At 46.7% G+C, this 57,379-nt stretch carries 60 protein-coding genes, 2 tRNA genes, 1 riboswitch and 1 other annotated feature (1 of these 64 cut by a window edge); of the genes, 21 read left to right on the top strand and 41 right to left on the bottom strand.

The annotated features are described in order from the left end of the window. The 5 genes in view from G9F48_RS10340 to melA are tightly spaced (at most 41 nt apart) and all read left to right on the top strand, a layout consistent with a single transcriptional unit that may run on beyond the window. Nucleotides 1–731, top strand: partial view of a LacI family DNA-binding transcriptional regulator gene (locus G9F48_RS10340; protein WP_044053540.1) — the 3' portion only. 295 nt of this gene lie to the left of the window's left edge; 731 of the gene's 1,026 nt are visible here — the last part of the coding sequence; its start codon lies off the left edge, out of view; its stop codon occupies nt 729–731. Between the two features lie 41 nt (nt 732–772). Continuing rightward, a complete protein-coding gene (locus tag G9F48_RS10335; RefSeq protein ID WP_165409455.1) occupies nt 773–2,050 on the top strand; it encodes an ABC transporter substrate-binding protein in 1,278 nt (425 codons plus the stop codon). Beyond that, nucleotides 2,047–2,961 (top strand): carbohydrate ABC transporter permease, encoded by a 915-nt coding sequence (locus tag G9F48_RS10330; protein ID WP_109567138.1) that lies wholly within the window; start codon nt 2,047–2,049, stop codon nt 2,959–2,961. The genes G9F48_RS10335 and G9F48_RS10330 overlap by 4 nt, the downstream gene beginning before the upstream one ends. Continuing rightward, nucleotides 2,958–3,779 (top strand): carbohydrate ABC transporter permease, encoded by an 822-nt coding sequence (locus G9F48_RS10325; RefSeq protein WP_156735671.1) that lies wholly within the window; start codon nt 2,958–2,960, stop codon nt 3,777–3,779. The genes G9F48_RS10330 and G9F48_RS10325 overlap by 4 nt, the downstream gene beginning before the upstream one ends. Nucleotides 3,780–3,801: 22 nt before the next feature. Then, nucleotides 3,802–5,100 (top strand): alpha-galactosidase MelA, encoded by a 1,299-nt coding sequence (melA, locus tag G9F48_RS10320; RefSeq protein WP_165409454.1) that lies wholly within the window; start codon nt 3,802–3,804, stop codon nt 5,098–5,100. Between the two features lie 36 nt (nt 5,101–5,136). Here the strand turns inward: melA and G9F48_RS10315 are convergent, their stop codons facing one another. The 4 genes from G9F48_RS10315 to G9F48_RS10300 all read right to left on the bottom strand — a co-directional run bounded on the left by G9F48_RS10315 (nt 5,137) and on the right by G9F48_RS10300 (nt 9,301). Then, nucleotides 5,137–5,613 (bottom strand): GNAT family N-acetyltransferase, encoded by a 477-nt coding sequence (locus tag G9F48_RS10315; protein ID WP_236823031.1) that lies wholly within the window; start codon nt 5,611–5,613, stop codon nt 5,137–5,139. A gap of 84 nt (nt 5,614–5,697) precedes the next feature. Then, entirely contained in the window at nt 5,698–6,009 is a 312-nt protein-coding gene (locus G9F48_RS10310) for a rhodanese-like domain-containing protein (protein WP_003152299.1), read from the bottom strand. A 116-nt stretch (nt 6,010–6,125) separates the two neighbouring features. Then, the gene (gene leuS / locus G9F48_RS10305) at nt 6,126–8,540 is read right to left on the bottom strand and encodes a leucine--tRNA ligase (RefSeq protein WP_003152297.1); all 2,415 of its coding nucleotides are present in this window, start codon (nt 8,538–8,540) and stop codon (nt 6,126–6,128) included. A gap of 109 nt (nt 8,541–8,649) precedes the next feature. Further along, nucleotides 8,650–8,863, bottom strand: a binding site (T-box leader). 102 nt (nt 8,864–8,965) lie between these two features. Beyond that, entirely contained in the window at nt 8,966–9,301 is a 336-nt protein-coding gene (locus G9F48_RS10300) for a DUF4257 domain-containing protein (protein ID WP_015418038.1), read from the bottom strand. 389 nt (nt 9,302–9,690) lie between these two features. On the opposite strand from G9F48_RS10300, the gene G9F48_RS10295 reads away from it, so the two are divergent. Continuing rightward, a complete protein-coding gene (locus tag G9F48_RS10295; RefSeq protein WP_156735674.1) occupies nt 9,691–10,476 on the top strand; it encodes an STAS domain-containing protein in 786 nt (261 codons plus the stop codon). A gap of 39 nt (nt 10,477–10,515) precedes the next feature. Here the strand turns inward: G9F48_RS10295 and G9F48_RS10290 are convergent, their stop codons facing one another. The 14 genes from G9F48_RS10290 to G9F48_RS10225 all read right to left on the bottom strand — a co-directional run bounded on the left by G9F48_RS10290 (nt 10,516) and on the right by G9F48_RS10225 (nt 24,160). After that, nucleotides 10,516–11,700 (bottom strand): MDR family MFS transporter, encoded by a 1,185-nt coding sequence (locus tag G9F48_RS10290; RefSeq protein ID WP_165409453.1) that lies wholly within the window; start codon nt 11,698–11,700, stop codon nt 10,516–10,518. Nucleotides 11,701–11,895: 195 nt separating this feature from the next. Then, nucleotides 11,896–12,606, bottom strand: a complete 711-nt coding sequence (locus tag G9F48_RS10285; protein WP_077722726.1) for a YwaF family protein — start codon at nt 12,604–12,606, stop codon at nt 11,896–11,898. 107 nt (nt 12,607–12,713) lie between these two features. Next, nucleotides 12,714–14,654 (bottom strand): FtsX-like permease family protein, encoded by a 1,941-nt coding sequence (locus tag G9F48_RS10280; RefSeq protein WP_003152291.1) that lies wholly within the window; start codon nt 14,652–14,654, stop codon nt 12,714–12,716. Beyond that, nucleotides 14,651–15,406: an ABC transporter ATP-binding protein gene (locus G9F48_RS10275; RefSeq protein WP_165409452.1), complete on the bottom strand. Its 756-nt coding sequence runs from the start codon at nt 15,404–15,406 to the stop codon at nt 14,651–14,653. Before G9F48_RS10275 ends, G9F48_RS10280 begins: the two co-directional genes overlap by 4 nt. Before the next feature lie 102 nt (nt 15,407–15,508). Beyond that, complete coding sequence (locus G9F48_RS10270) at nt 15,509–16,513, bottom strand: sensor histidine kinase (RefSeq protein WP_015418042.1); 1,005 nt, start codon at nt 16,511–16,513, stop codon at nt 15,509–15,511. Continuing rightward, a complete protein-coding gene (locus G9F48_RS10265) occupies nt 16,506–17,201 on the bottom strand; it encodes a response regulator transcription factor (RefSeq protein ID WP_014305616.1) in 696 nt (231 codons plus the stop codon). The genes G9F48_RS10270 and G9F48_RS10265 overlap by 8 nt, the downstream gene beginning before the upstream one ends. Before the next feature lie 63 nt (nt 17,202–17,264). Next, the gene (locus G9F48_RS10260) at nt 17,265–18,575 is read right to left on the bottom strand and encodes an ABC transporter permease (protein WP_003152283.1); all 1,311 of its coding nucleotides are present in this window, start codon (nt 18,573–18,575) and stop codon (nt 17,265–17,267) included. Beyond that, nucleotides 18,565–19,260, bottom strand: coding sequence for an ABC transporter ATP-binding protein (locus G9F48_RS10255; protein ID WP_003152281.1), 696 nt, complete (start codon nt 19,258–19,260; stop codon nt 18,565–18,567). Before G9F48_RS10255 ends, G9F48_RS10260 begins: the two co-directional genes overlap by 11 nt. A 15-nt stretch (nt 19,261–19,275) precedes the next feature. Then, nucleotides 19,276–20,259, bottom strand: a complete 984-nt coding sequence (locus G9F48_RS10250) for an ABC transporter permease (protein ID WP_165409451.1) — start codon at nt 20,257–20,259, stop codon at nt 19,276–19,278. 36 nt (nt 20,260–20,295) lie between these two features. Next, nucleotides 20,296–21,282 (bottom strand): ABC transporter permease, encoded by a 987-nt coding sequence (locus G9F48_RS10245; protein ID WP_165409450.1) that lies wholly within the window; start codon nt 21,280–21,282, stop codon nt 20,296–20,298. 15 nt (nt 21,283–21,297) lie between these two features. Beyond that, entirely contained in the window at nt 21,298–22,284 is a 987-nt protein-coding gene (locus tag G9F48_RS10240; protein ID WP_165409449.1) for an ABC transporter permease subunit, read from the bottom strand. Further along, a complete protein-coding gene (locus G9F48_RS10235; RefSeq protein ID WP_015418048.1) occupies nt 22,278–23,156 on the bottom strand; it encodes an ABC transporter ATP-binding protein in 879 nt (292 codons plus the stop codon). The genes G9F48_RS10240 and G9F48_RS10235 overlap by 7 nt, the downstream gene beginning before the upstream one ends. Next, entirely contained in the window at nt 23,149–23,541 is a 393-nt protein-coding gene (gene ytrA, locus G9F48_RS10230; RefSeq protein WP_003152275.1) for a GntR family transcriptional regulator YtrA, read from the bottom strand. The genes G9F48_RS10235 and ytrA overlap by 8 nt, the downstream gene beginning before the upstream one ends. Before the next feature lie 346 nt (nt 23,542–23,887). Beyond that, nucleotides 23,888–24,160 (bottom strand): YtzC family protein, encoded by a 273-nt coding sequence (locus G9F48_RS10225; protein ID WP_003152272.1) that lies wholly within the window; start codon nt 24,158–24,160, stop codon nt 23,888–23,890. A 237-nt stretch (nt 24,161–24,397) separates the two neighbouring features. On the opposite strand from G9F48_RS10225, the gene G9F48_RS10220 reads away from it, so the two are divergent. From G9F48_RS10220 to G9F48_RS10210, 3 genes are all read left to right on the top strand, one after another. Continuing rightward, nucleotides 24,398–25,366 (top strand): TIGR01212 family radical SAM protein, encoded by a 969-nt coding sequence (locus tag G9F48_RS10220; protein ID WP_165409448.1) that lies wholly within the window; start codon nt 24,398–24,400, stop codon nt 25,364–25,366. Then, nucleotides 25,363–25,944 (top strand): tRNA (mnm(5)s(2)U34)-methyltransferase, encoded by a 582-nt coding sequence (locus G9F48_RS10215; protein ID WP_165409447.1) that lies wholly within the window; start codon nt 25,363–25,365, stop codon nt 25,942–25,944. The genes G9F48_RS10220 and G9F48_RS10215 overlap by 4 nt, the downstream gene beginning before the upstream one ends. Before the next feature lie 122 nt (nt 25,945–26,066). After that, nucleotides 26,067–26,261 (top strand): hypothetical protein, encoded by a 195-nt coding sequence (locus G9F48_RS10210; protein WP_003152265.1) that lies wholly within the window; start codon nt 26,067–26,069, stop codon nt 26,259–26,261. Between the two features lie 17 nt (nt 26,262–26,278). On the opposite strand, the gene G9F48_RS10205 is transcribed toward G9F48_RS10210, so the two are convergent. The 3 genes from G9F48_RS10205 to G9F48_RS10195 all read right to left on the bottom strand — a co-directional run bounded on the left by G9F48_RS10205 (nt 26,279) and on the right by G9F48_RS10195 (nt 29,073). Continuing rightward, a complete protein-coding gene (locus tag G9F48_RS10205; protein ID WP_165409446.1) occupies nt 26,279–27,088 on the bottom strand; it encodes a glycerophosphodiester phosphodiesterase family protein in 810 nt (269 codons plus the stop codon). 105 nt (nt 27,089–27,193) lie between these two features. Further along, on the bottom strand, nt 27,194–28,273 hold the full coding sequence (locus G9F48_RS10200) for a tetraprenyl-beta-curcumene synthase family protein (protein ID WP_003152263.1): 1,080 nt from the start codon (nt 28,271–28,273) through the stop codon (nt 27,194–27,196). A gap of 20 nt (nt 28,274–28,293) precedes the next feature. Then, the gene (locus G9F48_RS10195; RefSeq protein ID WP_156735679.1) at nt 28,294–29,073 is read right to left on the bottom strand and encodes an alpha/beta hydrolase; all 780 of its coding nucleotides are present in this window, start codon (nt 29,071–29,073) and stop codon (nt 28,294–28,296) included. Nucleotides 29,074–29,119: 46 nt separating this feature from the next. On the opposite strand from G9F48_RS10195, the gene G9F48_RS10190 reads away from it, so the two are divergent. Then, nucleotides 29,120–29,635: a gamma carbonic anhydrase gene (locus G9F48_RS10190; protein ID WP_029326247.1), complete on the top strand. Its 516-nt coding sequence runs from the start codon at nt 29,120–29,122 to the stop codon at nt 29,633–29,635. Between the two features lie 176 nt (nt 29,636–29,811). Here G9F48_RS10190 and alaP read toward each other — a convergent pair whose 3' ends face one another. The 3 genes from alaP to metK form a co-directional block, all read right to left on the bottom strand. Next, nucleotides 29,812–31,215 carry an alanine permease AlaP gene (gene alaP / locus G9F48_RS10185; protein ID WP_043867361.1) on the bottom strand — a complete coding sequence of 468 codons (1,404 nt, stop codon included), beginning with the start codon at nt 31,213–31,215 and terminating at the stop codon, nt 29,812–29,814. Nucleotides 31,216–31,418: 203 nt separating this feature from the next. Further along, the gene (gene asnB, locus G9F48_RS10180) at nt 31,419–33,317 is read right to left on the bottom strand and encodes an asparagine synthase (glutamine-hydrolyzing) (protein ID WP_165409445.1); all 1,899 of its coding nucleotides are present in this window, start codon (nt 33,315–33,317) and stop codon (nt 31,419–31,421) included. Between the two features lie 143 nt (nt 33,318–33,460). Beyond that, nucleotides 33,461–34,663 (bottom strand): methionine adenosyltransferase, encoded by a 1,203-nt coding sequence (metK, locus tag G9F48_RS10175; protein WP_003152253.1) that lies wholly within the window; start codon nt 34,661–34,663, stop codon nt 33,461–33,463. 169 nt (nt 34,664–34,832) lie between these two features. Then, a riboswitch (SAM riboswitch) is annotated at nt 34,833–34,972 on the bottom strand. A 197-nt stretch (nt 34,973–35,169) separates the two neighbouring features. Here metK and pckA point away from each other — a divergent pair. Beyond that, the gene (pckA, locus tag G9F48_RS10170; protein ID WP_146277385.1) at nt 35,170–36,753 is read left to right on the top strand and encodes a phosphoenolpyruvate carboxykinase (ATP); all 1,584 of its coding nucleotides are present in this window, start codon (nt 35,170–35,172) and stop codon (nt 36,751–36,753) included. A gap of 42 nt (nt 36,754–36,795) precedes the next feature. Here pckA and G9F48_RS10165 read toward each other — a convergent pair whose 3' ends face one another. Next, complete coding sequence (locus tag G9F48_RS10165; protein ID WP_003152249.1) at nt 36,796–37,038, bottom strand: DUF2584 domain-containing protein; 243 nt, start codon at nt 37,036–37,038, stop codon at nt 36,796–36,798. 57 nt (nt 37,039–37,095) lie between these two features. After that, nucleotides 37,096–37,869: an alpha/beta hydrolase family protein gene (locus tag G9F48_RS10160; RefSeq protein ID WP_015418056.1), complete on the bottom strand. Its 774-nt coding sequence runs from the start codon at nt 37,867–37,869 to the stop codon at nt 37,096–37,098. A gap of 139 nt (nt 37,870–38,008) precedes the next feature. Between G9F48_RS10160 and G9F48_RS10155 the strand changes: the two genes are divergently transcribed. From G9F48_RS10155 to G9F48_RS10145, 3 genes are read left to right on the top strand one after another with little or no spacing between them, the layout of a single operon-like run. Next, nucleotides 38,009–39,013 carry an ABC transporter substrate-binding protein gene (locus tag G9F48_RS10155; protein WP_165409444.1) on the top strand — a complete coding sequence of 335 codons (1,005 nt, stop codon included), beginning with the start codon at nt 38,009–38,011 and terminating at the stop codon, nt 39,011–39,013. 11 nt (nt 39,014–39,024) lie between these two features. Continuing rightward, nucleotides 39,025–39,807, top strand: a complete 783-nt coding sequence (locus tag G9F48_RS10150) for an ABC transporter ATP-binding protein (protein ID WP_003152246.1) — start codon at nt 39,025–39,027, stop codon at nt 39,805–39,807. After that, on the top strand, nt 39,782–40,594 hold the full coding sequence (locus G9F48_RS10145; RefSeq protein ID WP_014418698.1) for an ABC transporter permease: 813 nt from the start codon (nt 39,782–39,784) through the stop codon (nt 40,592–40,594). Before G9F48_RS10150 ends, G9F48_RS10145 begins: the two co-directional genes overlap by 26 nt. 35 nt (nt 40,595–40,629) lie before the next feature. Here G9F48_RS10145 and ytkD read toward each other — a convergent pair whose 3' ends face one another. The 3 genes from ytkD to G9F48_RS10130 form a co-directional block, all read right to left on the bottom strand. After that, nucleotides 40,630–41,109 (bottom strand): RNA deprotection pyrophosphohydrolase, encoded by a 480-nt coding sequence (ytkD, locus tag G9F48_RS10140; RefSeq protein WP_003152244.1) that lies wholly within the window; start codon nt 41,107–41,109, stop codon nt 40,630–40,632. Between the two features lie 132 nt (nt 41,110–41,241). Then, complete coding sequence (locus tag G9F48_RS10135; RefSeq protein ID WP_003152243.1) at nt 41,242–41,646, bottom strand: phage holin family protein; 405 nt, start codon at nt 41,644–41,646, stop codon at nt 41,242–41,244. A 151-nt stretch (nt 41,647–41,797) separates the two neighbouring features. Beyond that, nucleotides 41,798–42,235: a Dps family protein gene (locus tag G9F48_RS10130; RefSeq protein WP_003152242.1), complete on the bottom strand. Its 438-nt coding sequence runs from the start codon at nt 42,233–42,235 to the stop codon at nt 41,798–41,800. 124 nt (nt 42,236–42,359) lie between these two features. On the opposite strand from G9F48_RS10130, the gene ytzI reads away from it, so the two are divergent. Further along, nucleotides 42,360–42,509 (top strand): YtzI protein, encoded by a 150-nt coding sequence (ytzI, locus tag G9F48_RS10125; protein ID WP_071391461.1) that lies wholly within the window; start codon nt 42,360–42,362, stop codon nt 42,507–42,509. Here ytzI and G9F48_RS10120 read toward each other — a convergent pair. Beyond that, complete coding sequence (locus G9F48_RS10120; RefSeq protein WP_044053551.1) at nt 42,506–42,949, bottom strand: FixH family protein; 444 nt, start codon at nt 42,947–42,949, stop codon at nt 42,506–42,508. The genes ytzI and G9F48_RS10120 overlap by 4 nt on opposite strands. A 114-nt stretch (nt 42,950–43,063) precedes the next feature. Then, on the bottom strand, nt 43,064–43,537 hold the full coding sequence (locus G9F48_RS10115; RefSeq protein WP_003152237.1) for an S-ribosylhomocysteine lyase: 474 nt from the start codon (nt 43,535–43,537) through the stop codon (nt 43,064–43,066). A 124-nt stretch (nt 43,538–43,661) separates the two neighbouring features. Here G9F48_RS10115 and yidD point away from each other — a divergent pair, with 124 nt between their 5' ends. Further along, nucleotides 43,662–43,889, top strand: a complete 228-nt coding sequence (gene yidD, locus G9F48_RS10110; RefSeq protein WP_003152235.1) for a membrane protein insertion efficiency factor YidD — start codon at nt 43,662–43,664, stop codon at nt 43,887–43,889. On the opposite strand, the gene G9F48_RS10105 is transcribed toward yidD, so the two are convergent. Together G9F48_RS10105 and G9F48_RS10100 are read right to left on the bottom strand one after the other, a co-directional pair. Continuing rightward, nucleotides 43,886–44,455, bottom strand: coding sequence for a beta-class carbonic anhydrase (locus tag G9F48_RS10105; RefSeq protein WP_003152233.1), 570 nt, complete (start codon nt 44,453–44,455; stop codon nt 43,886–43,888). The genes yidD and G9F48_RS10105 overlap by 4 nt on opposite strands. Nucleotides 44,456–44,573: 118 nt before the next feature. Continuing rightward, complete coding sequence (locus tag G9F48_RS10100; RefSeq protein WP_003152229.1) at nt 44,574–44,822, bottom strand: type B 50S ribosomal protein L31; 249 nt, start codon at nt 44,820–44,822, stop codon at nt 44,574–44,576. A gap of 197 nt (nt 44,823–45,019) precedes the next feature. Here G9F48_RS10100 and G9F48_RS10095 point away from each other — a divergent pair, with 197 nt between their 5' ends. The 3 genes from G9F48_RS10095 to G9F48_RS10085 are packed head-to-tail and all read left to right on the top strand — an operon-like array spanning nt 45,020 to nt 47,630. Then, nucleotides 45,020–46,351, top strand: coding sequence for a cytochrome ubiquinol oxidase subunit I (locus G9F48_RS10095; protein ID WP_165409443.1), 1,332 nt, complete (start codon nt 45,020–45,022; stop codon nt 46,349–46,351). Between the two features lie 22 nt (nt 46,352–46,373). Continuing rightward, on the top strand, nt 46,374–47,414 hold the full coding sequence (locus G9F48_RS10090; RefSeq protein ID WP_015387818.1) for a cytochrome d ubiquinol oxidase subunit II: 1,041 nt from the start codon (nt 46,374–46,376) through the stop codon (nt 47,412–47,414). 57 nt (nt 47,415–47,471) lie between these two features. Beyond that, nucleotides 47,472–47,630 carry a DUF1540 domain-containing protein gene (locus G9F48_RS10085; protein ID WP_007408842.1) on the top strand — a complete coding sequence of 53 codons (159 nt, stop codon included), beginning with the start codon at nt 47,472–47,474 and terminating at the stop codon, nt 47,628–47,630. 387 nt (nt 47,631–48,017) lie between these two features. Here the strand turns inward: G9F48_RS10085 and menC are convergent, their stop codons facing one another. From menC to G9F48_RS10055, 6 genes are all read right to left on the bottom strand, one after another. Beyond that, a complete protein-coding gene (menC, locus tag G9F48_RS10080; protein WP_156735685.1) occupies nt 48,018–49,133 on the bottom strand; it encodes an o-succinylbenzoate synthase in 1,116 nt (371 codons plus the stop codon). Beyond that, nucleotides 49,130–50,593, bottom strand: a complete 1,464-nt coding sequence (locus G9F48_RS10075) for an o-succinylbenzoate--CoA ligase (protein ID WP_165409442.1) — start codon at nt 50,591–50,593, stop codon at nt 49,130–49,132. Before G9F48_RS10075 ends, menC begins: the two co-directional genes overlap by 4 nt. An 87-nt stretch (nt 50,594–50,680) precedes the next feature. After that, nucleotides 50,681–51,499 carry a 1,4-dihydroxy-2-naphthoyl-CoA synthase gene (gene menB / locus G9F48_RS10070; protein ID WP_003152221.1) on the bottom strand — a complete coding sequence of 273 codons (819 nt, stop codon included), beginning with the start codon at nt 51,497–51,499 and terminating at the stop codon, nt 50,681–50,683. A 58-nt stretch (nt 51,500–51,557) separates the two neighbouring features. After that, nucleotides 51,558–52,388 (bottom strand): 2-succinyl-6-hydroxy-2,4-cyclohexadiene-1-carboxylate synthase, encoded by an 831-nt coding sequence (gene menH / locus G9F48_RS10065; RefSeq protein WP_165409441.1) that lies wholly within the window; start codon nt 52,386–52,388, stop codon nt 51,558–51,560. Then, nucleotides 52,376–54,112 (bottom strand): 2-succinyl-5-enolpyruvyl-6-hydroxy-3-cyclohexene-1-carboxylic-acid synthase, encoded by a 1,737-nt coding sequence (gene menD / locus G9F48_RS10060; RefSeq protein WP_156735687.1) that lies wholly within the window; start codon nt 54,110–54,112, stop codon nt 52,376–52,378. Before menD ends, menH begins: the two co-directional genes overlap by 13 nt. Then, on the bottom strand, nt 54,109–55,524 hold the full coding sequence (locus G9F48_RS10055; protein ID WP_165409440.1) for an isochorismate synthase: 1,416 nt from the start codon (nt 55,522–55,524) through the stop codon (nt 54,109–54,111). Before G9F48_RS10055 ends, menD begins: the two co-directional genes overlap by 4 nt. Before the next feature lie 282 nt (nt 55,525–55,806). On the opposite strand from G9F48_RS10055, the gene G9F48_RS10050 reads away from it, so the two are divergent. Continuing rightward, the gene (locus G9F48_RS10050) at nt 55,807–56,526 is read left to right on the top strand and encodes a TraR/DksA C4-type zinc finger protein (RefSeq protein WP_165409439.1); all 720 of its coding nucleotides are present in this window, start codon (nt 55,807–55,809) and stop codon (nt 56,524–56,526) included. 155 nt (nt 56,527–56,681) lie between these two features. After that, a complete protein-coding gene (locus G9F48_RS10045; RefSeq protein ID WP_165409438.1) occupies nt 56,682–57,152 on the top strand; it encodes a TspO/MBR family protein in 471 nt (156 codons plus the stop codon). A 35-nt stretch (nt 57,153–57,187) separates the two neighbouring features. Here G9F48_RS10045 and G9F48_RS10040 read toward each other — a convergent pair. Continuing rightward, nucleotides 57,188–57,259 (bottom strand) — tRNA-Glu (locus G9F48_RS10040). 3 nt (nt 57,260–57,262) lie between these two features. Beyond that, nucleotides 57,263–57,353, bottom strand: a tRNA-Ser gene (locus G9F48_RS10035). Between the last annotated feature and the right edge of the window lie 26 nt (nt 57,354–57,379).

The following is a 57,379-nucleotide window of genomic DNA, read 5'->3' as shown; positions in this document are numbered from 1 at the left end:
TTTTTATCACATCTTCTATCCATCTCGGTTCTTTTCAAGAGCATATGTTTCACGAACTGGACGGCGTGATCGTAATCGGCAGCCTGCAAGACGAGGCGCTTACGAATATCAGCGCCGCTTTCAGGCACGCGGTATTTGTTAACGGCACCCCCGATCCCGCCCGCTACGATTCTGTCAGCGTGGATTTTTATGCCGCAGCGCAAAAGGCGATAGAACATCTTCTGTCGCTCGGTTATCAGCGGCTCGGTTATATCGGCGGCCGGGAGCGGGAGCATACCGTCATAGACGGTGTAAACAGCAATAAAACGATTGAGGATAAGCGTCTGACCGCTTTCTTACAAATGGCCGGCGCCGGGCCGGAGCATGTACTGATCGGCGAATACAGCATGCACGAAGGGTTCCGGCTGATGAATGAAGCCATCAAAGGCGGAAGTCTCCCCGATGCCTTTTTTATCGCAAGTGATTCGATGGCTGTCGGCGCTTTAAAAGCCTTGCAGGAAGCCGGCCTTCAAGTCCCGCGCGATACGGCAATTGTCAGCTTCAACGGAATTGATGAGGCAGAATACGCCAGCACGCCGTTATCAACGGTAAAAGTATACACGGAAGAGATGGGCCGGACGGGTGTCAAATTGCTTCTCGACCGTTTAAACGGAAGAACCGTCCCGCTGGCCGTGACGCTCCCCACTTCATTGATTGTCAGACAAAGCTGCGGCTCACAAGAAAGGAGGTGACATGTCCCGCAGCGTTTATATCATATTTAAAGGAGGAAAAGATGAAACGCTTACTGGCTTTGTTTCTTTCTTTTACTTGCATGATACTACCCGGCTGCTCGGCAGAACAGAGCGGCGCCGGAGAAAAGCAGAAAACATTGACAGTCTATTCCACAATATCCTCAGACAGCGAACGCGCCGTATTCAGAAAGTTGGCTGATTCATTCCAAAAAGAACATCCGGACATTCAAGTAAACGTTCATTTCCCAGGCAATGACTACGAAAATATGATGAGGGTCAGAATGGCGGCCGGTGACATGCCCGATCTTTTCGACACACACGGCTGGGCCAAAATCCGCTACGGAGAATATACCGCCGACCTCAGCGGCATGTCTTGGACGAAGCGGCTCGATCCGAATTTAAACAGCATGCTCAAAGACGCCAAAGGCAGAATATACGCCTTCCCTCTGAATCAGGCAAAGGACGGACTGGCCTACAACCGTACAATGTTGAAAAAATACGGAATCAAACCGCCGGGAACAATGGATGATTTTATGAAGGCACTGAGACAGATTAAAGAAAAAAGCGGCGGAACAGTCACCCCCTTTTGGTTTGCCGGCTATGAGAAAAGCTCATTTGCCCAATATTACGATCAATTCGCCGCACCGCTTCTCATCACAGATCCCGTACACCGTTTCAAAAAACAGCTGTTAAACGGAACCTTCCGCTGGACACACTTCACCTATTTATCTGACAAACTGAAAGAGATGCAAAAGGAAAACCTGCTCAATATAGATGCCGTGACGGCAAAACGGTCCCAGCTCATTGAACTGATGGCGCAAAACAAAATCGCCTTTACGCTGCAGGGCGGCACCCTCGGCCAAGACGTCGCTCAAATCAATCCGAAGGTAAAAGTCGGCATCATACCGACCCCGGCCGTCCACAAGGGAGACGCGCCGGTTTGGATCGGAGGCGAACGTTACACGCTGGCGGCATTCAAGGATTCCCCGCGGCTTGAAGAAGCGAAACAGTTCATCGCATTTATGGCCCGTCCCGAGCATGCGAAATCAATTGCCGAAGCGACCTCGCTTCCGGCCGGATTAGTGAATGTGCAAACGGACATTTTCTACGCAAATGACTATAAGCGCTATCAGCATATTAAGGTGCAGCCTTATTTTGACCGCCTTTATTTGCCGAACGGAATGTGGGATGTGATGGGGACAGCCGGGCAGGAGCTGATGGCCGATATCTTAACCCCCGCGGAAATTTCGGCGAAACTCGGCAGGGAATATAAGCGGCTCCGTCTTCAATCTGATTCACAAGGAGCTGAAAAAGAATGAGTGATCTTGCAAGAGAAACCCAAGGATTTCAGCATCAAAAGCCGGTAAAACCCGCGTCACTGTGGTGGATGTACGTTCCCGCTCTTGCCACGGTTTTTATTTTTATGATTTTTCCGTTTGTCAAAGGCGCTTTTATCACATTTACAAACTGGAACGGCTTCTCACAGACGTATCAATGGGTGGGGGTCACTCAATATAAAAGGCTTTTTACAGATCCGGACACGTGGCTTGTTGTGAAAAACACTTTGCTTTACGGCATCGGAAGCACTTTTTTTCAGAATATGCTCGGACTTTTATATGCGCTGCTTTTGAATCAGAGCTTAAAAATGAAGGCGCTCACAAGAACGATCGTCTACCTGCCCGTCATTATCAGTCCGCTGATTATGGGATACATTTGGTATTTTATTTTCTCATATGACGGGGGTGCGCTGAATGATGTACTTGGCGCACTGGGAATCGGTCCTGTCAACGCCTTGGCAAGCCCTGCGGCAAACCCTTGGATTATCGTCATGATTAACACGTATCAATACGCAGGCATTGCGATGATTGTATATTTGGCGGGGCTGCAAAGCATTCCGAAAGATTATTACGAAGCCGCAAAAATGGATGGCGCGGGAGGTCTTCAGCCGTTTTTCACCATCACCCTGCCATTATTGATGCCGGCTGTCACCATCAACATGGTCATCAATATCATCGGAGGGCTGAAGCTGTTTGATGTCATTTTCGCGCTGACCGCAGGCGGGCCGGGCAATTCCTCTCAATCGATGTCGACGTTTATGTATGATTTATATTTTAAACGGCAGGATGCGGGATATGCCGCCGCCCAAGGCGTGTTTATGTCCGTTATTATTCTTGTCATCAGCTTTTCGGCTCTCGTGTATTTCAAGCGAAAGGAGACGGAAATGTCATGAAAACATCCCGAATGCGGATCTTTACGCTGTTGGCTGCCGTTATCTCGTGCGTTCATATTGTCCCCTTTTATATTTTGCTGACCACGTCATTAAAAGCAAAAGGAGACTACAGTTCAAAATGGTCGCTGCCATCCGCCTTTTCATTTCAGAATTTTCGTGAAGCATGGGAGCGCGCCTCTCTCGGGCAATCCTTTCTGAACACGATCATCATTACAGCCGTTTCCGCCGCCTTGCTAATTTTCATGGGTTCGCTTGCCGCATACCCGCTCGCAAGAAGAAATACAAAGCTGAACAAAATCGTCTTCGGCCTTTTGATTTCAATCATGATCATCCCGCCTTTGACTTCCATGGTTCCTTTATACAAGATGGTCGCTGATGCGGGGCTGGTCAATACGCATGCCGCAGCCATTCTCATTAATACGGCTGCATATATGCCGCTGACCGTTTTCTTATATTCAGGGTTTATCCGCTCCTCTATTCCGAAAGAACTTGAGGAAGCCGCCAGGATGGACGGCGCGGGATTGATCAGGACTTTTTATACGATCGTGTTTCCTTTGTTGAAACCGATTACCGCAACGGTCTGCATTATTTCCTGCGTGTTTATCTGGAACGATTACCAATTTGCGATTTTCTTTTTACAAGATCAAAAGGTGCAGACATTGACCGTGGCCATGGCGGGATTCTTCGGCGAAAACGCGAACAATCTTCACTTAGTCGCCGCAGCCGCAATTATGGCGATGCTGCCGATGGTCGTATTGTTTTTGGCGCTTCAAAAATATTTTATCTCAGGGCTGTCCTCCGGGGCGGTCAAAGGCTGAGAAGAAAAGGGAGGAATTTCTGTTGAAGAAAATTACATTTATCGGAGCGGGAAGCACGATTTTCGCAAAAAATGTATTGGGGGACTGTTTACTGACTGAAGCATTAAACGGATTTGAATTCGCGCTTTATGATATTGACGCTGTACGGCTGAAAGAATCCCAGCTCATGCTGGAAAACATGAGAGACCGCTACAATACGAGTATATCCATCATCTCTTACGATGACCGAAAACAGGCGCTTACACAGGCCAGATATGTGATAAACGCCATTCAGGTCGGAGGCTATAAACCCGCGACGGTCATTGACTTTGACATCCCGAAGCGGTACGGTCTCCGCCAGACGATTGCCGATACCGTCGGAATAGGCGGCATTTTCCGTTCCCTCCGCACCATCCCCGTTTTATTTGACATCGCAAAAGACATGGAAGAGGTCTGCCCGGATGCGTGGCTGTTAAACTATACAAATCCGATGGCCTCTCTGACCGGAGCGATGCTCAGACATACAAATGTCAAAACGGTCGGCCTGTGCCACAGCGTCCAGGTCTGTACCAAAGATCTGTTCGACTCACTCGGCATGGATCACGAAGGTACGGAAGAACGCATTGCCGGCATCAACCATATGGCTTGGCTTTTGGAGATTAAAAAAGACGGAATTGATTTATATCCGGAAATTAAAAGACGGGCACGCGAAAAACAAAAGACGAAACATAAGGACATGGTGCGGTTTGAGCTGATGGATAAATTCGGCTGCTACGTGACGGAATCATCTGAGCATAATGCCGAATATCACCCGTATTTTATAAAAAGCCGGTATCCGGAGCTGATAGATGAACTCCAAATTCCGCTTGATGAATATCCGAGGAGATGCGCGGATCAAATCAAAAATTGGGAAACGATGAGAGACGGCATCATCAACAACCAAAACCTGACGCATGAACGCTCGAAAGAATACGGTTCGAGAATTATAGAAGCGATGGAGACGGGCCGTCCGTTCACATTCGGCGGCAATGTGCTGAATACGGGGCTGATACCGAATCTGCCGGCGAAAGCGGTCGTTGAAGTGCCGTGCGCCGCCGTCAAAAACCAAATTATGCCGTGCTATTCCGGCGAACTTCCGGAGCAGCTCGCGGCGCTCAACAGAACAAACATTAACACACAGCTTTTAACCATCGAAGCGGCCGTTACATTAAAAAAGGAAGCCGTATATCAAGCGGCCATGCTTGATCCGCATACGAGCGCCGAGCTTTCCATGAATGACATCATAGCTTTGTGCAATGACTTATTTGAAGCGCACAAAGACCGGCTTCCGGCTTATCATTGATCATTCGCGATCCGGTCCTGGGCGGGCCGGACGCTTTTATATGTTCAGCACCAGTTTGACCGTCTGTAAGGTGTGTCCTTTAAAATCTTCTTCAAATTCACATACCCTTTGAAACCCTTTCGCTTGATAAAAGGACAAGGCGATGCGGTTCTCTTTTTCTGCATGGACATAAAGCTTTTTTACCCCGCCGGACTGCCTGATGCATTCTTTAAGAAGTGCCGTGCCTATCCCGCTTCCCTGGCAATCCGGGTCAATATAGATGGCGGTCAGCTCCGCATTTCCGTCTTTTTGAACCGGGGTGACATTTGCAAAACCGAGCACTCGCCCCTCTTCTTCTGCCACAAAGAACAAAGAATGCAAGAGCCGGCGTTCCATCATCTCATCCTGATAGGCGGATTCGAGAAACTGATCCTGAATGTGTCTGGGAATAATCCCTTCATATGTATGATGCCAGCTTCGTTCTGCGACTTGCCGGACCTGTTTGATATCGTTTGTTTTCATCGCGCGGATCATCGGTTTCACCTGATTCGCCTCCCGTTTTTTTATAAAAAAAGAAGAAAAAGACGCACGTCCCTTTTCTTCTTTCACTTCAAAGCGTTATTTCTTCGGCTTTGTTTCGCCTTCCCACTCCAGCATGCCGCCTTCAACATTAACTGTACGGAAGCCCTGCTCATGTAAATACATACAAACGTTCATGCTTCTTTTTCCGGAACGGCAGATAAATACATATTCCTTGTCCTTGTCTAACGCATCCATCTTCTCAGGGATGTCCCCCATGCGGATATGAACGGCCTCCGGAATCATTCCTTCGGCAACTTCTTCGTCTTCTCTGACATCAATCAGATACAGCTCTTCTCCCGCTTTTAATTTTTCTTCCAGTGCGGCTGTGCTGATTTCATTTATTTTCAATGCGTGACACTCCCATTCATCTTTATGGTGTTAAGTATACCAAAGCCCGCGGTGCAATTTCTATGATAGAGGCCTGATAAAAAAGCCCCTCTCTGTAGGAGAGGGGCTTCGTCCGGTCAGTTTGCCACGATATTGACAAGCTTGCCCGGTACGGCAATGATTTTTCGGATCGTTTTTCCTTCAAGCTGCTCTTTTACTTTTTCGTCAGCTTGTGCGAGCTGTTCTAACGCTGCTTTATCAGCATCAGCCGGAACCATTAATTTCGCTTTTACTTTTCCGTTCAGCTGGACGACGATTTCCACTTCATCGTCCACCAGTTTTGATTCATCATAAGCAGGCCAAGCCTCGTATGCAATCGAACCTTCGTGGCCGAGTTTTTCCCACAGTTCTTCCGCCAAATGCGGCGCAACAGGAGAAAGCAGCTTCACAAAACCTTCGATATATTCTCTCGGCAGTTCATTCGCTTTGTAAGCTTCATTAATGAAGACCATCAGCTGAGAAATGCCCGTGTTAAAACGAAGGGCTTCGAAGTTTTCTGTCACTTTCATAACCGTTTCATGATAGACGCGCTCAAGAGTTTCGCCCGCGCCTTCTGTCACTTTACCCGTCAGCTCGCCGTTTTCCTCGATAAACAAACGCCATACGCGGTCAAGGAAGCGGCGCGCTCCGTCAAGACCTGATTCAGACCAGGCGATAGATGCGTCAAGCGGCCCCATAAACATTTCGTACAGGCGAAGCGTATCTGCTCCGTGAGACGCCACAATTTCATCCGGATTGACGACGTTTCCGCGGGATTTACTCATTTTTTCATTGTTTTCCCCGAGAATCATCCCTTGGTTATACAGCTTTTGGAACGGTTCTTTCGTCGGCACGACACCGATATCATAGAGGAATTTATGCCAGAAACGAGCGTACAGAAGGTGAAGCACGGCATGCTCCGCTCCTCCGATGTAAATATCGACGGGCAGCCATTTATCCAATTTCTCAGGTGAAGCGAGCTGATCCGGATTTTTCGGGTCGATAAAGCGGAGGAAATACCAGCAGCTTCCCGCCCATTGCGGCATCGTGTTCGTTTCTCTTCTGCCTTTTCTGCCCGTTTCAGGATCAGTGACTTCCACCCACTCTTTAATGTTGGCAAGCGGTGATTCACCTGTTCCGCTCGGTTTGATCTCATCGGTTTTCGGCAGAATCAGCGGCAGCTCTTCCGCCGGAACGGCTGTTGACGTGCCGTCTTCCCAATGAATGACCGGAATCGGCTCGCCCCAATAGCGCTGGCGGCTGAACAGCCAATCACGCAGACGGTATGTCACTTTTTTCTCACCGTTTTTCGTTTCTTCAAGCCAGGCGATCATTTTTTCAATCGCTTCCGCTTTATTCAGTCCGTTCAGAAAGCCGGAATTGACATGTTCTCCGTCTCCCGTGTACGCTTCCTCTTCCGTGTTTCCGCCTTTTACGACTTCTTTGACAGGCAGGCTGAACACTTTGGCGAATTCAAAATCACGTTCGTCATGCGCCGGCACGGCCATTACAGCGCCCGTTCCGTAAGAGGCGAGGACATAATCCGCTATCCAGATCGGCAGCTTTTCCCCGTTTGCAGGGTTTACGGCATATGCACCTGTGAAGACGCCCGTTTTTGTTTTCGCAAGATCCGTCCGTTCCAGGTCACTTTTCGCCTGAACTTCTTTAACATAAGCGTCTACCGCTTCTTTTTGTTCAGGTGTCGTGATGGCCTCCACAAGCTCATGCTCAGGAGCCAGTACGGCATAAGCCGCGCCGAACAGCGTATCCGGTCTTGTCGTAAAAACCGTAAACGTGTCATCAGTGCCGTCGATCGCGAAATGCACGTTTGCGCCTTCTGAGCGTCCGATCCAGTTGCGCTGCATGTCTTTAATGCTTTCCGGCCAGTCAAGTTCTTCTAAATCTTCAAGAAGCCTGTCCGCATAAGCGGTGATTTTCAGCATCCATTGTCTCATCGGGCGGCGTTCAACCGGATGGCCGCCCCGCTCGCTTTTGCCGTCAATAACTTCTTCGTTCGCAAGCACCGTTCCGAGCGCCGGGCACCAGTTGACCGGCACTTCGTCTACGTAAGCGAGCCCTTTTTCGTACAGCTTGGTGAAGATCCACTGCGTCCACTTGTAATAGTCCGGATCAGTCGTATTGATTTCACGATCCCAATCATAAGAAAATCCGAGTGATTGGATCTGGCGGCGGAAATTATCTATATTTTGTTTTGTGAACTCAGCCGGATCATTCCCCGTGTCAAGCGCGTATTGCTCGGCAGGAAGCCCGAACGCGTCCCATCCCATCGGATGAAGCACATTGTACCCTTGCATGCGTCTCATGCGTGAAAGAATATCGGTTGCCGTATAGCCCTCCGGATGTCCGACATGAAGGCCGGCTCCTGAAGGATACGGAAACATGTCAAGCGCGTAAAACTTCGGCTTGTCATTCTCTTCACTGACGGCGAACGTTTTATGATCCAACCAGTAATTCTGCCATTTCTTTTCTATTTTTTCGTGCTGAAAACTCAACGTAAAAACCTCCTTCTGATTGAATACGGCGTATGTAGTCCAAGTATTGACGGGATGAGGAAGAATATATTCAGATTATTCTAAAACTAAAAAAAACTCCCTCATCCCTAAAAGGGACGAGAGATTTTTGTTTCCCGCGGTACCACCCTCGTTAGCGCGGTTTTAAGCCGCACTCACTTGATACTTTTAACGCAGTTATGCGTCAGCGGTTTTGCCGCTGCAACTCTGAGGCGAGTTCGGAAACAGACTTGATTGACTTGCACCGGCCGTCAACTCTCTGAGTGCGAAATCTGCTTCTTACTGCTCCTCTTCACTGTTCTTATCGCTACCGTAATCTTACCTGTATTTTATAGAATTCTGTTCATAAGTGCAAGCAGGTTTGTATACAATGGGAATGTACCCGGAACGGGTCGTGAGCGGGGATATTATTTTGATGGAGGATTTTTTTGCTGGTGTGGTTTTGCTTCGGCCGAATCACTGTTTTGTTCTCTGACAAAATCAAAGCTCCTGAGAACAGCTTCTCCGCCGTAGCCTGCGATTATGGATAAGATGACGAGTTGAATTCCTGAATCGGGGTCAGCGGATAAGACAAGTAAGATGGAAGCAGCCATTCCGATAAAACCATCTTCCAAAAAACCGAGATAGATAAACCGCTTTGTCATTCTGGGTTTCTCCAGCCTGCCTCTCTTTTTCACATGACCGAGAACCCCCATGATGCCTCCAATTACACAAGCAATTATTACCTGATGCAGCATCTTCATCACCTTCCTAAAGCCCTTATTTAGTAAAGCGACTTCAGGCCATCCAGCCCCCTTACGAATACGATGATTTTCGATATCTACATACCGGCGATTGAGCAGGAAAGTAAAAAGCTTGTTTCTTCCATTATATGTGAACACATGATCGGTAAGCTTGATGCATTAGATTCATTTTTCACCCAGTGACAATGACCTAGTCACTTACTTAGCGATGATGTGCCTTCCCCTTATATATTCAGTGTATATGAGGACAAGCCCGAATGACAAATTGCAAACTTCGGCTGCTTGAATCAGAACATATGTTATGCTACGGTTACTGTAGATTCATTTAAAAAGGGGAGAAACAACGGCTGAAAAAAGCGCGCAGCTTTACGGCCAAAAGGGGGTTTTACATGGCTGACTCAAATGTATCCGGAAAACTGGAGCAGCTGGAGCTTATCAAAAAGGCGCTTGATCACGCACGCATCGGCGTGGTGATTACAGACCCCTCTCTTGAGGACAATCCCATCATATATACAAATCAGGGATTTATGGATATGACAGGCTACTCTTCCGAAGAGATATTAGGTAAGAACTGCAGATTTCTGCAAAGCAAAGAAACCGACCGTCAACAAGTCGCGAAAATAAGAAAGAGCTTAAACCAGAAAGAAAAGATCACGGTGCGGCTGAAAAATATCAAAAAAGACGGCACCCCGTTTTGGAATGAACTCAACATTGATCCTCTGTATGTTGAAGACAAGCTCTATTTTGTCGGTTTTCAAAAAGACATTACAGAGCAGAAAGAATACGAAAAGCTCCTTGAGGATTCCCTCACAGAAATCACGACGCTTTCAACACCGATTGTTCCGATCCGAAACGGCATCTCCGCCTTGCCGTTAGTGGGAAACTTAACGGAAGAACGATTTGATTCAATTGTGACAACTTTGACGGACATATTAACCGCATCTAAAGATGATTACTTAATTATAGACTTATCAGGTTTGGCCGAGGTAAACGAACAGACCGCAGACCGGATTTTCAAATTGCACCACCTGCTTAAATTAATCGGCACAGAACTGATTATCACGGGTATCAAGCCTTCCCTCGCCATGAGAATGAATCAGCTTGATGCCAGCTTTTCTTCATTAAAGACATATTTAAACGTTAAGGACGCCGTCAACGTGCTTCCGGTCGTATAAACAAAAAAATCCCGCCGAAACAGCGGGATTTTTTTGTCGTCATCGCACTTGGACGTTTTGTTTATTAACGGTTTTCAGGCGTTTGTCGTACAGCACCGTCGCTGCGATGCTGACAACAAGAAGCACCATCAGGATCAACAGCAGCACGCTCATGCCGTACTGATCAACCATCACACCGCCAAGGAGCGGCCCGATCATTCTGCCGCCCGTCGCCGCACTGTTGACGAATCCTTGGTAAAACCCTTCTTTCCCCTTAGGCGCAAGCTGATTGGCAATGGTAGGCACGGCAGGCCAGACAAGCATTTCTCCGACGGTTAAAATCACCATTGCGGTGAGGTACATCGGAAATTGCCTGGCGCTAAGAAGCACGCCGAACGAAACGATAAAAATACAAAAGCCGATGACCATCTGCGTTTTTAACGCGCCGGACCATTTTTTCAGAACAGCGCCTACGAGGGGCTGTCCGGCGACAATTAATATTCCGTTTACGGTCCAGAGCACACTGTATAATGAAAGCGGCATACCGATGCTTTGAGTATGTGACGCAACGGTTGTGGACCACTGCGAATAGGCAATCCACCCGAGAACATACCCGCCGCTCAATATGAGAAGCGCCGTAAATTTCGTTCTGCTGCTGACAGGCTCGTAGTCCAGAACAGAAACCTGGCTCGCATTTCCGGTTTTGATATTTCGAAACCCGAAAAATACGATAAGGAAAAACAGCACATACAGCAAAGCATTGGCTAAAAACACGTACGTAAACGAGTACGCCGCAACCATCCCGCCGAGTGCCGAGCCCACGGCGACACCTGCGTTCTGAGCTACATAAATCGCATTAAAAGCTCTCCGCCCGCCTTCTTTCCATACCGCTCCCGCCATGGCGTAACTGGCCGGAAACACGATACCGGAACCGAAGCCGACAATGATGAGCAGCCAAATATAAACGGGCCATTGGTGAAACAGAACGAGTCCCAGAAGACTTGCCAATGTGATCATAATGCCCAGCATAATGGATTTGAATCCGCCGATTTTATCAAACAAAAATCCGCCGCATAAATTCCCCGCCACACTGGCCCCGGAATTCAGCATCAGAACAATCCCCGCAACAGTCAGCGATTTCCCTAAATGATTATGAATATAGATCGTATTCAGCGGCCACAAAAAAGATGCGCCCGTCACATTGATAAACATTCCGATGATTAATATCTTCAAAGCGCGCGGCATACCGATCCCCCTCTCTCTATAAAAAACCCCATGAAAAAACGGAAACCGCAAGCCGCGGCTCCGTATCGATCACGTTATCATAGCACATTCATTCTATCGCCGCGGACGTCTTTTTTCAACATCAGAATCTGAAAAAAATAATGCCGGAATGTTGAAAAAATTACAAATGATTGGATTCGCAAAAACAGACCGGCTTCATGCTCTTTTCCTCAGCAGCCAAAACGGAATATACAGAATGAAAAAGCTCAATATCACCGCCGCTTCCATTGATAGAAGATACCACGGCCAAGGTCCGAAAACATTCAGAAGCGAAGCGGTCTTCGGTTTTTTCATTAAATATAGGTAATTTGCATTCAGCACACGATCAATAAAAAAGACACACGCCCCGTACAGATTTACGATCAGCACCGACACCCACAGCCCGCGCGCAGACGGTCTGTACTTTTCTGCAGCGGCCATGAATAGACAGGTAAGAAAAACACAGCCGTGGGAGACGAAAAACACGATGTACCGAAAATGCGGGAAAGAATACGCCCCTAAATCAGGTGTTGCCATCGCCTGTACGGCGCTGCCCAAACCGGCAAAATAGAGGAAGGCGAACAGCTTTTTGCTTTTTGTCATAACCATCAGCATCGCCAAATAGACGGAAAGGTCGCTCAGCTGCAGCGGCAGAGCTGTTTTCAGCGACCAGGCATGATGACAAAGCAGCCATATATGATAGCTGATCTGCGACACGGCAAGGAGAATGAATAGTACATAGCGGATCATGCGACTCTGGTTGAGCTTTTTCCGGAATACGATCACGCCCGCCCCCAGCAATCCGATGATCAACAGCGTGAAAATGTGTTCCTTGGAAAAAAGATGAAAGGCCCCTGTTTCAGATTTCAATTGAAAATACTTCTGCATAAGGCTCCCCCGCGCGAAAAAATGACGTATGTCTATTCTTTTAAAAATCGCTTTCTTCTATTCATACAAAAAAAGCCTCCGCTTATGCGGAGGCTCCTCAACTTGTTTTACAAGGCGGATTGAATGACCTTTTTATAATACAGCACCGACAGCATGCCGAAGATGGAGTACAGCAGCGTATACAGCGCCATGACGATGATCATCGGCGTCCACACTTCCGTTCCGAATAAAAACCATCCTGATTGAACGGCAAAATAGCTGTGGAACAGCCCGAGAACGAGCGGAATGCCGAAATGATACGCCTGCTTCCGGCGGATGCCTTTCAGCAGATCTCCCGTTGTGAAGCCGAGCTTCCGCAATATCGTATAATCAGCCTTCTCATCCTCACACTCGCCCATTTGTTTAAAATAAAGGATACAGCCTGAGGTGATCAGAAAGGTTAATCCTAAAAAGCCGACAATAAACATGATCAGCCCCATGTTTTTCTTTTGCGTGTCAGCCGTTTCAAATTGTGAAAGCGCGCCGTCTGAATAGTGCTGCGCCTGAAACAGACCATCAGCTTTTTGGATGTCCTCTTCTCGTTTGAGTGTAATGCCGAAAAACCGATTTGATTTTCCCTGGATGGACGGGTCGATATCTTTCTCGATCCGGTCGAATACCTGCTGCGTGACGATAACGGTCGGCAGCCCTCCGCTTGTAAATGTATATGACAGGAGGAAGTCGTTCTTCAAGCCCTTATACGCCAGCGGTATTTTATCCGTTTTGCCGTTTATATCAATGGAACCTGACGTTTTCAGGTCGAGAAATCTTTTCATCATATCATTATATCCGGTAAACACGGCTTCTCCGTCAGAAAGCTCCGTCCCTTCTGCGTCTTTCTCGCTTATAATCGGCAGCGCCAGGCTGGACGGGTCTTGTTGAAAGCTTTTCATGTCGCCGTTTATGATGTTCTTCATATTGACACCGGCTTGAATGGTCTTGATTGTTTTTACTTTGTGTTCAATTCCGTTTTTCTTCAATAAAGCGGTAAATGAGTCAGTCTCCTTTTGGTTATCAAACGCAAAGTCCGCGGCTGTATTTTGCTCAGCCGATTTTTCCGCGGAGTAGTACGAGATATAGCTTAAAGACAGTAAACCGATTGCCAGCGCCGAAAGAGTCGTAATAATCGTCAGCAATACGGCGTTTGACTTCATCCGGAACATGATGGATGACAAAGACAGCACTTCACTGACATTCAGATACCCGCCTTTTGATTTCCGGATGAGATTTGCCAGAAAGCTGACCGAACCTTTATAAAACAGATAGGTTCCGATAATGACCGAGCCGAGAATAAACACCATTGCCGAAAACAGTTCATTCATGCTCGTAAAACTGCCTCCGAATAAATCCGCGGACACGGCATAGCCGGCGATAATGGCCGCAATACCGACAACGCCGATCAACATCTGCACCCAAGAAAGCCGTCTTATGCCGCTTTCTGACGATGACGCGGTTTTAAATAAAGACAAAATGCTTTGCCGTTTAATAAATAAGTAATTCATCATCATAATCAGCACGTAAATTGCCCCGAACACAATTAACGTCTGAACGAGCGCCTTGCTTGAAAAAAACAGTGAGACAGAGGCTTTCACACCGACTGTATGAAACAGCATCATCATACATAATTTCGAGAGGGAAAAGCCGGCGAAAATACCGATCCAAATCGATCCGAAATACAAAATGAAATTTTCTGCGCTGAGTATGCGGAAAATGTGCATTTTCGTCATGCCGATTAATCGGAATAAGCCGATTTCCCGGCCGCGCCGTTTAATAAAAATGGTATTGGCGTATAAAAGAAATACCGACACGATCGCCACAAGCAGTACAGAGGCGGCCCGGATTGCCGCCGCTCCTTTTATGGAGCTTTTCATTTCATCAAGCGCCGGATCGTATTGCATCGTGACAAACGCGAAATAAAGGGCGGCGCTGAACACCAGCGCAAAAACGTAAAGATAATAGTTTTTCATATTCTTTTTCAGGTTCTGGAAGATCAAATGATGAATACTCATGCCTGAACCCCGCCCAATACACTTTGCGTTTTCATAATATCCTGAAAAAAGTCCGGTCTGTCCTGACCGCCTTTATTCAGCTGCGTATACACACGGCCGTCTTTAATGAAAACCACACGTCCGGAATAGCTGGCGGCAACCGGATCATGCGTCACCATCACAATGGTGGCGCGGCGTTTTTGATTCAGGCGGCTGAGTTTATTCAATAAATCCGTGGCAGCCTTTGAATCGAGCGCTCCGGTCGGCTCATCAGCAAAAATAATGCCCGGCTCGTGAATAACAGCTCTTGCGGCAGACGTCCGCTGTTTTTGTCCGCCGGAAATTTCACTCGGATACTTATGTCTCAAATCATAGATCCCAAGCTCCTCTGCCGTCTCGGCAAATCGCAGGTCCGCCTCTTTCTTAGACATTTTCGTAATGGATAACGGCAGGAGTATGTTTTCCTTCACGGTCAGCGTGTCCAATAAATTATAATCCTGAAAAATAAAGCCGAGATGCCGTTTTCTGAATTCGGCAAGCTTTTTTTCTTTCATGGATGTAATCTCCGTCTCGTTCAGTTTAATGGTGCCCGCGCTCACTTTATCAATGGAGGAAAGCACATTCAAAAGGGTCGTTTTCCCTGATCCTGACGGACCCATAATGCTGACGAATTCCCCTTTGTGAATCTGAAGATCAATTCCTTTCAGCACCTCTTGTTTATTCAGCTTGTTTCCGTAGCTTTTTTGGATATTGCCTGCTTCTAAAATCATCACGTTATGATTCTCCTTTTACATTGGTTATCTTTATTTTAAAAACAGAAACCGTTTTTTTCGTTTGATTAAGCGAACAAAAGAGAAAAGCATGTGACACTTTTGTCACACGCTGAACATGCTGACGGCATCGTTCTGTTTCGGAAACACCAAGGTAAAAACCGTGCCGCTTTCCGGCTCAGAGCGCACGCTGATCTGGATGAGAAGCGGAGCCGCGGCTTTTTGTGCCAAATACAGGCCCATCCCCGTTGACGCGTGATCTCGCCTCATTCGCGTCGAGGTAAATCCTTTTTCAAAAATGCGCGGAAGATCTTTGGGCTCGATGCCGATGCCGCGGTCTTCGATATCGACATGCACCCGGCCGTTTTGTTCATAGCTTTTTACGGTAATGTCATCCGCTTCACTGTATTTTACCGCATTGCTTAACAGCTGCCTGATGATGAAGGAAAGCCATTTTCCGTCACTGTGAACGTCCGGTGAATCAAGCTGAATGTCAAACCCGATCCCTTTTTGTATGCACCATGATTGCAGATTTTTAATTTCTTTGAAAACGAGCGGTCTGAGCTGAATGCGCTGGAATGATAAATCATTTTCAATAAAGGACAATCGTTTCTGATGAAGCTGCTGGTCCAGGAGATGGTGAATCCGCAGCCATTCATACAGCAAAGGGGCTTTCAGCGGCTGTTCATCAAGGCGCTCGATCATGAGATGCATCGCTGTCAACGGTGTTTTGACCTCGTGAATCCATGACATCAGGTCATCCTTTTCATGCTCTGACGCCGCCTGAAGATCAAGTGAGCTTTTTCGTAATTGCTCTGTCTGCCCTTCAATGCTTTCTTCAACGATAGACTCAAACGGACTGTCAGGCGCTTTAAGATAAGACATGTCTAAATTGGCGTCCCACTCTCTTAAGCTTTTATAATAGGCGGTCTCTTTCCGATAGCGGAACAAGAGAAATACAAGAAACACAAGAAGCGACAGATAAACAAAATACAGCACTGAAAGAAACGGAATAGACGGATCAATATATGCCGCAAAAAGGAGCACAGCCTGCTGCAAAAGAAACATCGCGATCCAGCTTTTTCTTTCGAGCAGAAATGATTTAATCATAAAGACCGTCTTCTTCCTTTGCGATGTATCCCTGCCCCACCTTGGTTTCAATCATTTTCCCGATGCCTAATTGATCGAGTTTTTTCCGCAGCCGGTTGACATTCACCGTCAGCGTATTATCACTGACGAAACGCTCATCATTCCATAGGCTTCTGATGAGTTCTTCCCGGCTGACGATTTTATTTTTCTGCTCAGCCAGCAGTTTTAAGATCAGCATTTCGTTTTTGGTCAGTTCGACCGAACCGTTTTTACGGCTGACCGTGTTGGTTTCTGTGTCAATAACCGCCCCGCACCATCTTTTCATCAGCGCCGGTTCTGTGCCGTATTGGTGCACACGGCGGAACACGGCCTGTATTTTCGCGATTAACACATCAAAGTGAAAAGGCTTCTGAATAAAATCATCTGCCCCGAGCTGCATCGACATGACCATATCCGCGGGATGATCGCGCGAGGACAAAAAGAGAATCGGCACGTTTGATTGGGAGCGTATCATTCTGCACCAATGAAAGCCGTCAAATTTCGGCAGCTGTACGTCAATGATCACCAAATCAGGCTTAATTTCGGTAAACTCCCGGATGACCCGGCTGAAATCCTTTATTCCGTGCACCGCAAATGACCAGCCCGTTAATCTCTCTTTCATCTCGTGAAACAAAGTGTTATCGTCTTCTATTAACAAAATGTGAAACATGGTATCCGCCCTTTTCTGATAGATAGAGGAAAAACCGGCTGATGTCCAGCCGGCTTTTTTCCTTTACAGTTCTCTTCTTAATGCGGTCAGAACGTTGGTTTTTGTCGCTTTGCGGGCCGGATTCATACCGGAAATCACCGCGACCCCCGCACAAATGACAACTGCGATCACAACGAGGCTGAGCGGGATATAGGAGAAGGTATAATGAAGATCTTCAGCTCCGGTGTTTCCCCCTACCGCTTTCAAGATAACCGGCACAGCCAGATTGACGGCAAAACTCACTCCGTAAGAAATGATAATCCCGATGACAGAACCTAATATCCCGATATAGGCGCTTTCCATCAGGAACATTCTGCGGATGATGGACGGGCTTGCGCCGATCGCTTTCATAATCCCGATTTCCTGCGTTCGTTCCGTCACCGCCATCGTCATCGTATTGAAAATACCGATGGCAGAAATCACGACGGCGATAAAGCCGACAAAGATCAGACCGATTTTAAAGACGAGGAAAAACGTGTTGACGCCCTTCAGCTCGGTTGTGACAGATCTGACATAAAAGCCGTCATCCGTGAGGTCATGGGTAAGCTGATCGACATGATCGAATTTGTCCGCATACACATTGATGCTTTTTTCCGCATTTCCATTCTTCAGATCCAAGAATGTCGAGAAGTCTTTCTTGAATTGATCACTCACAAAAATATTTGTATCCTCCATCCAATCTTGGGACGGTTTTTTTGTAATTCCGACTACTTTGAAGTCGTACGTTTTCGTTTTTTCAACGTCTCCGTCTTTGTTTGTTTTGGAGATGCTCAGCTGTATCGTTTTATTAAGCAGGTCTTTCGTATAGCCTTTTGGTTTTTTCACCTCCGACATGTCGCCTTGGTGATCCTTTAACTCTTTGTCGTAAGCGTCAGCCTCTTTTTTCGTCAATAGGTTCTTCGCAAAATCATAGCCGACCACGATTTCATTCTCTGTGCGGGCGACTCTTCCTTGATCAAGCTCCATATTGGCTTTGACTTCATCTTTCATGTTTGTCAGCACAATGGCTGAATCTTCATTTGTTCGATTTCCCAATGACGCTTTGTTCGGTTCATACACTTGTGTTCTTTCAACGACAGACTTTACATTTTTATACTTTTCCAAGTCTGATTTCTTCACGGCTTTTCCGTTTTCTTGGCCGAGCACATTGATTTCCGTAACAATCTGCTGGCTCATCGTAATGTCTGTAATCGTTTTTTGGATGCCGAATCCGACGGAAGCCAGCACCACTAAAAACGCGCACGCCATTGTCGTCGCCAGCACCGTCATGAAAACACGCAGCCGGTTTTTCTTCATATTTCTTCTGATAAAGTGAATCTGATCCTTAAATCTCAACAGTAACGCCCCCTTTTAATACACCGTCATGCAGCTGGAATTTTGAATGCGCGATCGAAGCGACTTCATCGTCATGCGTAATGATGACAAATGTAATCCCGCGCTCCCGGTTCAGCTGCTGAATTAATGCAAGCACCTCAAGTTCCGTTTCTGAATCGAGGCTTCCCGTCGGCTCATCGGCTAAAATAATTGACGGATTTAAAATGAGGGCTCTTGCGATACTGACACGCTGCTGCTGGCCGCCTGACAGCTCATTCGGATAATGATTCGCATGATTCTCAAGTCCGACCCGTTTCAGCATATCCGCGACTTTCTGCTTGCGTTCAGACGGTTTGACGCCTTTTAAGGCAAGCGGCATTTCAACATTTTCATAGGTTGTCAGACTCGGAATGAGCTGAAAGCTTTGAAAAATAAAGCCGAAATGCCCGAGGCGGAACTGCGCCCACTCTTTTTCATTGAAACCCGTCACATCAGTGCCGTTAATGACGATACGGCCCTTTGTCGGCGCTATGTATCCCGAAATTAAATTCAGAAGCGTTGATTTTCCGGAACCGCTCCGCCCGACGATACAGGCAATTTCCCCTTTTTCAACGGTCAAAGAGACATCCTTCAGCACCGGAACCTCACTCTCTCTGCCTTTCCTGCCGATTTTAAATGAATGATCGATATGCTGTACCTCTATCACGTACACCACTCCCCCTTATATCTGTTTCGTTTTTTTATAGATGAAGTAATAACTGATGAAAAACCCGATAACCGCACCGATGAGCATGCCGAATATGTAACCGGTATACGAACCGTTATAAGCATATCCGCATACCCCCGCACTTCCCATCATACTGAGCGACATGACGAGCACTTGAATGGTGCGTTCAATGTGTTTGCTCAGGATAAAATGTCCGCTTCGTTCATTCGGCATTTTCAGGAAATTCACATAGCCGAATAGATAGAAACAAAATCCCATTAATGCGGAGATGAACAATGCGTGTTTCATGTAATACATCCATGATGTATGGATGTAAGCCGCAGGCATGAAATAGATCAGAAATCCGCTCCAAGGGAAATCAATATCCGGCACAGCCTGCCTGCCAAAAAGGAACTCAGCGTTTAACAGGTAAATCGTCATAACCACGATCGGAAAGACGGAAACCGTGAACGCTGTGATCAGCTGCGCCGCTAAATTGCCCGTTATCGTGCCGGCAGCTGTCACTAATGCGTAAATCATCAAGCTGATGACCAGCATCCCTGCGCTGAATGATTGAAAATGATGGACAGCGTCAGGTTTAAGCGCTAGAAACAATATGTCGGATACTCCGTAAGAAACAAACTGCGAGCCGGCTAACACGGCTGCTCCCAAGAAAAACTTCGTATGAAATATCCGGCTTCTCGAATACGGAAGACTCAGTGTAAACATCCTTTCAGCCCGGCCTGCTCTTATCAGAAAAAGCCCCATAACAACCGGCGGAATGAAATGAAGCCCAATCAAATTCCGATAATTGCTGTAATCGATGCTGAATGTACAAACTGACCCCGGGTACAGCTGAAGTGCACGTAAACAATCCTTATAGTGAAAATACTCATTTATAATTGCCAAAGGGCCTAAGATAGATAAGAACCCCGCTGTAAGCAGCAGCAGCGTCTGCCGCTGCTTACATTCTTTATAAAGCAAACCGCTAATCGGCACCTTGCCTTCCTCCAAACTGCTCATTTTCAAACGGATCTACATATGCTTTGACTGCCTGTAAACCGTAAAATAACTGATGAAAAACCCGATAACCGCGCCGAAGATAATGCCGGCTAAATAGCCGAACATCGTGTCTGTGACCCCATATCCGAAAACGCCGAAACCCATAACGGCAAACGCAATCACCAAAATCTGCACCGGACGGTCCAATTTTCCCCATAGAAAGAATCTGCCGTTCCGTTCATTCGGATGTTTCAGAAAGCTGACGTAACCGATCAGATAAAAGACAAGACTCATCATCATCGGAATGATTAAAACCAAATCCCTTTCTCTGATCCACTCGTTAAACACATATCCAATAGGGGTTACAAATATAAAAAGACGGGATTCGATATAACTGCTGATAAAAGAAAATTGATCTCCGACACTAAAACCGAAAACGACCTCCAAATTCGCGGCCGGCAGACCGATGAGTAAAAAAGGCAGAATCGTTACGGTAAACGCCGTTAACAGCTGGGCGAATATATGTCCCGTTATTGCTCCGGATGCCATTAACAAGGCGTAAGCCATAAAACTGATGACAATCATTCCGATTGAAAAATGATCAAAATCGTACGTATGGCTCGGTTTCAGCAAAGATATCAGCAATGACGCCGCTCCATAGCCTATCGCCTGAGGAACAACAATGACTGCCCCGCCGAGCCAGAATTTAGTCTGAAAGATTTGGCCTCTGCTGTAAGGCATGCTTAACAAAGCATCCATCGTTCCCTTTGTCCGTTCCAAGCCTAATAAGAAGACGGCAATGATGACACTCACAATCCAGCTGAAGGAAAGAAGCGACCCATTCGTATAATTGACAACGAATTCACAATCTTGAAGAGCTTGGTTATTCAAACATTCTTGATATGTTGAGTAGTTGTTATAAATCAAAAAAGGGTTTGCCGCCATTAAAAGAATGCCGCTGCATATAAACAACCACTGATTTTTCTTCCATTCTGTGTACAACAATCCCTGCGGTATCATTCCGGTCCTCCTTTCTTACACATGCTTCGTTTTTTTATATATGGCAAAATAACTGACCAAAAATCCGACCGCTCCTCCGACCAGCATCCCGGCCACATACCCTGTCATCGTCTGTCCCGTCGAGTACCCCGCCAGGCCAAAACCGAGAACGGCGATGATGATCACCACAACCTGAATGGGCCGGTCAAGCTGTCTCCAGAGAAAAAAACGGCCGTTCCGTTCCACCGGCTGCCTGACATAGCAAAAGTACCCGATGGCATAAAATACAATGCTCATCACTGCCGGAATGATTAATATATACTTGCTGGCAGATACCCAATCTGTATCCATGTACATGATCGGATTCAAATATTGAAAAAGATTGTATACTTTGATATAAGCATCCACTGACGGCATCAGCTCATACATGCCGGCTCCGAAGATGACTTCCGCATTGGACAGCGGCAACGTAATGATCAGGTATGGTGATATCGACACGGCAAACGCCGTTAACAGCTGGGCGAACGTATTCCCCGTTAAGCAGCCTGCGCTCGCGACCAATGTAAAAGCCAAAATACTCACAATAATCTCTCCGACGCTGTAATGGTGGAAGAAATATACGCGCTCAGGCTTTAACAGAAGAATGAGCAGCTCAGCCAGCCCGTAGCCGATCACCTGAGCGCCGGTAATGACCGCCGCTCCGAGCCAAAATTTAGTGCGGAACACCTGAGCGCGGGAATAAGGCAGACTGAAAAGCGCATCAATCGTACCTTTCGTACGCTCCAGTCCGAATAAGCAAACCGCCAAAATCACAGCGGGCGCCCAGTTTAAGTTCAGCATTCCGCTATCCAAAGAATTCACATAAAACTTACAATATGCTCCGTGGGTGTCCAGACAGCCTTGGTAGACCAGATAGGTATTTAGCACTTCAAATGGATTGACCGCCGCTAAAAAAATGCCGACCATCACAAGAACAGTTCGATTCTGCACCCATTCCCTGTACAGCAATCCCCTGTCTACCATCTCCGGTTCCCTCCAAACTTCGCGATAAAGACTTCTTCTAAGTTCACAGGAAGCTCGTTCCATACTTTAGGCTGCAGCTCTTGCAGAAAGTTCTTTTTCTTCTCATCGTTCTTTTGAATCAGCACCGTATAAAACACACCGGCATGGTCGAGAATCGGTATGTTTTGTTCTCTGATCATCAAGTTGACATCCTCTTCAAATGCCATTTGGATTTTCATGTATTCTTCCTTCATATCATCCAAGTCCATCACATTCGTCAGCTGATTTCCTTCCAAAAACCCGATCCGGTTGCACATTCGCTCAATATCTTCTAAACGGTGTGAGGTAATCAGAATGCTCGTTTCCCGTTCAGCCACTTCATCCACCATAAGCTGAAGCACGTCATGACGCGTTACGGCGTCAATTCCGTCCGTCGGTTCATCCAAAAGGATAAGAGCCGGCCGTGAAGCAAAGGCAAGGACGAGCGCAAGCTGTTTTTTCAGGCCTGTGGATAATTCACGGTATTTCTTCGTTTCCGGAATGCCGTACCTGTTCATCAGCTCATTGGCGTAAGTCACATCAAAATTCGGATAGATTCTGCTTACAATCGCAACAAGCTGTTTATATGTATACTTGTCATAAAAAGGATTTTCAACAGGCATATAAATGATATTCTGTTTGACTTTCGGATGACGCTTTATTTCCACCTGATTAAATAAAACCGTCCCTTGATCCGGCAGCAGAATCTGCTGAATGAGCCGGAGCAGTGTTGTTTTCCCTGATCCGTTCCGCCCGAGCAGCCCGAAAATTTCCCCTTTTCCGATGGTGAGCGAAATATCTTTGAGCACTTCTTTACCGTCTATCGTTTTTGAGAGATTCCGCAATTCAATCATGATCCTTGCCTCCTTTCACATCAGCGCTGATTTCCTTTATCCATTCCTGCAGCTTCTCCAGCTCAACTCCCGCGTAATGGGCATCGATGATGAGCTGTTTCAATTGCTCTTTTATCATCGTCATCTTCCCTTCAACCAATGTCGTTTTTGCATTCTCCGATATATACGTTCCTCTTCCCCTCAGCGTTTCAATGACACCATCGCGTTCGAGCTCCTTGTACGCTTTGCTGACTGTGTTCGGATTGGCGATAATAATCGTTGCCAATTCCCTGACAGAAGGAAGTTTATCCCCCGGCTTCATGATCCCTTTTAAACAAAGCTCTTTCAATTGCTGTATGATCTGCTCATAAATCGGAGTTGAGCTTCTCGGATCGATTTGAATCATTTACTTCCCTTCTTTCTTTTACGAGCTGCTCTCTTTCTTTAAATGTTCTGCCATTGAAAACCGATGACGACAAGAACGACAAACAGACTGCTGGCCAAAACCGAGGCGGCGATAATAAGAGGCACATCTTGTTTTACGGATCTTTTGTTTTTCATGAAAGTTCCCCTTCCCTATGCTTAACATTTATATGTCGATTTCATTTTTTGAGTGTTTTATGTGTATTACATCAAGTAGTACACATAATACAATAAACACACTCAGGCCTATTGTCAATTCTTTTTTAAAAGAAATACAAAAAACCCGCCGGGATTCCGGCAGGTTTGCTGAACCATTTGAAACGGCGCGGTCAGTAATCAAAATTACGCTGCAAAATCATATTGTTTTGCAAAGTCTGCAGCTGCAATCTCATTCTGTAAAGCTGCTCTCTTTGCTGATCATTCGCAGATAATGACAGCTTGTTTAATTCATTCACCGCGTTTTCAAGCATCATTTGCGCTTCACTGTATTCATTATCATTATAATGCTCTTGTTTTGAAGCGGTCATAAATTGCTCATTCGCAAATTCATACGCCTGTTCGCTTCTTTGGAGATGTTCATCTACTGATTGTCTTGTTGCCAACGAAACCCCTCCTCAGTGAATGGGAAATCAAACTTAGTTTGAGCGGACCAAAAATAATAACACCCGAAGGTTGCAGGAAAGAGAACCAAATTTTCCGCGTTTTAGCTAAAAGAATGAGAATCCTGCCTGGAGTCATAATAAACAAAAGAAAGCCCCATCCTGTTTTCAGATTGTGAACCCCCATCATTCATGCTACAATTTTAGGATGCATCTGATGTGAGGGAGGCTTTTTGAACATTGAACGAGAATAACCCTTTTCCTTATTCAAATACGGAAAAACGGTACCATACATTAAATTATCACCTGCGGGAGCATTTCGGGCATAAAGTGTTTAAAGTCGCGCTTGACGGCGGTTTTGACTGCCCGAATCGGGACGGCACGGTTGCACACGGCGGCTGCACATTCTGCAGCGCGGCGGGCTCCGGCGATTTTGCCGGCAACCGGGCCGATGACTTACACACGCAATTTCACGATATCAAAAACCGTATGCACGAAAAGTGGAAAGACGGCAAGTATATCGCATATTTCCAGGCGTTCACGAATACGCATGCCCCGGTAGAGGAGCTGCGTGAAAAATTTGAATCCGTCCTCGAGCTTGACGGCGTTGTCGGCATGTCTATCGCGACCCGTCCGGACTGCCTGCCGGACGATGTCGTGGAATATTTGGCCGAACTGAATGAGCGGACCTATTTGTGGGTTGAACTCGGGCTGCAGACCGTGCATGAGCGGACCGCCCTTCTGATCAACCGCGCCCATGATTTTGACTGCTATGTTGAGGGTGTCAATAAACTGAGAAAACACGGCATCCGCGTTTGTTCCCATATCATTAACGGGCTTCCGCTTGAAAACAGGGACATGATGATGGAGACGGCCAAAGCCGTCGCTGATTTGGATGTGCAAGGCATTAAAATTCACCTGCTTCACTTATTAAAAGGCACACCGATGGTGAAGCAATATGAAAAAGGAAAGCTGGAGTTCCTTTCTCAAGAAGAATATGTAAGTCTTGTATGTGATCAGCTCGAAATCATTCCCCCGGAAATGATCGTTCACCGCATTACGGGAGACGGGCCGATCGAATTAATGGTCGGGCCGATGTGGAGCGTCAATAAGTGGGAAGTACTGGGCGCCATTCAAAAAGAGCTGGAAACACGGGGAAGCTATCAAGGAAAGCTCTTCAGAAAGATCGGGGAGGAGACCGCCCTATGACCTTGATGCACATCCTCCCTTTCAGTAAAGAATTGCTGAAGTCCGCCGCACAGGAAGGTGATATCACGGTTGACGCGACGATGGGCAACGGACATGATACATATTTTCTGGCCGGCCTTGTCGGTGAGACAGGGCATGTCCATGCCTTTGATATTCAAGCGGACGCACTCGCTAAAACGAAGGAGCGGCTCGGTGCCGACTTCGGCCCGCGCGTCACGCTTCACCATAAGAGCCATGATCAAATAAAGGCATCGCTGCCTGAAGATGCGCACGGTCGTGTGGCTTGCGCCGTCTTTAATCTCGGCTATCTGCCCGGCGGCGATAAAAGCATTACGACAAACGGTCACTCAACCATTTCCGCGATCGAACAGCTCCTTGATCTGCTGAAGGAGAACGGGCTGATCGTTCTCGTTGTGTACCACGGGCATCCTGAAGGCAAGACGGAAAAAAGTGCATTACTGGAATACTGCAGCAATCTTGATCAGGAAAAAGCCCGCGTGCTGAGCTACGGCTTTCTCAACCAGCGGAACGACCCGCCGTTTATTATAGCGATTGAAAAGAAATCTGCCGGCAAATAAAGAATCGGCCTGTCATAAGCGGGCCGATTCTTTTTGTGTTTACTTTTCAAGAAAAATCAATTACTATGAAATAATGGAAAAAAGTTCACCTTTTAAGTGTAACGTCTGGGAGGAGCGGCAGTTTGAATATTCTTCGCATCATATTTTCAAGTGTTCCCTATGTGATGTTTGTCATCATTTTATCAAGACATTTAGGATTTGAGTTCGCGAAAACCTATTACTGGTGGTTTGCTGCATTTTTTGTCATCGGGCTGATCGGCAAATTCGCAATGCACCTTGCGGCAAAAAAGAAACCGTTAAAAAAAGAGACAGCGTAAAATGCGCATGTCTCTTTTTATTTACTGTTTTGCAGCACGCTGCGTGTATAAGCGGGATTGTTCGTAAAGACACCATCTGCTTTTTGTTTCAGCATAATAGGCGTCAGCGTATGCTCGTCTTCCTTATCAAAAAACACGTGCACTTTCATCTTATTGTGATGAATGCGCTTCACGACTGCTTCATTTGCCAATTTGGCGTTGATCCCGATTGTATCAGCATACGTTCTGATGGTTTGCAGCTGCTTATCATTTATCTCCTCAGCCTCGTTATCTTTTAATAATCGAACAAGAGGAACTTTTTTATTCATAGAACGAACTTTCTTTAAGCTCTTCCCGCTAAAAGACTCAATGACTGCTTTATGGCTGGAAATCAGCTTATGTTTTTGTAATATGTCAATCAGTTTCTTTTCCATCACCAGGCTGCCGTTGCTTTCTCTTGTCTCAATATAGTAATTGGCAGTTTGTCCGAATTTCTGGATGATTTCTTCTAATGTTAAAATCTTTTCTCCTTTTCCCGCATTCAGTTTCTTAATCTGAGCCAAAGACAGATCATCTGTCATCCCTTTACCATCTGTTGTCCGATCTACCGTTTTATCGTGAATCGCAATCAGACGGCCGTCCTTTGTCTCCCGTAAGTCTATCTCAATATAATCTGCTTTGTCTTTAATCGCACGTGCATAAGACAAAGCGGTATGTTCCGGCTCAATCGCAGAAGAGCCCCTGTGCGCTATCAAGACAGGATGATAGCCGGCGGAAGCATGGATGACGGAGCAGCCTCCGGAAATGGAAAGTAATGCTATGACCGCTAAATACTTTAATTTTTTCATAAAATTAAAGTATCATATTCTGCAGGCGCACACAATGTTTCATTCTTCACATCATAAATAAAAAACTGCGCCGTCATGATGTACACGAGAGGCGCAGTTCACCCATTACGAACTTTTCGTCCAAGCCATCTTCTGAAATTTGCGGTAGGCTCTTCCGTTGATATAAAAGAAAAATGACGTTTTTCCGCTTGCCCTGATCAGCTTTCGGGCGAGGCGGCCCATTTCTTTTTGGCCGGCGACTTTGTCATCGGATAAATAGACGCCGAGCAGCCCCCTGTTGATCAGCCGGTGAAAATTTTCATGCGGAATGCCTTGCAAATGTTCATCCGCTTTTTCAATAAAATGCTGCAGTCTCTGCATCATTTCTTCATGAGACTGATAATACGTACAGAAATTCAGATCGCCTTCAAGCAGATCCTCTTCCTGGTCAATTAAATAATCGAGCAGTATATGCAGCCCTTGTATGTACGGAAAATAACTGCTGCGGATTTTCTCAGCGGTATGTTCGTTAAAATCAGGCTGGAATGAGTAAGCAACGAGACAGAAAATGCCTAACGTCGATCCGGCGCAGGCCGAGAATTCAAACCACTCCATTTCCGGAAGCTGTGACCGGTACTGCTCAAACCAGGCTTTAAGCCTCGGAACGCGTTCATGCTCAACGACATGCTTATGAACCTGAAGATCGCAATAATAATCACACAGCTCAAGCAAATAAGGTTTAATGATACCGTAATGTTCTATTGACCCGAGCACCCGCTGGCATGTTCTGACCAGCTCATGAAGATAACCGCCGTCATCCCGCTCCTCTCTGTACTGATAGTACGGCCGCACCTCGGCACCGACCGTCAGCGCGTCACGCATGGAAAGATGAAGCATGCGGAAGTCCTCCGGATCAAGCGAGGTGCTGCGGTCGCACAGATTGTCCAGATAATCACTGATTGTCTGATACGCGATGATAAATTGCACGCATTTCTGTTTTTGTTCTCCCGAAAGCAAGGCTAAAATGCCGCCGCCTTCACAATGAAACGATTTATCGCGGATACTTGCGGCCGCCTGCTGCCGCAGTTCGGTATTTTTAATGGAATCTGATTTTTCCCGCCACATGTTCAATTCCTGATGAACGAGCGGAAAAATTTCCCGATACACTTTTGCCATAAGGTTAAAAGGATGTTCCGGTACTGTCAACATATGCACCCCCAGCGAATTCAAATATACTGATCTGTAAAGGCTTTTGCCGCCTTAAACACAGTTTCTCTTTCCGGTTCATTAAAAATTTCATGATAAAGCCCTTCCCATTCCCGGTACGATTTATTATGAGAAGCCACACCGGAAAACCATTTGCGGACCTTCATTTTATCGACGATTTTGTCATCACCGCCCTGCATAAGCAAAAGCGGCACCTTTAAGAACGCATCAGTCGGCACCATAGCGGCATCAATGGTTTTTAAAAGCTCTCTGTACCATCTTACGGATACCTTCGTGACATATAAAGAATCGTTTTGATCCGCTTCAATCATATCCGCATTCCTCGTTGCCATATCAGGTGATAAGCCGGAATCCACTCTGAGGGACGGAGCGAGGACGTTCAGTCCTTTAGACGCAAAATCAAGGACTTTATTGACTTTTATTTGCAGACCCAGACAAGGTGATGATAAAATGAGTGCCGTAATGCGGGGATTTCTCTGCTGCTTAAACCATTCTATCGCAATCAGTCCGCCCATGCTGTGGCCTAAAAGGAAAACGGGCGCTTCAAGCGTTCTCGCTTTATCAATCCATATATCTACTTCACCAATGTATTCTTGGAAAGAGCGAATATGCCCTCTGGCGCGGGTCGACGTTCCCTGACCGGGCAAATCGCCCATCACCACGTTATATCCGGAAGATCTCCACATTTCAACGAGCCATTTATAACGCCCGTGGTATTCGCTTGCCCCGTGGATAATGACAATGGTACCGACGGGCCTGTCTGCTTTCCAAGTCCACATGCAGTTCACCTCTTACATAAATTTAGAGAAAGAAGGATGAGACATGATAATCTACCCTTATAAACAATTTACGCCTGACATACATCCTGAAGCGTTCATTGCGGATAACGCCGTCATAACGGGCGACGTCGTGATCGGAGAACAATCGAGCATCTGGTTCTCGGCAGTCATCCGGGGAGATGTTGCGCCGACAAGGATCGGAAAAAGAGTCAGCATACAAGACTTGAGCTGTCTGCATCAAAGCCCGAACCGCCCGCTTCTTATTGAAGATGACGTCACGATCGGCCATCAGGTTACACTGCACAGCGCAATCATCAGAAAGAATGCTTTAATCGGTATGGGCTCCGTCATTCTTGACGGGGCGGAAATCGGAGAAGGCGCGTTTATCGGCGCCGGAAGTCTCGTTCCTCCGGGCAAAACCATTCCTCCCGGCTGTCTTGCGTTCGGCCGGCCCGCAAAGGTTATCCGCCGGCTGACAGAAGAAGACATACGGGACATGGAAAGAATCAGAACGGAATATGTTGAAAAAGGCCGATACTATAAAACACTGCAAGAGAAATAAAAAAGATCAGCTTTGTTTTACTACTGTACCATTTTTCAAAATATTATTTAAGTAAAAACCATTTGCATTCTCCCGATTGTCAGGAAACAGAAGCAAAATGTTCAGGAATTTGTTTTATTCTTCCCCCGCCGGCCCGATCCTATGAAAAAAAAGAGCCCATGTCCCGGGCTCTTTTTTTACGCTTTTTCGGCGAATGTCTGTCCGTTTTCCAGATCTATGTCTTTTCTTTTATGGAAACCTTTCCCGTAATAGGCGGCTAATAATATGCCGAACCAGACAGGACCGATGATGACGGCCACCCTGGTCTCTGCATCAAAAGCCATCAGCACAACGACAAAAGCCAGAAATGCCAGCGAGATATATGAGGAAAAGGGGTATAAAGGCATTTTATATTTGAGTTTTTTCCGTTCTTCCGGCTGTAAGCTTTTACGGTATTTCATTTGGGAAAGCAAAATAATCGACCATGTCCAAATCGCCCCGAACGTCGCAATGCTCGTCACCCACGTAAACACTTTCGCCGGCACCACGTAGTTCAGCAGGACGCCGATGCATAACGCGCCCGCTGAAACCAATACCGCTTTTCCCGGCACACCGCCTTTTGTGACCGTTCCGTATGCTTTAGGCGCTTCATTTTGCTCCGCCAGATTGAACAGCATACGCCCCGTGCTGAAGATCCCGCTGTTGCAGGAAGAAAGAGCCGCCGTCAATACGACAAAATTAATGATTCCGGCTGCAGCGGGTATTCCGATTTTTTCAAATGTCAAAACAAACGGGCTCCCGCCTGAACCGATTTCCTGCCACGGATAAATTGACATAATGACAAACAAAGCTCCGACGTAAAAAATGAGAATGCGCCAAAAAACAGTATCTATGGCCCGCGCCAGTGATTTTTCCGGATTTTTGACCTCACCGGCTGTGACACCGATCAGTTCAATCCCGAGATAGGCAAACATGACCATCTGAAGCGACAGCAGCACCCCTTTAATCCCATTCGGGAAAAAGCCGCCGTGGCTCCACAAATTGCTGATTCCGAGCGCAACGCCTCCGTTTCCGAGACCGAATACGATCATCACCAGACCGATCGCGATCATTGACAGAATCGCCAATACTTTAATGAGCGCAAACCAGAATTCAAGCTCACCGTACGCTTTGACCGCCAGAAAGTTGACAGCCGTCATAATGACGAGTGCACAAAGCGCCCAGATCCATGACGGCACGTCAGGGAACCAGTAGCCCATATAAATGCCGACCGCGGTGATTTCCGCCATGCAGGTAACGACCCATAAAAACCAATAATTCCAGCCTGTTAAAAACCCGGCAAGCGGACCGAGATAATCTCTGGCATACCGGCTGAATGAGCCGGCTACAGGCTTTTGAATCGCCATTTCACCCAATGCCCGCATAATAAAAAACATAATCAGTCCGCTGCAGGCGTAAGCGGCTAAAATCCCTGGCCCGGCAAGCTTTATGGCAGAAGCTGACCCGAGAAACAGCCCGACTCCAATCGCGGCGCCCAACGACATAAGCGAGATATGCCGCTCTTCCAAGCCGCGGTGAAGCGTTTTTTCTTTGTTTTGCATAACTCTCCCTCCCCCTGATTTTGACAAAGAAACAACAAACCGAGACGAAATAGCCAGAAAACTCTTTCCGGAATCTACCCGATTAGTCCTATTATAACCTTTTTCTGAATATTGCGTAATACTTTGTCGAAAACAGAGCGGAATAGACGGTTTACAAAAAACAATAAAAAAAAGGCTTTCGATAACATCGAAAGCCTTTTGGATTAAACGAAAATGACTTCTTTCGGCTGATGATTCAGCTCTTCCGGCACCAATCTTTTCTCGACATTGATGCTGTGCCAGATCATGAAGATCAGCACGGTCCAGATTTTGCGGCTGTTGTCCGCTCTGTCGGCACAATGATCTTCCAGAAGCTGAAGGACATAATCCTTTTCAATATAAGCATCTGTTTCACTTTCACGAATGATGTTGCGAACCCATTCGTTCATTTCATTTTTCAGCCAGTGGCGGATCGGCACAGGGAAGCCGAGTTTTTTGCGGTTAAGCACATGATCAGGCACTACCCCTTCAGCAGCTTTGCGCAGAAGGTATTTCGTCGTGCCGTTTTTCGTTTTCAGTTCATCCGGAATTTTAGAGGCCACGTCAAACACGACTTTATCAAGGAACGGCACGCGCAGTTCCAATGAGTTGGCCATCGTCATTTTGTCAGCCTTTAACAGGATGTCGCCGCGCATCCAAGTATGGATATCAACATACTGCATTTTATTAATGTCGCTGTATGAACGGCTTTCCGTAAAGTACGGCTTCGTGACATCACGGTATGAAAGCTCTGGATTGTAATGTTTGAGCAGCTGTTTTTTCACGGGCTCTTCAAAAATCTTCGCATTACCGATATAGCGCTCCTCAAGCGGTGTGCAGCCGCGGACTAAGAGGCTTTTCCCTCTCATTCCTTCAGGCATGACGGACGCCACATGAAGAAGCATTTTTTTCAGACCGGACGGAATGCGTTCAAACGGTTTAAGCGACAGCGGTTCGCGGTAAATATTGTACCCGCCGAACAGCTCGTCCGCGCCTTCCCCGGATAATGCAACCGTTACATGCTTTTTCGCTTCTTTCGCGACAAAGTACAAAGGAATCGCCGCCGGATCTGCAAGCGGGTCATCAAAGTGCCAGACGATTTTCGGAAGCTCACTCATATACTCCTCAGGAGAAATGACTTTGCTTATATTTTCAATCCCGAGCGCGGCAGCCGTTTCCTTCGCTACGTCAACTTCACTGAAGCCCTGCTGCTCAAAACCGACGGAAAATGTTTTAAGGCTCGGGTGAAATTCTTTCGCAACTGAGACGATAAAAGAAGAGTCAATACCGCCGGATAGAAACGAACCGACAGGAACGTCACTTCTCATGTGAACTTTGACAGAGTCAAAGATTGCGTCTCTGACTTCTTTCACCAATTTATCTTCATCAGACTGAACAGGCTTAAAGTTCGCTTTGAAATATGTTTTAAACGCGATGTCGCCTTCCGGGCGGATCGTAAACTGGCTGCCCGGCTCGACTTTTTTCACTTCAGCGTCAAGCGTGCTCGGTTCAGGAACGAATTGGAAAGACATATATTGCTGTAAAGAAGCTGTATCAAGATCAATACCGTTTTGAGCGGCCATTAAACTCTTTCTTTCAGATGCAAAATATACTTTGTCCCCGATGGTTGTGTAATACAGCGGTTTAATTCCGAACGGGTCTCTCGCGCCGTACATGACGCGGTCAGCCTTGTTCCAGATTAAAAACGCAAACATTCCGCGAAGCTTTGAAGCGGCTTCTTCTTTATAATGACGGTATGTCGCAAGGAGCACTTCGGTATCGGAATCTGTATTGAAAGTGTAGCCTTTCGCTTCAAGCTCTTCTCTCAATTCAATGTAGTTATAGATTTCGCCGTTAAAAATGATCCAATATTTTTCGTCTTCATATGATAAAGGCTGTCCGCCGTTTTCTACGTCAATAATACTGAGCCGTCTGAAGCCGAATCCGACGTGCTCATCATGATAATACCCATCGCTGTCAGGACCGCGGTGAACGATCATTTGGTTCATTTGTTTGATTAGCTCTTCTTGATCTGCGGTTTGAGTTAATGGATGCTTATTAAAAACACCGACAAATCCACACATAGTATAGCCTCCATAAGTGTAATTTTCTAATTGGACCCCCTTTTTATAGACGCTTTGTTACGCCATTGGTTTCACGCTATGTAAAAAATAAGCATGGCAGCATCTACAAAAAGGGAAAGCCGCTTAAGTAAGCGGCTATAAAATTATTCTCCTAGTGCTTCTTTGCGAAGCGCATCCGCCTTGTCAGTACGCTCCCAAGGAAGATCCACATCATGACGTCCGAAGTGGCCGTAAGCAGCTGTCTGCTTATAGATCGGGCGGCGCAGATCAAGCATTTTAATAATGCCGGCAGGTCTCAGGTCGAAGTTATTCCGTACGACTTCGATCAGTTTTTCTTCAGAAGCTTTTCCTGTATCAAATGTATTGATGGAAATAGAAACAGGCTGTGCCACGCCGATCGCGTATGCAAGCTGCACTTCACAAGAATCAGCAAGACCTGCTGCCACGATGTTTTTCGCTACGTATCTCGCAGCGTATGCCGCAGAACGGTCTACCTTCGTCGCATCCTTACCGGAGAATGCGCCGCCGCCGTGACGTGCATATCCGCCGTATGTGTCAACGATGATTTTACGGCCGGTAAGACCCGCATCACCTTGAGGTCCGCCGATTACGAAACGTCCCGTAGGGTTGATGAAGTATTTTGTTTCTTCATCGATCAGTTCCTCAGGCACAACAGGGTTAATGACATGCTCTTTCAGATTGCGCTGAATCTGCTCAAGCGTAATTTCCGGGTGGTGCTGAGTTGAAATGACGATCGCGTCGATGCGGACCGGCTTGTTGTTTTCATCATATTCAACGGTAACTTGCGTTTTGCCGTCAGGGCGAAGGTACGGAAGAATGTCTTCTTTGCGGACTTCGCTCAAACGGCGGGCTAATTTATGCGCCAAAGAGATCGGAAGCGGCATAAGCTCTTTCGTTTCGTTACACGCATAACCGAACATCAGGCCTTGGTCTCCCGCTCCGATTGCTTCGATTTCAGCATCGCTCATTGTGCCTTCACGCGCTTCAAGAGCCTGATCGACACCCATTGCGATATCCGCAGACTGTTCATCAATTGATGTTAAAACAGCGCAAGTCTCCGCATCAAATCCGTATTTGGCGCGTGTGTAGCCGATTTCTTTAATCGTTTCACGGACTGTTTTCGGAATGTCAACGTATGTTGATGTAGTAATCTCTCCGCTTACCAGCACAAGTCCTGTCGTTACAGATGTTTCGCAGGCCACGCGCGCGTTCGGGTCATTTTTTAAAATCTCATCTAAGATACTGTCAGAAATTTGGTCACAGATTTTGTCCGGATGACCCTCAGTAACAGATTCAGATGTAAATAGTCGACGGTTTTTACTCATTCACTTTTCCTCCTGAAAAAAGATCTTTTGCAAGACCTTCTCATATGATACGGAACTCGCTCCCTCTTAATACAATGTCATACTATATCAGAGAATGTTAATTGGCATATTTTATGAAATAAAAAAACCTTTTCCACTCGAGGAAAGGGTTTGGTCTGTGTGCCTTTCACTCTTATCGCTCAAGGAAAATATTAAACCTTGCATCAGGTTAGCACCTTGGTTTCCCACAGTGTTTTCACCTGCTTTTTTACAGAGAAACCGGTTGCTGGGCTTCATCGGGCCTGTCCCTCCGCCAGCTCGGGATAAGAGTATCCGCTCAATGAAATATCTTATCGTAAAAGGGCGGAAAGTGTCAATATGAATTAAAGCGATTGCGCGCCTTTATTTCGGGAAGCAATGGAAAAACACAAACAAAAAACCGTAAATAGTATAGACTATTTTCAGATATATGTTATACTAATTCCACATTCAGCGAAATACAAATAAACCGGCAAAGGAAGGTTTTTATGAAATTAGTTGATTTAACCGCAGATCTTCAAGCATTACTTGCAAGTCCGAATGTGCATCATAATTTATCGGCTCCAAAACTTACCGAAAAAGTGATCAGCCGAGATGAAGGAACGCTGACATCAACGGGCGCCGTACGCGCCACCACCGGCGCATATACAGGCCGGTCACCTAAAGATAAATTTATCGTCCGTGAACAAAGCACAGAAAATCAAATTGATTGGGGCGCGGTGAATCAGCCCATTTCTGAAGAGGCGTTTGAAAAGCTGTACGCCAAAGTCGTCAGCTACTTAAAACAGCGGGATGAACTGTTTGTGTTTGAAGGATTCGCGGGAGCGGATGAAAAATACAGACTGCCGATTACGGTCGTAAATGAATTTGCGTGGCACAATTTATTCGCGCGCCAGCTGTTTATCAGACCGGAAACGGATGAAAGAGACCCGCAAGCGCAGCCTTTCACCATTCTCTCAGCTCCGCATTTTAAAGCAGACCCGGAGACGGACGGCACGCATTCGGAAACATTTATCATTGTCTCTTTCGAAAAGCGCGTCATTTTAATCGGCGGCACCGAATACGCCGGAGAAATGAAAAAATCAATATTCTCCATTATGAACTTCCTGCTTCCGCAGCAGGATATACTGCCGATGCACTGCTCAGCCAACGTCGGTGAAAAAGGCGATGTCGCCCTGTTTTTCGGCCTTTCCGGCACAGGGAAAACGACGCTTTCAGCCGATGCGGACCGCAAACTGATCGGAGATGACGAGCACGGCTGGTCAGATTCCGGCGTTTTCAACATTGAAGGCGGATGTTACGCTAAATGTATCAATCTGAGCGAGGAAAAAGAACCGCAGATTTTTCGTGCGATCCGCTTCGGGTCTGTTCTTGAGAATGTCGTGCTTGATGAAAAAACGGGTGAAGCGGATTACGACAATTCCTTCTACACGGAAAACACAAGAGCCGCATATCCGATTGAGATGATCGGCAATATCGTGCAGCCGAGCATTGCCGGCCATCCGCAGGCGATTGTCTTTCTAACGGCGGACGCATTCGGCGTGCTTCCTCCGATCAGCAAACTGACGAAGGAACAGGCGATGTATCACTTCTTAAGCGGATACACCAGTAAACTCGCGGGAACCGAACGCGGCGTGACATCTCCGCAAACGACTTTCTCGACGTGCTTCGGTTCACCGTTCCTTCCGCTTCCGGCACATGTATATGCCGAAATGCTCGGGCGTAAAATCGACGAACACGGCGTTCAAGTCTTCCTGGTCAACACAGGCTGGACCGGCGGAGGGTACGGAGTCGGAGAACGGATGAAACTTTCGTATACAAGAGCGATGGTCAAAGCCGCTATTGACGGCAGACTGAACCAGACTGACATGACGGCAGACAGCATTTTCGGCCTGCACAGTCCCGTTCATGTTCCGGGCGTGCCGGATGAAGTTCTTCAGCCTGAAAACACATGGAGCGATAAACAAGCATACAACGAAAAAGCGCTGTTTTTAGCCAATGAGTTTAAAGAAAACTTTAAAAAGTTTTCCCATGCAGACTCGATTGCCAAAGCCGGCGGACCTCTCGTGTAATCAAAAAAGCCAAGGGCGTTTATGCCCTCGGCTTTTGTTTTTTCAGTTTGTCGAATGAAGCGAAGTGAGTCTGTATGTAATGCTTGTCCGGCCGTTCGCCCATTCGAGCTTTTGGACCTCGCCGGTGCCGGATTTCTCTCCGGTTTTCGTTTTGCGCACGTCCATCGGAATATCAAGAGGATAGACGCGGTAGCCCTCTTTCTCCAATAAAAAGATATTTTCCTCTATCCGTTTTTCATTGCCTTTTGTCACAATCATGGTATTAAATTCAACAGGCATTCCCAAAATGAAAATCCCCTTTCATTCTCTTATTCTTTATTATCATATCATAAATCAGGCATCTTACCGTGTCTTCATCCATTCCGCCAGCCGCCGGACAATGCGTCTGTTTTCCTGCGGCGGAAAATAATGCGTAAAACCGCTGTAATACCAAGTTTCCACCGGTTTCCCCGCCTCTTTCAGCTTGTCCTCGATCATCCGGGCGTGTTCGATCGAAACATTCTCATCATTCTCTCCATGGATGAGCAGCACAGGGGCCTGAATGCGGTCTGCTTTTTCAAACGGCGAACGCCATCTGTATTCATCCGGCACCTTTTTCGGCGTGCCGCCGATCACCCGCTTCATCATCCGCCGCATATCCTTCCGCTCTTCATAAGTAAGCACCATATCGCTCACACCGCCCCATGAAACGAGTGAAGCCGCTTGATGCCCCATTTCAATCGCGGTCAAAAGCCCCATGATTCCGCCCCGGGAAAAACCGAAAATATGCACCCGCCCTTCCCTGACATTCGGATGCTCCCGAAGAAGGCGGAAAGCGGAAAACGCGTCCTCTCTGTCCTCTCCCGCAAAATCTTCATTTCCCTCGCCGCCCTGGTTGCCTCTGTAATAAGGCGCAAACACGACAAAGCCTTGGGAAGCGAATTGAACGATTCTGCCGGGGCGTACCATGCCGACATTTTTTATGCCGCCGCGCAAATATAAAAAACCGTCATATGTTCCCGGCGCCGCAGGTTCGGCAAGGAGCCCCTTTACCTTCAGACCTTCTGACTCATAGCATACCGCAAAGAGGCGGACATGCGGACTCGGAGACGGGAACCTTTTCTTTTCTACCAGCAAAACAATGCGCCTCCTTATATCATCAGTTTTTTTATTCTTTCCCAACGTGAATATGGGCACTCACACATTTTTTATACCCATCATACGATATGTAAAGCAGAAAAGGTTATTTTAACGCTTAAAACAAGGAGGTTACACCGTGAACAAATGGCTCAAAGCGGGCTGCGTTTTTGTCATATGCGCCTTTTTCCTGCTCATTCTTCCGGCTTGCAGACAGGAAGAAAGTCTGACGAAGGTAAAGGTGGCGGAAGTCACACACTCCATCTTCTATACGCCTCTGTATGTCGCTGAAGCAAAAGGTTTTTTTAAAAAAGAAGGGCTCCAAGTGTCATTTCAAACAACATGGGGCGGAGACAAAACGATGACATCGCTTTTGTCAAACGGGTCAGACATCGCGCTGGTCGGTTCTGAAACATCCATTTACGTGGAGGCGCAGGGAGCAAAAGATCCGGTCATCAACTTCGCGCAGCTGACACAGACGGACGGCACATTTCTCGTGTCGCGGAAAGATGAGAAATCATTCAAATGGAGCAATTTAAAAGGAAAAACATTTCTCGGCCAGCGAAAAGGCGGCATGCCCCAAATGGCCGGTGAGTACGTCCTGAAAAAGAATCACATAGAGCCGAAAAAAGACATTAACCTCGTTCAAAACATTGATTTCGCCAATATTTCCAACGCATTCGCATCCGGAACGGGTGATTATGTGCAGCTGTTTGAACCGACGGCATCCCAATTTGAAAAAGAAGGCATCGGCCATATCGTCGCATCCTTCGGAGAAGCTTCCGGCCAAGTGCCATACACAACCTTTATGGCAAAAGAAAGTTATTTGAAAAACAATGAAAAGACGGCGGAAAAATTCACCCGCGCCATCTATCGCGCCCAGCAATGGGTGGAAAGCCATCCGGCCAAAGACATCGCAAAAACGATTCAGAAGGAATTTGCCGATACAGACCCGGCCATTATCGAAACATCGATAGAGCGCTATAAAAAACAAAAGTCATTCTCTGCAGACCCAGTTCTGCAAAAGGATGAATGGGAACAGCTTCAATCTATTATGGATGAAGCCGGAGAGCTCCCGAAACACATTCCGTACAGCAAACTCGTCAACACAAAAATCGCCAAAAAAGTCACCTCAGAACAATAGGAGGAACATGAATGTCTTTTTTACATGTGGATCATGTAACACATACTTATTTCTCGCTGAAAGAAAAGACAACCGCCGTGAAAGATATACATTTTCAGATTGAAAAAGGGGATTTCATCTCCTTTCTCGGGCCGAGCGGATGCGGAAAAACAACACTCCTGTCCATTCTGGCCGGCCTTATCACCCCTGCGCAAGGCCGGGTGCTGATCGAAGGAAGCGTGCCGAACCATAAAGAACACCAAATCGGTTATATGCTTCAGCAGGATTATTTATTTCCTTGGAAATCAATTGAGGAAAACGTGCTGCTCGGTTTACACATTTCAAAAACATTAACAGAAGAAAAAAGAGCTGAAGTTCTCAGCCTTCTGCCTAAGCTCGGATTAATCGGCGTTGAAAAGAAATATCCGAAAGAGCTCTCAGGCGGAATGCGGCAGCGGGCGGCACTTGCCAGAACTCTTGCGCCGGACCCGGGACTGCTGCTCCTTGATGAACCGTTTTCCGCGCTGGACTTTCAAACGAAGCTTTCTTTGGAAAACCTTGTCTTCAGAACATTAAAGGATTTTCAAAAAACCGCCGTGCTCGTCACCCACGATATCGGTGAAGCCATCGCCATGAGCGATACGATCTATTTATTTTCGAATCAGCCGGGCACCATCCATCAAATATTCACCGTGCCTAAGGAGCTCGCGGCTTTAGATCCGTTTGACGCGCGTCAGGATCCGGCCTTTCAGCCGCTGTTTCAAACCATATGGAAGGAGCTGAATTCCCTTGAAAAACAGCAGCGGCACGATTGAACAGCTTCATCAGCAGTTTAAGAAAAGACACCAAAAAGAAAAGCTCCGGATCCGTGCGTATCAGGCCGCCATTTTCATCGTATTTTTTGCCGGGTGGGAAATATCGAGCAGGGCGGGCTGGATCGATCCGTTAATCTTCAGCTCACCCTCCGCCGTTTGCAGGCTTTTAGTTGAAAAGATTGCGGACGGATCCCTTGCGGCGCACATCGGCGTAACCTTAGGAGAAACCGTTCTCGGCTTTTTGCTCGGCACGCTTCTCGGCACATGCCTCGCCGCTCTGTTATGGTGGTCAAACAGGCTCGCCCGGGTTTTAGACCCGTACCTCGTCATTTTAAACGCGATGCCGAAGGTCGCACTCGGACCGATTCTCATCGTGGCACTCGGACCGAATTTCACAAGCATTGTCGCCATGGGAGCAGTCATCAGTGTCATTATCACGACAATCGTCGTCTTTACGGCTTTTCAGGAAGTGGATGAAAACTATATTAAGGTGATGAAAACATTCGGAGCGAAAAGAAGCATCATGTTTAAAGAAGTCATTCTGCCGGCATGCGCCCCCGCGATTATTTCCGCGCTTAAAGTGAACGTCGGTTTATCCTGGGTCGGCGTCATCGTCGGCGAGTTTCTCGTTTCCGAAAAAGGTCTGGGCTACATGATCATTTACGGTTTCCAGGTCTTCAATTTCACTCTTGTGTTCTTAAGCCTTCTGATCATCGCGATTTTTGCGACATTGATGTATCAGGGAGTCGAACTGTTAGAAAGAAAATGGACGAAAGGAAAAATATAAAAAAGACCCGTGCGTAAGCGCCGGGTCTCCGTTTTTTATGATTGAAATACGCCGTCCTCTTTCAGCTTTTTCAGACTGATCGGAAGCACCGAATCTTTCATAATGAAACTGAATTTTTTATTTCGGGGGAGATTCTCCGGCAGTTCGCTGAACAGCACCGGCCCTTTTGTTTCAAAATAGTCAGCCTGTTTTTCAAGCTTTTCAATATCGGCAAAATAAATATTCTTCACGATTACCTTTTCCCTGCCGAGAACTTTATACTGTCCGACGTACTTCAGATGTCTTACCGCGGCGCCGGTTTCTTCTTTCACCTCGCGCAGGGCCGCTTCCTCCGCACATTCCATCGGCTCCACTTTTCCGCCCGGAAATTCAAACCCCCGGTCTTCGTGCTCAGTCAAAAGCCACTTATCTCCATATCGGCATATGACCCATACATGCTTCGGGCTGTCTGAAAAAGGCTGGTGTTCAAAGGAGAGCTGAACAGTATTCTGATAATAGTCTTTAAACTCGTACATGTTTATCCCTCTAATCCGTTCCTTCATATCTTCCATACATCATACCACAGTTGCGTTTGTTCGGAAGCCCTTTATCAAAAATTCAGAGGAAAACCATCATACCCGCTAGTATAGCCTCCTTTGAAGCAAATGTTACGGTTTGCGCTTGAATTTATTTTTCAGGGTATCCAATAGGTCGACGAGCACCTGCGGAACCGGGATGCCCAGCGAGCTTGCCGTAATCACGATCTGAACCGATTCGTATAAGATATAAAACATAATAGCCAAATTGCGGATGGCGCCTTCTGAATGAAGCAGCTGATCAAAAAAATGGCAAACTGAGACTAATGCCAGGGTCACGATTTTTTTGACCAGCCGCGCAAAAAGCTTTCTTGCGCTCAGCTGCTGCAAAAGAGATTCTTTTAAGCTTGTACTGATAAACTCAATCGCCATGACCGATAGCAAAATCAGAAAGGAATACTGAAAACCGCCAAAGAAAAACCCCGCTGCCGACACGATCACTGCAAAAAACGAAAAGATGCCAAAGTCTTTGCCCACTTGATCCAACATCCTTTCACAGAAACGGCCTTACATTATTCTATGAAAAGTGAATGGAACGGACTGGATTTTTCAGAAAAATGGACAACACCTCTCTTCGGCAGCCAAATAAAAGACCGAGTGCTTTATAGCCCCGGTCTTCCCTTGTTGATTATCCTAAATACGCTTTCAGCATCCAGTTATGTTTTTCGATATTCTGGTGAATGGCAAGCAGCATATCTCCGGTCGTTTCGTCTCCGACCTCATCTGCGAGATCCATGCCGCTTTTCAGCTCTTCCGCAATGACAGTGAAATCATCATAAATGTTCTGTACCATTTGTTCTGCGCTCTCATTGCCTTCCGCCTCTTTTATAGAAGCAGTCTTCAATGATTCCGTCATTGTGCCGATCGGCTTGCCGTTCAATGCCAGCAGACGTTCTGCCAGATCATCAATATATGTAGCCGTTTCGTTATACAGCTCCTCGAACTTTTCGTGCAATGTGAAAAAGTCCTTCCCTTTGACGTACCAATGATAGTTATGTAATTTCACATACATGACCGTCCAGTTTGCAACTTGTTTATTGACCGCTTCCAATAGTTTTTCTGACATGCCTATCTTCCTCCTTTGATTTACTATTGATATACCCTATATATCGTGTGTTAAAACATAAATTTTTAGCCCTTGATTTTACGTATGGAAAATATGTTATGATTTGTTAAAAAGGAGGGATTTTATGCTGCTTCTTCTGGGCTTCGGCTTTCTTATCGTGCTCGCCGTGCTGCTTTTATCCATCTGGTCGACTGTAAGAGCTTATAACGTAAAACATACGATTGACCCGCCGGAGGACGCATCAAAAGGCTTGACGGATAAAAACAATCCTTAATGATGATGCGTCTGTTCCTCATGGCCGGAGGAATCATCGGCAGCTTCAGCATCCCCGACACGCACTTTTACAGTCGGCATATTATGCTGCTGTTTTGCCGTTACGTGGGATTGAACGGTATACACACCCTCTTCATCAAATTCAGTCCGCAGGTGATACGCCCCTTTTTCCTCCTTGGCCTTGCTTGTTTTGCTGCTGCCTTTTTTTCCTTCTTTCCATACTTCAAACATGACTTCATCCGCATCCGTGACACGCTTGCCGCCGTAAAAAACCTCCGCCTTGTATTCCGTTTTTTCATGCGGTGCTGCCTTTTCCGGTCCTGTAAGCTTGACCTCAAGCGCTTTAGGCTCCTCATCCGCGGCGGTTTTGTCCGAATTGCCCCCGCAGGAAGATAATAGAAATACCATACCGCACATACCTGCCAATACAGCCCGTTTCATCCCATCACTCCTTCATGTTTGCTTCTATTTTAGCAAACGCTTACACATAAGGTGTGACATTTTTTAGAAATATGTAAAAAAGCCTTTTTGCATATCAGCAAAAAGGCCTGTTTTTTATCCGAACACTTTCAGCAAATCTTCTTTATCTTGTGACAGCCAGAAACGCATCAGCCGTTTCGCGCCTTCTAAATCATGAAGTTTCGCCTGGCCGCACTGTTTTTCATTGGCCGCCGGAATCTCCGTAATATCGATGGCTTCTTTCAGCGTAGCGTCAAGCAGGTCTACAATTTCTTCCGCTGTCGGCTCGCCGCTGACAACAAGATAATAGCCTGTCTGGCAGCCCATCGGTGAGATATCTATGATGTCGAAGTGATCGTATTTCTCAGAATGTGTGCGAATCGTAAACGCAAGCAAGTGCTCAAGCGTATGAATCGTATCCGGCTTCATCGCCTGTTTGTTCGGCTGGCAGAAGCGAATGTCAAACTTATTCACGACGCCGTCTGTTCCGACTTTATGCACTCCGCAATGTCTTACATACGGAGCCACAACCGCATTATGGTCTAGCTCAAAACTTTCTACTGAAGGCATAATGGCACTCCCTTTTTTTCAGAATATGCATCCATTATAACACAGTTTTCCGATAAGAATTGTGGCGGAAGCTTTTCAATCTGAAATTTTTTTTCTATACTAGCATCAGAAAGGTGGTTTTTTGATGAAAACCATAATGATTGCGTTAATCCGCGGGTACCAGAAGTTCATCTCTCCGCTGACGCCGCCGTCATGCCGCTTTTATCCGACGTGTTCGCAGTACGGAATCGAAGCCGTCAAGACTCACGGCGCATTAAAAGGCGGATGGCTGACACTGAAGCGGATTTTAAAGTGCCACCCTTTTCATCCGGGCGGTGTTGATCCCGTACCGGACAAAAAGCAAAAACATTAGTCCATATGCTGGTAGCCGTCGATCACCAGATCCAGTTTACCGGTTTCAGGATCAATCACCAGACCGTGCACCGGGACATTGTCAGGGAATAGCGGATGGTGTTTAATGACGTTTACGCTGTCTGTAACACTCGCTTCTACTGAATCAAAGCTTTTCAGCCATTGATCAAGATCAACACCTGAGTGCTTCAGCATGTCAATCCGCTCTTTCGGAATACCGCGGTCGATAATTTTATCAAGCATATCCTCGCTGTTGATTTTGCTCATGCCGCAATCATGGTGGCCGATAACGCAGACTTCATCAGCGTTTAATTCGTATACGGCCACTAAAAGGCTGCGCATGATGCTTCCGAACGGGTGGGCGACAAGCGCGCCGGCACTTTTAATAATTTTCACATCGCCGTTTCGCATGTTCATCGCATGCGGAAGCAATTCTACAAGACGTGTGTCCATACAGGACAAAATCGCCATCTTTTTATCCGGGAATTTAGATGTTTGGTATTTTTCATAATCTTTGTTTTTAGTGAACTGCTCATTAAATTGCATGATATCGTTTAGAAGACTCATCTTGGTGTTTCCTTTCTGCCTTTTTATTCACAATATAACATAAGGCGGGTCATTTCGTCACTCCCCGCACAAGATGACAAAGTGCTCAATAAATAAGACAAACCCCATTGGGCTTGTCTTATTTCCCCATATTGTATTTTTTGTTGAACTGTTCGACTCTCCCGCCTTTTTCGTTGAATTTTTGGCGGCCTGTATAAAACGGATGCGTATCTGAGCTGACTTCTACTTTAATCAGCGGGTATGTTTTTCCGTCTTCCCACTCTGCCGTTTCCTCTGACGTTTTCGTAGAATGGCTTAAAAAGCGGTAGCCGCTGTTCACATCTTGAAAAATCACTTGATGGTTATCCGGATGAATATCTTTTTTCATGGTGATCTCCCTTTCTTAAATCGTAATAATTACGTTTTATTCTAAACCTTAAATAGGCTCTTGTCAATCATATATGCCCTGATCCCTTGATTTCTAAACCCTGCACATATATGGAATCGGAAGAATAATCTAATCGCTTCAGCAAATAATATAACCACATTACATAAAACGGTAATTTAGAAAGGCGGTTTATGATCGTGGATGATTTAGTATTAGCCAGAAGTCTGTTCGGGACAACCATGGGCTTTCATATTATTTTTGCGACGCTTGGTGTCGGCTTGCCTCTGATGATTTTAATGGCTGAATTGATTTATCAAAAAACAAAAGATCCGCATTATGCCATTATGGCGAAAAGGTGGACGAAGGCGCAGGCTGTTCTGCTCGGCGTGGCGATACCGACCGGAACGATCGCGGGTACACAGCTTGCCCTTTTGTGGCCCGGATTCATGGAGGTCATCGGCAGGGTGATGTCACTTCCGTTTCAGATTGAAATTTATGCTTTCTTTATCGAAGCGCTGTTTATGTCCATTTATGTCTACGCCGCTGATCGGCTGACTCCGGCGATGCGCATCATTGCCGTTATTTTCGTTTTGATCGGCGCCGCGGCATCAGCCGTCTTAATCACAAATGTTCACGCATTTGAAGGAACGCCGGCCGGTTTTAAAATTTTAAACGGCAAAATCACTGACGTCGAACCGTGGGCAGCGTTTTTTAATCCAAGCTTTTTCACCACCGCGGGCCATGTCGTACTGACGGCTTTCATGACCGGTGCATTTATCGTCGCGTCAGTTGCTGCTTATAAAATGCTGAGAACGAGAAAACAGGAGCAGGTATACCGCTTTCACCGAAAAGCGCTGCTGCTCGCCTTAACGATCGGCGGGATATTCTCCATTCTTGCCTCTTTAAACGGTCACGAGTCAGCCCAGCTTCTTTACGAATACCAGCCTGAGAAGCTTGCGGGCGCAGAAGGGCTGTTTGAAACTAGATCACACGCTCCGCTTGCGATCGGGGGTTTTACTGATGCAAAAGAAGAAAAAGTAAAATGGGCGATAGAAGTGCCGTGGGCTTTAAGCTTTTTGGCCGCAAACAGCTTTGATACCGTCGTCAAAGGACTGAACGCGTTTCCGAAAGACGAGTGGCCGCCTTTATTCATCCATACACTGTTTAACGGAATGGTCGGCATCGGGATGCTGCTCATTTTGTACTCCATCATCGGCATCGTGTGGAGAAAAATTTTAAAGAAAGACAGCTTTCCGACTTGGCTTTTGATTTTATTTTTAACCGCAGGACCGCTCAGTCTGATCGGAATTGAATTCGGGTGGATATTCGCTTGTACGGGGCGGCAGCCATGGGTGATTTACCATCTCCTGAAAACGTCTGATGTCGTCACGACAACCGGTTCAATCGGTTTCCTGTTCATCCTGTTCACAGTGGTTTACGCCATTTTGGCAGCCGCAGTCATTTATGTGCTGCTTTATTATTTCCGCAAACATCCTGTTGAGGAGGATGTAAAAGCGGCGGAATCCTAACAATAGAAAGGGCTGAATTGAAATGGACATTACCATGGATGCTCTCATTGCGATATCAATCGTATGGGGCTTCGTGTTTATCTACGCGGTCATGGCAACGATGGACTTCGGAGCCGGCTTTTGGTCGATGATATATTTAAATAAAGAACAAACAAAGGCGACAAACATCGCCAACCGTTATTTGTCCCCGACATGGGAAGTGACCAACGTCTTTATCGTCGCGATCGTTGTCGCCCTATTCAGCTTCTTTCCAGGGGCAACCTTCGTGCTGGGAACCGTTTTATTGATTCCGGGAAGTATTATTTTGCTGCTCTTAGCCATCCGCAGCGGCTTTCTCGTCTTCTCCAATACCGCGAAGGAAAGAAAAATCATGAGATATATCTCTGGAATTTCAGGCTTCATTATTCCCGCTGTGCTGATTTTGGTCCTTCCGGTCACACACGGAGGGTTTATTGAGAAGACGGGCGGAGTGTATCAACTGAATTTGGCAAATGTCTTTACAAGCCTTAATGCGTATGCGTTTATCGGCTTTGCCATTTTAAGCACTTTATTTTTATCTTCACTGCTTCTGGCCGATTTTTCAAATGTTGCGGAAGAGGAGCATGCGTACCGCATCTACAGACGGAGCTCTTTAATAACAGGGCCGCTGTCGCTTCTGTTTGCCTTCTTCATTATGCTGACATTACGCTCTGAAGCCGGCTGGCTGTATACGGGGATGATGAAAGACAAGACTTGGCTCATTCTGTCTGTCATTACATTTATCATTGCCGGCGTGGCTCTGTTTTTGCCGAATAAGCGCTTCGGCCGCAACCTCGGCAAACCGAGAATCGCCATGATCGCCATTGCGCTTCAATACTTTTTGGCAAGCTATGCATACGGACGGGCTCATCTTCCTTATATGATTTATCCGGATATTACGGTCATGTCAGGATTTACGGAGCCGGCAACCTTCAGGGCGCTGTTTATGACGTATATCGTCGCTTTCATCATTTTGTTCCCCGGGTTTTATTTCTTCTGGAAGCTCTTTATGAAAGACAGACGTTATATCCGCCAGGAGGAATAACAAAAATCAGGGCGGCTCATACTAATGGCGTACCTTTTATCTTGGAGGGGAGCCAGCATGGACCAAAAAATTCTGTGTGAAGTCAATAACTGTTCATATTGGGGCAGAGGAAACAAATGCACGGCCGACGCTATTTATGTGGTCAGCCATACAGGCGAAACCGCTGAAAAAAGTGAAGAAACGGATTGCAAAACCTTTAAACCGCATGATTTGTAAAAGAAAAGAGCTGTTTTATACAGCTCTTTTTCATTTCCGCGCCGCAAGCCTTTTTGATATCAGCCCCTGAGCCGGGGAAAACCGCGCGGATGAGAAGCATGGCAGAAGGCGGTTCGCCGGCAAATATAGGCGGCGGCATGCGATACAATCAGTATCGTATTCATGACAAGCACAGAATTTTTTATCAAGATGTACATGTTTGCCCCAGCCGGAAAGCAGCACCTGCGATGTAAAGCCGACACTGTTTGAAGAATAAAAAAATCATCGCATTCGCCTATTAAAAAAACCGGCTGATACAGCCGGTTCAAACGGGGGAAGGGGTGATAATGAACAGTTTCAATATAACAGCAGCATACAGGCAGCTCAACTCGCTGAAATGTCTTTTTATCAGTTGTTTGTCGTAAAAACGTCCATTTGGGTGACGTATTTTCTCATTATTTCCTGATTGACTTCAACACCCAGTCCGGGACCGTCCGGGACAGAGATGAATCCCTCTTCGATACGGATGTCGGGAGTGACAATATCCTCCTCCCAGTATCGGTCTGATGAGGAAATATCACCCGGTATCGTAAATTGCGGCAGCGAAGCAAGCGCGACTGTCTGCGCTCTCGAAATGCCGGTTTCAAACATTCCGCCGCACCAAACCGGCATGTGATGCTCTCTGCATAAGTCATGTATTTTTAAGGCCTCTGTCAGGCCTCCTACACGCGCCGGTTTTATGTTAATGATTTTACAGCTCCCAAGCTCAATGGCCCGCCTTGCATCATCATATGAGCATATGCTTTCATCAAGGCATACCGCGGTTCTCAAGTGTTTCTGCAGGTGGCGGTGATCGACAATATCATCTGCCTGAAGCGGCTGTTCTATCATCATGAGCTGGAATTCATCCAACTCTTTCAGCCTGCTGATGTCTTTCAGTTCATAAGCCGAGTTGGCATCCGCCATCAGCGGTACGTTCGGAAAACGGCTGCGGATGGCTCTGACCAAATCAACGTCATGGCCAGGCTTAATTTTTATTTTTATACGTTGATAACCTTCTTTTACGTATTGCTCAATTTCCCGAAGCATCTCATCAGCCGAAGCCAGACCCACCGCCACGCCGGCGGGCACTTTATCTCTTTTGCCCCCTAAGGCTTCTGCGAGAGATATCCCCTTTTTCTTGGCATATAGATCCCACACGGCTGATTCAAGCCCCGCTTTTGCCATGCGGTTTCCTTTGAAACGCGCGAGACTGTCAGGCACTTCTGACGGATGGAAAAACTCGCGGCCTACGACATTTGGGATGAAAAAATCTCTCAGCATATGCGCGCATGTCTGAATCGTTTCTTCTGTATACCACGGAGAAGAAAACGCCGATACCTCCCCCCAGCCGGTTCTCCCGGTTTCATCGATCGCTTCCACGATCAAAAATTTACGATCCTGCAGCGTTTCAATACTTGTTTTAAACGGTTTTTTCAGCCTCATACTTACATGATAAAGGGTGATTTTTTCAATCTTAATCATGACAATTCTCCTTTACGAAGCTCATTCAGCCGATGCCTCATCAGTTTATTGGACGCATTCCGCGGGAGCTCATCAACCGTGAAAAAAGCAGCCGGTATTTTATATTTTGCAAGCCGCTCACGGCAAAAGGCGGTCAGCTCCTCAGAACTGACAGAAGAAGTCAGCACGAGAAAAGCATGCGGCACTTTCCCCCACTTCGGATCTTCGGCTCCCGAAACACCAACCTCCGCTACAGCCGGATGGGCAAGCAGCGCCGCTTCCACTTCTGCGGGGTAGATGTTCTCTCCGCCTGAAATGATGAGGTCCGACCGTCTGTCCAGCACGTATAAAAACCCTTCATCATCCAAATAGCCAAGATCGCCCGTTTTAAACCATCCATTATGAAAAGCGGCCTGGTTCGCGGCGTCACGATGATAATACCCTTTCATTACATTCGGGCCTTTCACCGTAATTTCACCATGTTCAAACGGCGCACAAGGGTTTCCGTCTTTTTCAATTCTAATTTCGCATGAAAACAGCGGTTTACCGGCCGAGCCGAGCTTGTCCATGCTGAATTCCGGAGAAAGCGTGACAATCTGTGAGCAGGTTTCAGTCAAGCCGTAAGATTGGAATACCGGAAATTGTTTCCTGCGGCATTCTTCAAGGAGCGGCAGCGGTGCCGGACCCCCGCCAAGCAGAATGCAGCGCAGTGATTCAGGACATTGTTCAGTTTCCGCAAGCAGGCCCGAGAGCATGGTCTGCACCGCTGAAATGATCGTGGCCTGATGGGAGCTGATGCTGTCCAGCACATCAGTGACAGAAAATTTTTGATGAAGCACGACAGGCATGCCGTAAATGACCGACTTAAACAGCGCAGACAGACCGCTGATATGAAACAGCGGCAGCGCAATAAGCCAGCGGTCCCGCTCTGTGACCCCCAGATTCAGCGCAGACGATACAGCGCTGGAATAATGATTACCGAAAGTCTGCTGCACCCCCTTCGGCCTTCCCGTTGTTCCTGACGTATACATAAGAGTCGCCGTATCATCAAGTGTTACATAAGCTTCCGGCTCCATGTCACCCGCCTCTTCAGCCTGCAGCTCGTCCACATCTGCGGTGGCGACCGCAGATTCATATTCTTCGCGGCAAAAACCGTCCTCCGTCAATAAAAGCTTTGCCTGTGAATCTTCGAGCTGAAACAACCGTTCCTGTTTTGAGAGCTTCGTATTCAACAGCACAGCTTCCGCCCCTAATAAGAAGCAGGCGTGAACGGCATAAACCATTTCCGGTCTGTTAGAAAGCAAAATCGCGGCGCGGTCTCCTTTTTTAAGCGAGCAGTATTTGGACAGCCGCGCGGCCATTTGTTTAGAAGCATGATATAATTCTCTGAATGTCATCTGTTTGTTTTCAAATATGAGAGCGATTCTCTCCGGTGTCAGCTGAGCCCTTTGAATGAGCCAATTCGGCTGTTCTGTCAGCATGTTATCATCTCCGAGGTAAAAGTACTGTTTTTGAAAAGAAAACAGCTTGGACCAGAGCGGCTCAAGCTGTTTCGTAGTGTCATCTGATCACGGAAAACGAGGGAATTGACCGAAATCGGGACTGCGTTTCTCTTTAAAGGAATCACGGCCTTCTTTCGCTTCGTCAGTCGTGTAATAAAGAAGCGTTGCATCTCCTGCAAATTGCTGAATTCCGGCGAGGCCGTCTGTATCAGCGTTAAATGCCGCTTTAAGGAAACGAAGGGCTGTAGGGCTTTTCTCAAGCATTTCTTCACACCATTTAATTGTTTCCTCTTCAAGTTTCTCTAATGGGACAACCGTATTGACAAGCCCCATGTCGAGCGCTTCCTGCGCGTTGTATTGACGGCACAGGTACCAGATTTCACGGGCTTTCTTATGTCCGACGATACGCGCCAGGTAACCTGAGCCGTAACCGGCATCAAAGCTTCCCACTTTCGGGCCGGTTTGGCCGAAAATCGCGTTATCGGCCGCAATCGTTAAATCACAGACGATATGAAGCACATGGCCTCCGCCGATGGCATAGCCTGATACCATCGCCACGACCGGTTTAGGAATCACGCGGATCAAACGCTGAAGATCAAGCACATTCAGACGCGGGATCTGATCGTCTCCGACATATCCGCCGTGACCGCGGACTTTTTGGTCTCCGCCTGAACAGAATGCTTTATCTCCCGCTCCCGCAAGAACGATGACACCAATATTGGAGTCATCACGCGCACAAGCAAACGCGTCAATCATTTCTGATACCGTCTTAGGAGTAAATGCGTTATGTACCTCCGGGCGGTTAATTGTTATTTTTGCAATACCGTTATACGTCTCGTACAGGATTTCATCGTACTGACGTTCACTTTTCCATTCTGCAGCCATTGATATGACCTCCTTCATTTTTGCCTGAGTCCGGCCGAAAAGCTATTTTCTTTATACTTTACAAGCCGTATAAAAACTCACTTACTATCTTACCAAAAATTCGCGGCTGTTCCACATGTACCGTGTGCCCCGCCTGTTTGACAACCTCTATTTTACTTGATGGGAGCAGGTTATGCACCTTTTGATTAATAGCGCAAAACTTTTCATCCCGTTCACCGCATATGAGCAGGACGGGCGCCTTGATGCGGTGTAATGCCTCCCACCAGGAAGGCTGTGAGCCTGTCCCCATTCCGAGCAGGCTTCCTGCAAGTCCGGACGGATTATTCTTCAGCCTGCCGGCACGGATGGACGCCTTTACGCTGTCCGGCAGAGAAAGCTGCGTGGCAAACAACGGAATGCTCTCCCAATAATCAACAAACGATGTTATACCTTCCCGCAATATAAAGTCAGCAAGCTTCCGATCTGACTGAATCCGTTTTTTGCGTTCCTGAAGCGTGCTGAGGCCCGGGGTTGTACTTTCCAAAACAAGCGCTGACACCCGATGCGGAAATGCCTGTGCAAAGGAATACGCAAGTCTTCCCCCCATAGAATAACCAATAAGTTTCACTTTGTGAAGTTTTAATTGATCAAAAACGGCGGCAAGGTCCGCAACCTGCCTGCTCGCACTATACCTTGCCGCTTGCACAGGCGCGTCTGTCTCCCCGTGACCCAGGCAGTCAATCATCACCATTCGCTCGCCGGGAAACATGCCGCGTAAAAACATCCATGATTCTTTGCTGCCCGTAAATCCATGCAGACAAACAATAGCTTCAGACGATTCGTGTCCGTGTCCGCTATCAGCAGCACGATAGCATACGCCGTCGGCCGTTTTAACTGTTACAGTTTCCATTCTTTTTTCACTTCCCGCACTGCGGCCTGCAGCAGATCGCGATGGAATTGAACTCTTGATGTCCGATCTGTTTTCAGCTCGATTATATGAAGTCCGGGCTTGTCCGCCTGCGGCTGATACGCATCCTTAAATGCTTCCCATGTCTCAGGGCAAGTATACGTCCCGCCATACAGTGCGGCGGCATGCCGGAAATCAAGACCCGTCGGCGTACCGAACAGTTCTTCAAAATGAGTCTTATCAGATGCCTGCGGCAAAAACGAGAAAATCCCGCCGCCATCATTGTTTATTAAAATAACCGTAAGCGGAATTCCAAGTTTTTTAGCCGCTAACAGCCCGTTTAAATCATGGTAAAACGATAAATCTCCAATGACAAGCGTGACAGGAGCTTTTGTACCTTCACACAGCCCCATAGCCGAGGAGACAACTCCGTCAATGCCGTTAGCGCCGCGGTTGGCATAGACACGGAAGGAACGATCTTGTTTTTCAAAGAAAGTATCCACGTCGCGGATCGGCATGCTGTTGCCGACAAAAATCGAACTGCCTTCAGGGACAAGGTGCTGAAGCTGACGATATACATTTCCTTCAAATGATAAATCATCCATGCTCGCGGCCTGTAAATGACTCCGGAACCGGTCATTGACAAATTGCCATTTCTCAAGCCATCCGGACGGCCGTTTTCCGGTTTCAGCTGAACGGACCGCTTCCAAAAACACAGACGGATGGCAATGAATCATATGCGCGCCGGCCTGGGTGGGATCTCTCCATCCTCCGTCTTCATCGACGATAAACTGCTCAATGGCAGGATCATCTCTGAGCCATAAAAAGAGCGGTTTGGAAACCGGCATCGGGCCGAAGCGGATCACAGCCTCAGGGCGCAGCGCCTCTTTTATTTCTTCATCTTTTAAGAACGAGTCGTAAGCATCAATAATCAGCGTCTTATCATGCTCCCCGTTTCGGAGGTTTGAAAGCGGATCAGCCAAAATCGGGAACTGAAGCATCTCGGCAAGCGCGATGATTTGCTGCTTTTCTGCTTCACCGTGAATTTCGCCGCAGACGATCATACCTCTTTCGGTACCCGCGAGACGCTCTGTAATATGACAGAGAGAATCTTGATCAGCTGACTGCATCCCTGTTGTGACTGAGACGTGCTTCCCCTTTCTCATTCTTTCAAAAGGTCCGGCTGATAAATCCGGCATCAAAGGCTCTCTGAGCGGCACATTGATATGGACTGGCCCCATCGGGCGCTTCCCGGCTTCACTTACGGCTCTGCCGGCCAATGTTCTGATATAGCTCAGCATTTGAGGATTTTCTTCAGGCAGAGCCGAGTCTGTGAAAAACTTAACAAAGTTACCGAACAGAAAATGCTGGTTAATCGCCTGAGGCGCCCCCACTTCCCTCAATTCATGAGGCCGGTCAGCAGTCAGGACAATAAGAGGCACTCTTGAATAATGAGCTTCAATCACGGCCGGATAGAAGTTAGCCGCTGCCGTTCCTGACGTACAAATCAGCATGACCGGACGCTGACGGGCTTTTGCAAGACCGAGTGCGAAAAAACCTGCGGACCGTTCATCAATCTGTATATGGACTTGAATATCCGGATGGGCCGCCGCCAAAACCGCCAAGGGAGTTGACCTCGACCCCGGGCAAACAACCGCGTCGGTGACACCCGATAGAGCGAATTCATCAATAAAGCTTCCGATATAATGTGTAATCGGGTTTGTCAAAGCCTTTCACCTCCTAAAGCAGAGATCATCGGCTTTAGTTTAATTTGTGTTTCTTCATATTCTGATTGCGGATCTGAATCTTCAACAATACCGCAGCCTGCGAAAAGCCGCGCACTTTTGCCTTCAATCAGCCCTGATCGGATAGCCACGACAAATTCTCCGTTTTCCCTGCCGTCCATCCAGCCGATCGGAGCCGCGTACCATCCGCGTGTCATCGGTTCAATATCAGCGATAACTTCAACAGCTTTCTGCTGGGGAGCTCCGCCCAATGCCGGTGTGGGATGCAGCTTTTCAATTAAATCAAACAGCGAAGCGGACGTTTTAAGATGGCCTGTGATCGGCGTATATAGATGCTGAACACTTTTTGTTTTATATAATTGCGGACCTGCAGGCTTTTTCACATCGCTGCAGCTCGACAAGAATGAATCGTGTATCATCTGAACCACAAAATCATGTTCCGCGAGATTTTTTTCGTCATGCAGCAATTCATTGCCGAGACGGTCATCTTCTTGTTGATTTTCTCCGCGCTTAATTGAACCTGCCAGACAGGTGGACATGACGTCTTTGCCGGATTTTTTGATCAGCCGTTCCGGTGAAGCGCCGACAAAGCATTTATCTCCCTGCTCAATCGCAAAAACATAGCTTGTCGTTTGGTCTTTCAAAAGCTTACGGACAACGCTCTCTGCCGGAATAGGCCCATCATATGACAAAACGACTTCCCTTGCCAGCACGACTTTATCATATTGATTTGCTTTCATATCATTTGTTGCTGTTTTAATGGCTTCAAGCCAGTTTTGCACATCAAGTTCTTCCGCTTTTGTTAAAACAGGATATTCTTCATACTCGATTGAAGAAACTGCAAAAGCTTCCGAAAAAGATTTCAGACGTTTCAGCGTATCTTCTGCCTGATTACCGTCTGCCGCCCATTGATTGACGGTTAAATAATCACCATCTGCCGTCTTTGTCAGCATGAGTGAGGGAATAAAGAACAGTCCTTCTTCGAACCCGTTCCATTCGTCTCCTCTCTCTTCAGCGGGATTAAATGAAAAACCGCCGAATAAGACAGGGCCGACCGCGGTATGCGCCGCCTCTTCTTCTTCATGAATATGAAAAGCCGTCTTTTTAAAGCGCTCCCATTGTTCAAAAACGTCGTGATAACGTTTTCCATTTTTTTCATTCGATTGGAACAGCGCTTCTGTGCCAAGACCGACTATTGTTAATTCACTACCGGGTTCTGACCAAAAAAATCGTTTGCCTTTATATTTTTTTGCTCCGTCTTTGAAAAATGATAGAGGGTCTAAAGACGCAATACGTCTTGAATAGCTCAATAAGACAGCATGGTTGACTTGTTTGGCTTTATGTAATGCATGATCTGCTTCCTCTCGGAACGTATGCTGCACCGTTGTCACCATGAGACATTCCTCCATAATCCGTTAAATGCTTTTAATACAATACACCTGTGATGAATTTGTGTCAAACACACAGATTTGAGCACGACAAAATGCCTGCATTTCTTATTATAAACCTTTTTGCGCAAATGAATAAAGAAACAAACTTGAATTTTCTTTCCCCACTCTCGGCAATCACTGTATCCTTTTACTTCCCCGTGGGAAAATGACTATTTTTATCCACCATTTTTCTGGGCAAAAACGTTCATACTAACAGTAAGCATCACATAGAAACGAGGGATTGATGTGCTTACAAACGAACAGATCACACACTTAAAAAAAGAATTGGAAGAAGCCAGACATGATATTTTAAGTCGCTTTAAAGAAAATGATCAATTTCAGTTAACTGATGAATTCCCGTATCAATCATCCGGTGAATTGTCTTCCTATGACAATCATCCCGGCGATCAGGCGACCGAATTATACGAGCGGGAAAAAGACCTGGCCCTGCTCGACCATGAACGGGAGCACCTTCGCGATATTGATTACTCTCTGAAACAAATTGAAAACGGCACATACGGCACATGTGAAGTCAGCGGCAAGGACATTCCTTATGACAGACTCGAAGCTCTGCCGACGGCTACGACATTGGCGGAATATTCCTCGCAGGATGCCGTTTCCAAAGACAGGCCGATTGAAGAGGAAACACCGTTCGGACAGTTTGAATTTGATGATGATGAATCAATCCGGGCGGCTTACGATAGTGAAGATGCTTATCAGGATGTTGAGGAATACGGAAACTCAGAAACGCCTCAGGATTTAGAAGATCCGCCGCTCAGCTATGGGGATATGACAATGAACTCAGAAGAAAACATCGGCTATGCTGAGGATTATGAAAACTTTATCGCGACAGATATTACCGGAAAAAACATTTCCGTGTATCCAAGCAAATCACACGAAAAATATGAGCAGGAACTGGACGAAGAAGGAATTATGACGACCTTTGGCGATCTTCATGCTGATTAAAACCCCGGCCTGCCGGGGTTTTTGAATAAAAATAATTGGTTTGCTGCATTTTCACACTGAAAACTCATACACTTAATGGTGCATGGATCTTTAAAAGGTTTGATCTTTCCAAAAGAGGGAACTAACGTATTGACATTGAATGGCGGAGGGAACAAATGAAAAAGAAGTATATCGGTGCAATTATTGTATTTATCATTACATATGTCTTGTTTTCTTTAGCAGGGTTTCTCTTTCCTATCGACCGGGAATGGTACGATGCGCTGCAAAAACCTGACTGGACGCCGGGCGGATCAGTGATCGGCATCATATGGGCGGTTTTGTTTGCGCTCATTTCGCTCTCAGCAGCCTTGATATACGCAAAGTTTTCATGTAAAGAATCCAAAGCTTTTTGGGTGATGCTTCTCATCAATTATATCGTGAATCAAGGATTCAGCTATTTTCAATTCACACAGAAAAATTTGCTTGCTGCATCTATCGATTGCCTGCTTGTGACTGTGACAACACTCATTCTGTTGCTCATTGCCGGTAAATACAGTAAAGCTTCAGCCTGGCTTCTGGTTCCTTATTTATTATGGAGCGCTTTTGCCACATACCTGTCTTTTACCATTTACGCTATGAACGCATAATAAAAAAACCTTGCATAGTATGCAAGGTTTTTTAATGACCCGTACGGGATTCGAACCCGTGTTACCGCCGTGAAAGGGCGGTGTCTTAACCGCTTGACCAACGGGCCTTATGGCGGAGAAGGAGGGATTTGAACCCTCGCGCCGCTTACACGACCTACACCCTTAGCAGGGGCGCCTCTTCAGCCACTTGAGTACTTCTCCATATGGCTCCACAGGCAGGATTCGAA

This window comes from Bacillus sp. EKM420B (assembly GCF_011065565.1).
GTDB classification, from domain to species: domain Bacteria; phylum Bacillota; class Bacilli; order Bacillales; family Bacillaceae; genus Bacillus; species Bacillus velezensis.
This window is presented reverse-complemented; position numbering and strand designations above follow the sequence as displayed.

Excerpts from the sequence above, each read along its gene's own strand:
- G9F48_RS10335 (WP_165409455.1), top strand. The coding sequence starts at position 773 with ATGAAACGCTTACTGGCTTTGTTTCTTTCTTTTACTTGCATGATACTA.
- G9F48_RS10330 (WP_109567138.1), top strand. The coding sequence starts at position 2,047 with ATGAGTGATCTTGCAAGAGAAACCCAAGGATTTCAGCATCAAAAGCCG.
- G9F48_RS10325 (WP_156735671.1), top strand. The coding sequence starts at position 2,958 with ATGAAAACATCCCGAATGCGGATCTTTACGCTGTTGGCTGCCGTTATC.
- G9F48_RS10315 (WP_236823031.1), bottom strand. The coding sequence starts at position 5,613 with ATGATCCGCGCGATGAAAACAAACGATATCAAACAGGTCCGGCAAGTC.
- G9F48_RS10300 (WP_015418038.1), bottom strand. The coding sequence starts at position 9,301 with ATGAAGATGCTGCATCAGGTAATAATTGCTTGTGTAATTGGAGGCATC.
- G9F48_RS10295 (WP_156735674.1), top strand. The coding sequence starts at position 9,691 with ATGGCTGACTCAAATGTATCCGGAAAACTGGAGCAGCTGGAGCTTATC.
- G9F48_RS10290 (WP_165409453.1), bottom strand. The coding sequence starts at position 11,700 with ATGCCGCGCGCTTTGAAGATATTAATCATCGGAATGTTTATCAATGTG.
- G9F48_RS10285 (WP_077722726.1), bottom strand. The coding sequence starts at position 12,606 with ATGCAGAAGTATTTTCAATTGAAATCTGAAACAGGGGCCTTTCATCTT.
- G9F48_RS10280 (WP_003152291.1), bottom strand. The coding sequence starts at position 14,654 with ATGAGTATTCATCATTTGATCTTCCAGAACCTGAAAAAGAATATGAAA.
- G9F48_RS10270 (WP_015418042.1), bottom strand. The coding sequence starts at position 16,513 with ATGATTAAATCATTTCTGCTCGAAAGAAAAAGCTGGATCGCGATGTTT.
- G9F48_RS10265 (WP_014305616.1), bottom strand. The coding sequence starts at position 17,201 with ATGTTTCACATTTTGTTAATAGAAGACGATAACACTTTGTTTCACGAG.
- G9F48_RS10245 (WP_165409450.1), bottom strand. The coding sequence starts at position 21,282 with ATGATACCGCAGGGATTGTTGTACACAGAATGGAAGAAAAATCAGTGG.
- G9F48_RS10240 (WP_165409449.1), bottom strand. The coding sequence starts at position 22,284 with ATGGTAGACAGGGGATTGCTGTACAGGGAATGGGTGCAGAATCGAACT.
- G9F48_RS10235 (WP_015418048.1), bottom strand. The coding sequence starts at position 23,156 with ATGATTGAATTGCGGAATCTCTCAAAAACGATAGACGGTAAAGAAGTG.
- ytrA (WP_003152275.1), bottom strand. The coding sequence starts at position 23,541 with ATGATTCAAATCGATCCGAGAAGCTCAACTCCGATTTATGAGCAGATC.
- G9F48_RS10215 (WP_165409447.1), top strand. The coding sequence starts at position 25,363 with ATGACCTTGATGCACATCCTCCCTTTCAGTAAAGAATTGCTGAAGTCC.
- G9F48_RS10205 (WP_165409446.1), bottom strand. The coding sequence starts at position 27,088 with ATGAAAAAATTAAAGTATTTAGCGGTCATAGCATTACTTTCCATTTCC.
- G9F48_RS10195 (WP_156735679.1), bottom strand. The coding sequence starts at position 29,073 with ATGTGGACTTGGAAAGCAGACAGGCCCGTCGGTACCATTGTCATTATC.
- alaP (WP_043867361.1), bottom strand. The coding sequence starts at position 31,215 with ATGCAAAACAAAGAAAAAACGCTTCACCGCGGCTTGGAAGAGCGGCAT.
- asnB (WP_165409445.1), bottom strand. The coding sequence starts at position 33,317 with ATGTGTGGATTTGTCGGTGTTTTTAATAAGCATCCATTAACTCAAACC.
- metK (WP_003152253.1), bottom strand. The coding sequence starts at position 34,663 with ATGAGTAAAAACCGTCGACTATTTACATCTGAATCTGTTACTGAGGGT.
- pckA (WP_146277385.1), top strand. The coding sequence starts at position 35,170 with ATGAAATTAGTTGATTTAACCGCAGATCTTCAAGCATTACTTGCAAGT.
- G9F48_RS10150 (WP_003152246.1), top strand. The coding sequence starts at position 39,025 with ATGTCTTTTTTACATGTGGATCATGTAACACATACTTATTTCTCGCTG.
- ytkD (WP_003152244.1), bottom strand. The coding sequence starts at position 41,109 with ATGTACGAGTTTAAAGACTATTATCAGAATACTGTTCAGCTCTCCTTT.
- G9F48_RS10130 (WP_003152242.1), bottom strand. The coding sequence starts at position 42,235 with ATGTCAGAAAAACTATTGGAAGCGGTCAATAAACAAGTTGCAAACTGG.
- ytzI (WP_071391461.1), top strand. The coding sequence starts at position 42,360 with ATGCTGCTTCTTCTGGGCTTCGGCTTTCTTATCGTGCTCGCCGTGCTG.
- G9F48_RS10120 (WP_044053551.1), bottom strand. The coding sequence starts at position 42,949 with ATGAAACGGGCTGTATTGGCAGGTATGTGCGGTATGGTATTTCTATTA.
- G9F48_RS10115 (WP_003152237.1), bottom strand. The coding sequence starts at position 43,537 with ATGCCTTCAGTAGAAAGTTTTGAGCTAGACCATAATGCGGTTGTGGCT.
- yidD (WP_003152235.1), top strand. The coding sequence starts at position 43,662 with ATGAAAACCATAATGATTGCGTTAATCCGCGGGTACCAGAAGTTCATC.
- G9F48_RS10105 (WP_003152233.1), bottom strand. The coding sequence starts at position 44,455 with ATGAGTCTTCTAAACGATATCATGCAATTTAATGAGCAGTTCACTAAA.
- G9F48_RS10100 (WP_003152229.1), bottom strand. The coding sequence starts at position 44,822 with ATGAAAAAAGATATTCATCCGGATAACCATCAAGTGATTTTTCAAGAT.
- G9F48_RS10090 (WP_015387818.1), top strand. The coding sequence starts at position 46,374 with ATGGACATTACCATGGATGCTCTCATTGCGATATCAATCGTATGGGGC.
- G9F48_RS10085 (WP_007408842.1), top strand. The coding sequence starts at position 47,472 with ATGGACCAAAAAATTCTGTGTGAAGTCAATAACTGTTCATATTGGGGC.
- menC (WP_156735685.1), bottom strand. The coding sequence starts at position 49,133 with ATGATTAAGATTGAAAAAATCACCCTTTATCATGTAAGTATGAGGCTG.
- G9F48_RS10075 (WP_165409442.1), bottom strand. The coding sequence starts at position 50,593 with ATGCTGACAGAACAGCCGAATTGGCTCATTCAAAGGGCTCAGCTGACA.
- menB (WP_003152221.1), bottom strand. The coding sequence starts at position 51,499 with ATGGCTGCAGAATGGAAAAGTGAACGTCAGTACGATGAAATCCTGTAC.
- menH (WP_165409441.1), bottom strand. The coding sequence starts at position 52,388 with ATGGAAACTGTAACAGTTAAAACGGCCGACGGCGTATGCTATCGTGCT.
- G9F48_RS10055 (WP_165409440.1), bottom strand. The coding sequence starts at position 55,524 with ATGGTGACAACGGTGCAGCATACGTTCCGAGAGGAAGCAGATCATGCA.
- G9F48_RS10045 (WP_165409438.1), top strand. The coding sequence starts at position 56,682 with ATGAAAAAGAAGTATATCGGTGCAATTATTGTATTTATCATTACATAT.